We start from the raw sequence: 56,996 nt of genomic DNA on the forward strand, positions 1-56,996 counted from the left end.
CATAACCGAATCCTCAAAAAAATGGGCTCAAACCTATAATCAAAATGATTGGAAAACACTGGCATCCCTCTTCACGCCGGACGCGACCATGATGCCGCCCAATAGTCCCGTCGTCCGCGGACGCGACGCGATTGCCGCATGGGAAGCTGACAATGAAAGTGGGTTTCGTATCGCCTTTGATATCCAAGAGATAAGTGGTCTTGGGTCCGTGGCCTATGTCAGGGGCCGGTCCTGCGTCTTTATTCCGTATGGCGACGGCAGTTTTGGCGTCGACGTTGGCAAGTTTCTCGAAATCCGTAAAGAACAGGCCGACGGTACGTGGCTGATTGCCTCCGATATTTTCAATTCTGATGCGGCTATGGGCAGCGACCTGCAGACGTCCTGCCCATTTTCCAGTTTAGACTAAAGCTCTGTTTTGAGCCTGCCCCGCAATCCAGTCATTCCCGTACGCTCTATTTCTCTCGTTTCAAAAACGCTCTCACGCTAGCACCGTAGGGCATAACATTGACGAGGTTCCACCCCAACAACCCCTCTTGATTCAATTGCTCGGTAAACGCGGTGTCGGCTTTCTCCGTGCTCAGGCCCATTCCACGGGATTTCATCGTAATCACCTTATATTCAAATCGCATCTTATCGCTCCCGCTTTAAGTAAAAGACCGTCGGCATGGTATTATTATTGATGGCGTAGCATTCCCATCCGTCGAGCCCGAGGCGGTTGAGGATGTCTGTGCTGGCATCGCGGATGGAGCCGCCGCTCATGCCTTTGCCGCCTTCGACGATTTGATATTCCCATTTACGTTTCATCTGTCTCTTCCTCTTTCGGGTCGTCATCCGACTTCGCGCTGGCATTCAGTCGCCCGCTTTTGCGCAGCGCATCGCGCAGGACATATTCGATCTGCGCATTCAGCGAGCGCAGCTCATCATCGGACCAGCGGCGCATGGCATCGAGCACTGGCGCGCTGATCCGTAAGGGATATGACTTCTTGTCAGCCATGGCCCGCTAGTAGAGGCTGCCAGTGTTCACGACAGGCTGCGTCGCCTTGTCAGAACAGAGCACAACCAGCAGGTTAGACACCATCATCGCGCGGCGTTCCGGATCAAGGTCGACAAGACCCTTCTCTTTCAACTCAACCAGTGCGTCTTCGACAATGCCGACGGCGCCTTGAACGATCTGTTTCCGGGCGGCGATAATCGCGCCAGCTTGTTGGCGTTGCAACATCGCGCCCGCAATTTCCGGCGCGTAAGCCAAATGCGAAATCCGGCTTTCGATCACGTGGATGCCCGCTTTGGCGAGGCGTTCCTGAATTTCGTGACGCAACCGTTCGGAAATTTCGTCAGGATGCGAGCGCAAGGAAATCTGGTCGTCCGTGTGTTGATCGTAAGGATAGCTGGTTGCCATTGCGCGGATCGCGGATTCGCTTTGGATTTGCACGAAGCTTTCATAGCTATCGACGTTGAACACGGCTTCAGCGGAATCAGACACTTCCCACACAACGATAGCCGCGATTTCGATCGGCGAGCCATCCAGCTCATTGACCTTCAACTTACCACTCTCAAAGTTGCGGACACGTTTGGAGATTTTCTTCTTCGTATAGAAAATATTGTTCCAGCGCAGACCTGTCTGATCCACCGTTCCGATATATTTGCCGAAGAGCGACAGCACAGCCGATTGGTTCGGCGCGACCGTGTAGAGGCCCGCGAACAGGATGGCGCCGATAACGATTAGCCCGATGCAGAGTGGCCCAAACCCGAGAATGAGTCCGGCCACGCCCGCCGCAACCAAGATGACCGCCACTAGCACAACTGGAATACCCCCAATGGACCCCGTGTCTTGCTCTCTAATCTCTGACATACGCCTCTCCTTTTCATCAATTGTGATATCAATATGATATCTATTTATCGTTTGTCGAGATGAAAAAGCGCGCTAACAGGGTAGCGAGCTGATTTAGTTGGAAATTTTTAGCACGTTATTCGCCCAAAACCTCTTCGAGGAAGTCCGCTTGCACCCGTTCATAGTAAAGGCGGTTGGATAATTTGCGCCATCCGTGCCCTTCGTCGGGGATCAAAACGTAGTCCGCGCGGATGCCATTGCCTCTAAGCGCCCGGACCATGACTTCGGTCTCATGCACATCGATACGCGGGTCCATCGCGCCGTGGGAATAGAACACGGGCACGCGGATATTATCGGCTTTGGAGATGGGCGAAATCTCTTCATAAAACACCCGCCACGCCGGATCGGTGATATCACCATACTCAATAATGTCAGAAGCTTTCAGGCCCGGACTGGCGACCTCGAGAGCCGTGACCCAATCGCCGACACCGAATAATGCTACGCCCGCATCAAAGGCGTCCGGATAATCGGCCAACACCGCATTGACCATATAGCCGCCATAAGACCCGCCCATCACAGCCGCGCGAGATGTATCGACGCGTCCGTCTGTTTCCAAATAGGCCAGCATATCGACAAGGTCACGAACGCTATCGAGGCGCTTTTTCTGATCGTCCAGTGTGACGTAAGTCCGCCCAAATCCGGTCGACCCGCGCACATTGGGTTGGAACACCGCAATCCCGCGCGAGAGGAGATATTGCACCGTTCCGTTCCAGCTAGGCCGCGACTGCCCCGTCGGCCCGCCGTGGACCATGAAGACGACGGGCGGCAAAGACGGGGACGGTTTAGGGTTGATGTCGATTGTTGGGGGAGGCGTGGGGAGGTAGAGCAGACCTTGGACTTCTACGCCGTCGCGGGCAGGTAAGCGGATAGATTCCGGCATGATGAGCGATGCAGGGTCAAGACCTTCATAATCGGAGGTGAAGACGCTGACGGACTCGAATGTTTCGAGATCAACTAGATAGAGATCGCTAGGAATGTTTGGTGCACTCACTCTGACCAGCAAATGCTCTTCATTACAGTCGATTGAATAAACTCCACGCGGCAAATCTTTTACGGACGCCCCCAGCTCCGGTTCAGGTAACAAAATTGACGAGAAGCCATTATCGTTAAAAACTCTAACGGAGATATCACCGCACTGCCTAAGATGATCAATATCGATGGATTGCTCTTCCTCCCAAACCAGTCCTGCCTCAACATTGTCGATAGGTTTAGTTCCGGTCCGAAAAAGCGTCTTATATTCTCCAAACTTATTCGACGCGAATTGAATAAGGCTGTTTTCAAACTCAGGCATCAAAGGGGGCGCAATATACTCCACCCCCGCATCCGTATGGTTCGCGCGCGGCGTCGGGTCGGACAGCACGGTCCGCACGCCCGTCGCTAAATCCAGCACGAACAGTTTGTCACTATCCTCACCAACCGCTTCACTAATAATCGCGGTAGAACCGTCCGGCGCGACGGCTTGGACATAATTGCCGAGCACGCCTTCATAGACCAGCGTCGCGACGCCCGTGGCCACGTCAGCTTTATATATATCGAAGTCCGCGCCGTTGCGTTCAGTCGAGCTATAAACCATCGTGCTTCCGTCGCCCGTGAAACCGCCAAATTGACGAAACCCCTGATCCGTCGCCGGCAAAATCAAGTGAGGCTCACTCCAGCCATAGTCTGCTTTCGCGTCCAGCGCGGTCATCCAGTAATTTTCCCGCTCGTCGCCATTATTGTCAGAGCCGTAGATCAGCGCGCCCGTCGGGGAAAAATCGAAGAAGGTTATGCCGGAGCCGAAGGTGATCTGCGTGAGCGTGGACTGCGGATCATCAGCGGTTGCATCCATGACGTAGAGCTGGCGATCCCCGGTTAGCGACAGCCGCGTTGCGATGACCGTCCCGTCCGGAGACAGCGCCGACGGCCCCGCCCCGCGCGCGAGCACATAGGGCGCAACCGGACTATCATAATCGGCGTCAGAGCTTTCCGGCGCCATAAAGGTGAGCGGCGCAAGCGGCGCGTCACTGCTGGGGGGCGAGACCTCAGCGGAACAGGCCGCTAGCAAAACGGACAGAGAGAGCAGCGCGCGATAAGTCATAAAAGACTTGCAGCACGAACAGGGCAGCCATGCAAGAGTGGCGGGTCACTAGGCTTGCTCGGATCAAAACGCCAGACTATGGGCCGCCCATGTCCGCTTGGTTCGACATGACTGTCTTCATTTCTGCTTTCATGACGCTGTTCGTGATTGTTGACCCGCCCGGCTGCGCGCCAATTTTTGCGACACTAACGCAAGGTACGTCTAAATCCCATCAACGGACCATGGCCTATAAGAGCGTTGGCGTTGCCGCCATCATCCTGATCGGCTTTGCTTTCGTCGGTGAATGGTTGTTCTCTAAACTGGGTATCAGTCTGGATGCGTTACGGATTGCCGGCGGCATCATGCTGTTCATTATCGGCCTGAATATGGTGTTCGAGAAGCGCACAGAATCACGCGAAGATCGCGCCGAAGATTATCTTGAGGAAATCGAAAACCCCGAAGACATTTCCGTCTTCCCGATGGGTATTCCAATGATTGCCGGTCCAGGCACAATGGCGTCGCTCCTTCTGATGATGGGGAACCAATCAGACCGCTCTGGCGAAATCGCCGTCATGGTAGCGCTGGTCTTAGTCCTGATCATTACGCTGGTTAGCTTTCTGCTCGCAGGCGGGTTGATCAAGCTGATGGGCAAGACCTTCACCAATGTGCTGACCCGGGTTTTGGGTGTGCTTTTGGCCACTTTGGCCGCGCAATTCGTCCTCGACGGTGTTCAAGGCGCCTTGTTTTAACACAGCCCTACTCGTCTTAATCAGAGGGCTGATTTGACCTGTGACGCCATCCGGTCATAACGACCGGATGCGCACTCTTCTTTTACTCTCTTCCGCTCTCATTTTGGCCGCCTGTTCCTCGGCCCCGCCGAGCCCAACAGATATTTTGCAAACGCCCCAAGGGTCTGTGCAAGGGATCCTGTCCCCGGATAACGCCGATATTGCGTCCTATCAGGGCCTTCCTTATGCTGCGGCCCCGGTGGGTGACTTGCGCTGGGCGCCGCCCGCCGCTGCGCCGACTTGGACCGATGTTCGCCAAGCCGATCAATTCGGCACACGCTGCATGCAAGCCACAGATGTGGAAGGTGGGTTCTTCGCGCGCCTTATTGACGGGCACGGCCTCTCGGCGGTCAAGAGTTTTGCAATCAAACGGCTTGTCGCGGCGATGGACCCACCGCCCGTGAGCGAAGACTGCCTTTATTTGAATGTGCGGACAGCCACAGAAGCCAAGGACGCCCCCGTTATGGTCTGGATCCATGGTGGCGGTCACCAATTCGGATCCAGCGATTTTGACTATTACCAAGCTGACGCGCTGGCCGAAGAAGGCGTCGTCCTTGTCACGATCAATTACCGTCTCGGGGCCTTTGGCTATATGGCTCACCCGGCCTTATCCGCCGATGATCCGCGCGGGGTCTCCGGCAATTACGGGACGCTGGACCAGATCGCGGCGCTGGAATGGGTCCGCGATAATATCGCAGCCTATGGCGGCAACCCGGACCGCGTGACCATTTTTGGCGAGAGCGCGGGTGCATGGTCGGTGACGGAATTAATGAGCTCGCCGCTAGCCAAGGGTTTGTTCCACGGCGCAATCCTTCAATCTGGCGCGTCGACATATCATCTGGCACAGCTGGACGGTGAGGGTGTTGGTTGGCCCTCCGGACATGTGACAGGCGTGAAAGTGGCCGATGCGCTGAATCTGGATAACCCGAGCGCGTCAGACCTGCGCGCACTTCCGGCGAGCGACATCCAAGCCGTGATTACGGAGGAAATGGCCGACGGATTTCACCATGTTCGCGACGGTGTTGTCTTCCCGCTAAATGTGGGTCACGCGTTCCAGTCCGGACAAATTAATAGCGTACCGATGATCGCCGGCTATAATTCCGACGAAGGCACCTTATTCTTCCCGACTGACCCCCAACCCTCTGTCTGGTTGGAAAATATGGCCCCGGGATCGCGCGACGCGATTGTCACCACCCTGAGCGAGCCCTATCCGACGCAAGCGAGCACCCTTGTCGACCTTTATGGTTTGGACGCAGATTTCACGTCTGGCGGGACCCAAATGATGGGTGACGAAATTTTCGGCGCCAATGTTCGCATGGCCGCGCGCGCGACGGCCGAAACGGGTGCGCCAAGCTGGACCTATTTCTTCTCCCGCGTGCCACCGTCCGATAAACAAACGGTCGGCGCGTTTCATGCCGCCGAGATCCCTTTCGTATTTGGGAGTCACGAAGAAGTGCTGGGCGTTAGCGATGATGATGCCACCCTGACAGACATGATGGTCGATTACTGGGCTAATTTCGCCAAGACGGGCAATCCGAACGGGTCCGATCTGTCTGAGTGGCCGCAACATGCGGGCGAAAGCTGGATGCATTTCTCTGCCAATACGGGACGCCCCATCGCAGAGGTGGAGACAGGTGTGCGCCGCAAAAAACTCGATAGTCTCTCGGAAGGATTGGCGCTGAAGCTTGACGCCTTGGCCGCAACCCAAGCGACCGCCCAAACGACAGCGCCAACGGTTTTAAACGAATAAGCCCAATGAGGGCGGCCCGACCGCTTAAACGTCGTTAAAGTCGGCAATGGTTTGCCGGGTTCGGTTGACGCTGAGTTTCGTCACGTCCGGACGGGAGTAATGACCGCTGGGATCAAAGTTCTGGCGTTCCTCACGCACGCGGGCGGGATCGATTTCGACCGTGCGAACGCCTGTCTCGCCAACCCACGGCGCCATTAAGAACGACCCATCCGGGGCACAAACGCACGATCCCCCATTTGCAGGCATGTCGCCAAGGGCATCCCGCACGAACGCGGCATCCGGCATGTCATCCCGCACATCAGACGCGCGCATCACGCCGCATACACTGACCACATAGGACCGCCCTTCCCTCGCCAGAACCGGCGTTAAATTCTCGGTGTTTTTGAGGTTCCCCGGCCATCCCGCCACATGCAGATCTTCGCCCTGCGCATAGAGCGCCGCGCGCGGTAATGGCATCCAGTTTTCCCAACAGTTCAGTCCGCCCGTCGTAAACGCGCCAATGCGGTGCGTGACCAAACCGTGGCCATCGCCCGGCGACCAAACCAACCGTTCTTCATACGTAGGTTGCAGCTTGCGGTGGACCGATTGGATCTCGCCTTGCGCGTCAATATAGACATAGGAACAGTAGAGCGAGTGGCCGGACCGATCCCGAGGCCGTTCGACGATGCCGAGCCACGCGGCCATCTTCGCCGCGCGGAGCGCCTCACAAATCGAGGTGAGATGGCCGTCCTCAATTGTGACGGCTTGATCTGAATAATGCGCAAACAATCGCTTATTCCGGTCATCGTCAAATTGCGCGCCGTCACCGCCTGACAACCAAAACGGGTAGCCCGGTAGATAGGTTTCAGGAAAACAAATCAAATCCGCCTTTTGTGCCGTGGCCTCCGCAATTGCGGTGATAACGCGCCGGGTCCCTTCGGCGCGATCGAGAAAGGCGGGCGCAAGTTGCGCGACCGCGACGCGAAGGTGAGACGAAGTGGGATGTTTCAGTTCTGACATGGCCCCCGCTTAGATCACTTTGAGCCCGACGGGAATTCAACTTTATGCCAGTGTTTGATGCGAAGGTGAAAGACGCGACGGACTAGACACACCGCATAATCCCGCTACGCGAACAGGATGGGGTTTTACAATACAACGATATTACCAGTAGTTCTCGATCTGGCCTGCGGCAGCAAGCCGATTGATAAACAACGCCAAAAAATCATCCCGCAAGCGAGGGGCGAAGTCGTCGAAATAGGTATCGGGTCGGGCTTAAACCTCCCGCATTATGATGCCAGCAAAGTCACGCGCGTCACCGGCATCGACCCGGATGATGCCATCTGGGAAAAGGCCGCCGAGCGCGCCACCGCCTGTGATTTTCCGGTCGAACGATTGGGGCTCTCCGGCGAAACCTTGCCGTTGGACGACGCCAGCGCCGACACTGTGGTTGTGACCTATGCGCTTTGCACCATTCCTGATCCCGTCGCCGCCCTGCGCGAAATGGGGCGCATTCTGCGGCCTGGCGGGGAAATCCTGTTTACCGAACATGGCCGCGCGCCAGACCTCGGCGTCGCACGTTGGCAACAACGGATTGATCCGATCTGGAAACGGCTGGCGGGCGGGTGCCATACGGGACGCGATATTCCGGCCCTATTTGATCAGGCGGGCCTGAAACTTGCACGTCTGGAAGAAATGTACATTCCGGGACCGAAAGTCCTCAGCTACAATTATTGGGGCGCTGCGATACGAAGCAGCGAATAGGGCGAACGCAAAACCATGACACGAACTTTCCGAACACTCGCCCTTTTTCTTTTCGGCTTCGCCCTGGCCGCCTGTAGCGCTGATATCGGGCCGGATGAGACCCTGTTGTACGGTACATGGCTGCAAGAAGGCCCGACACAAGCCGGAGAGACGTTACTCGTTGAAAAGGCGGTCATCACCTACGCGCCGGACGGCACGTCCGACTTCACAGCGATCATGACCCTGACAGAAAACAACGGCATTCCAGAGCGCTTCACCATTAACGCGGACGTCCTGTGGACTTTGCAAGAAACCATCCTCATCCGCACTTTGAACGACGTCACCGTGAGGCCGGATATTTCCACGCCGCAAGGAGATGCGCTCGCCGCTGCTCTGGCCGACGAATACCGCGCCAGCCCGCCCGGACGCCTGATCATTGAGCAAATTGATGACACGACGCTCGTCCTGCTCGACGCGGATTCAGGGACAAATCTAACTTATCGGAAACAATTGACCCCGCCGTGAGCCTATTTGGAACTTTGACCCGAGTTGAGCATAATTAGCTTACACCAGTGCAGTCCGAACCCTGAAATATATTATAGGTTTTTATTATGCGTAATTTCGCTCTCGCCGCTTTCGCTTCCGCGACAATTTTGTCCGCCTGTGGCGGGGGCGCGCCCAAAACCCAAGCGGAGCTTTTGCTCGGTGAGTGGGATCAAACCGCGCCGGTCACAATTACCCAAGACGGTCAAACTGTGATCATTTCAGAGGGTGAACTTGAATATGATGAAGACGGCACGTCAGAAGGCGAAGCGTTGATGACCATCACGACGATGCCGGCTGAGATCAACGCCTTTCGCATTAAGGGCAACACCACCTATGTCCTTGCCGGCAATGCTCTCACGGAAACATTGACCAGCGGAACAGTGACGGCCGTTGGTGACACCGCTCAAGCCATTCAAATTGCAGAATTGATCCAAGCCAGCATGATGCAAGTGCCAACATCCAGCTCGACCATCGTTTCGCTGGATAAAGATACGCTCGTGGTCCGCGAGAACGAGTCTGGCGCGGAAATCACTTACAAGCGCGACTAAATCTAACTCTGCTTTAATTTAGGCAGATCCATAAACTTGCCGGGGCGCTTTTGCGCCTTGGCGCCCATGGCCTCCATCATTTCCCCGGGGATCAGCATCGACATGTTCCAGACCGCGATTTGGTCGAGCGCATCGGCCGTACTGTGATCGCGCGAATAGGTGATGATCCGTTTGCAGCCATAAATCGCCAGTGGCGGCTTGGACGCAATATCACGCGCCATCTCCATCACGGCATCCATCATCTCGGCATCGGTCGCGTAGACCGTATTGAACAATCCGCGCCGTTCACATTCATCTGCCGCCATGCGGCGGCCTGTATAGGCCAGCTCACGCACCACGCCTTCGGGCATATGGTTGAGGATACGTGGGAAGGTTCCGACATCCGCCGTCATCCCGACATTAATTTCGTAAATCGTAATGAAAGCCTCTTGTGTGCCGAAACGCATGTCACAGGCCGCAATCAAATCGACGCCGCCGCCGATACAGCCGCCATGAATGGCCGCGATAACCGGAATGCGGCAGTTTTCCAGCGCATTAAAACTCTCCTGCAAGCGCAGCACATTCTGATAGAAATTCGCGCCATGTTGCGGATGGTTTTTATCATTGCCGGACACATCACTCGTGCCAAACATCGACACATCAATCCCCGCAGAGAAAATCGGCCGCTCGCCTGTCGTATCCGCAGAAATCACAATCACGCGCGCTTTGGCGTTGTCGTCAATATCACGCACGATTTCAGGGAGGTCCGCCCAAAAGGACGGGCTCATCGCATTGCGTTTTTCAGGGCGGGACAGCCGGATATGGGCGACGCCCGCGTCAATTGAGACGTCGAAACATTCGTAAGACATGATGACCCTTAAGTTTTGAGCGTGAAGAGCGCGGCTTGCGTCGGATCAGTCTTGCCGTTGAGCAAGTCCTTATAGGTGGTCAGCATCGCCTCAACGCCGGCCGGCTCACCCACCGTCATCCACTCCGCCGCGTCGCCCAAGAACGGAATCCAGCGCTCGGCCAGCTTGGACGCAAAGGCCGCGCCGCCCCATTCCGCGATGCGGGATTTCGCGTAATCCGGCGCGAAGAACATTTTCATCGGCGCGCCTTCATCCGGCTTCGGTGCCGCGTCGCCTTGGTAATGTGATTTCCCGACGGCGCAGCCGTATTTCACATTGTCGCGCAGGTGGGCGTATAGCCGCGTCAAAAGCGCGCCATTGCCCGCCATATCAACGATGACAGAGGCGGCCCTGTCGAGGCCTTCGATCATGTCATACGTCGCGACAGAGTCGTAATAGCCCGTGCTTTCAACAAACGCTTTATTGCCTTTGGACGTCAGGCCGACAACTTCGACATCGCCGCGCTGTTTCAAACAATAGGCCGTGCCGAGCGCTGTTTTAGATGACGCGCTGGTGAGGATGACCCGTTCCGCGCCGAAAAACTTTTCGCTGGCGAGGAAGTCATCAATCAGAAAGCTGGTCATAAAGAGCGGGCGCAGCACGGGCTGGAGCGCCTTTTGGACAGTGTAAGACGGGTCCGCTGCCGTGTAGGAATAGCCGTTGTAAACGGGGTGGAGCGGCGCGCGGTGATCCGCAACATCCTGAAACCCTTGCGGCGTGATTTTACCTGGCTTGACGACGATTTCATCGGCAATCGGCAGGAAACCATAGACTTCGGTGCCGACAGGCACATCATCGCATTTGGATTCTGTTACGGTGGCAAAACCCCAGACTGGCATCCGCCCCTGATGGTCTTCGCCGTAGCCATAAGCCTGCGGATTGAAATAGTGCCAATAGCCAATCTGGTCGCCGAACACCATGTAGGTCACATTATTGGCCGTGATGGCAAAACTATCAATCGACATGCGGACCTCCCCCGCATGTACGGGGGCCGCGTCCGTTTTTAACAGCGTGATATCTGCCGGGTCTGTCCGGTTAACGAGTAGAGTATGCATGGGACCTCTTAGTTTAGTATCAAATCTGTTGGTTTTAGGGCTTTATCATGATTTTGACGACGCCGTCAGCCCGTTCATCGAATAGTGAGTATGCGTCGGCCCCATCTTTCAGATCGAAACTATGGGTGAACATCCCGTCGCCTTTGATGCGCCCCGACTCGAACAGCCCCATCAAGGTCGGCCAACTATCAAGAACATTCGCAATCCCGGCCATCACACTAACGGATTTCCCCTGAGCGCGCCGTAAAAACGGCACACCGCCCCAATCGCCATCCAACACAACACCGACGATACCAACGCCGCCGCCGGGGCGCACGAGCCGGATCGTTTGCGTGATAGTCTCTGGTCGGCCCACGGCCTCAACCACGCGGTCAACACCCACGCCGCCCGTCTCTTGCAAAATGACATTACGGGCTTCGTCCGGGTGGAGCGGCGTCGCCCCGAACCCGCGCGATAAGTCTCGCCGCGCTTTAATCGGATCAATCGTAAAGACACGGCTTGCGCCCATAGCCACCGCCACTTCGGCGGCCATAAGCCCCACCGGCCCCTGCCCGATGACGGCGACGCTATCGCCCGGCTCGAACCGGGATCCGACCAGCCCGAAATGTCCTGTCGCCGCCGCGTCTGTCATTAAAAGCGCTTGTTCATCCGAGACAGTATCCGGGATTTTCATCGCCGCATTATCCGCCGCAAAGACTTCCAAGTAATCGGCCTGACCGCCATTCATATGTGGAGAAAAGCCATAGACCATTGCCGGACGATCACTGGTGCAGCGGCGAAGGTCGCCTGCCTTGCAAAACTTACACAGGCCACAGCCCGCCCCGCCCGCGACCAGTAAACGATCACCGACTTGCAGGTTTTTGACGGACTTGCCGACCTCGACCACTTTGCCAATTGTTTCGTGCCCAACGCAGAATTGGGGCTGCGGTAATGAGAAGTCCATCGGCCCAACTGTATCGCCGTGATAGAGATGCAAATCCGACCCACAAATAGAGCAATGGCTGACCTCAATAATTGCGTGATGCGGGCTGCTCAGTCCCGGGTCGGGGAAATCCTCGTAGCGAATATCCTTGGGGCCGTGGAAGACGAGAGCTTTCATAACGGTTTGCTAACCCTATTCGCAGGTATTTGGCACGTGAAACTGTTGTTACACCTTCGTCTGATAGGCATCCATCATGGATATGACGTCAGATATCGTTGCGCGCCCGCGCACGCATGAAAATGCGATCAGTGCAGAGGCCCGCTACGGCTATATTCCGGGGCTCGACGGGTTGCGGGCGATTGCGGTCTTGATCGTTCTCGTCGCCCACTTTGGGCTCAGTCATATCGTTCCGGGCGGCTTTGGCGTCACCGTCTTCTTCTTTATTTCCGGCTTTTTAATTACGCGACTGCTGATTGCTGAGGCCGAGAAGAAAGGTCGCGTCGGCCTGAAAGATTTCTATGTCCGCCGGGCGATTCGCCTGTTCCCAGCCCTGTTGGGGATGACATTTGTCACGACCGCTGTGCATGTAGGACTGGGGCTCGGCAGTCCCGTCGCGACGGAGTTCGCGGCCGCCAACTTCTATTTCACCAATTACTATCAGATCGCCGCGCAAGCTGTGGGCGCAGCGCCCTATATGAGTTGGACGCCGCTGTGGTCGCTCGCGGTCGAAGAGCATTTTTACATGGTTTTCCCGGCGCTATTAGTCCTGACGGGGCTCAATTGGCGGCGGCTGACAACGGTCCTTCTGGCTGTCATCGTGCTGGTGCCAATATGGCGCCTCGCGGTCAGCCTGATCTGGCCAGAAACCGCAGAGCTTTATACGTATATGGCGACAGACGCGCGGATTGACTCGATTGCCTATGGCTGTCTGTTCACGTTGGGCCTGCATCAATTGCGTGATCCTGCGCGGTTGCGTGTCTTGATTGGCTGGGTGCCATCTGTGCTGGCTGCCCTCGTCTTATTTGCGACGTTCCTGATCCGGGACGACATGTTTCGGCAGGTGCTGCGCTTTTCCGTTCAGGGGCTCACCCTTGGCGTGTTGCTCTTAAACCTCTATTTTGGTCGGGTGTTCCAATGGGCTTTTCCGGTCTTGGAGCTCGCGCCGCTACGCTGGATTGGCCGTGTCAGTTACGGGTTATATCTGTGGCATTTCCCGGTGCTGGATCTGGTCGAGCGCGCAGAATTGGGGACCGCGCCCACGGTCATCATTGCACTTGCGGCGTCGTTTGCGATCACAGCCCTCAGCTTTTACTTTTGGGAACAGAAGTTCGTCACCCTGCGCAAGCGTTTCGGCGCGCATATTGTGGCGCCAAAAGCCTAGCTGCGGCGGGGTTTTCGACGGTCTGGACCGCGATAAATTCCTACGCGCGCCACCGTGCCGCGTTGTTCCCCGCGTGACCCCGCACGCCACCATGCCGGATCACCCGCCCACAGTTTGGCTGTCGTCGCCACAAACAGGAACCAGCTAATATCATTCTGCTGCAGGATCGAGGACTCCGACAGCGAAAACAGAATGAAGAAAAACAAGCTGAGGATGACCCAGTAAGTTTCAACACCGCCCGTTTTGATGCGGCCGAGGCTCTTGAGGATCGTCATAAACAGCAGCGTCGAAAACAGCGCAATGATGACAAATCCCCCCGACAACCAACTATCCAGCCAGCCATTATGCGCCGTGGGTACATCCCATTGCAGAACGGTACGCGTCTCATAGCTGGGTCCCAGCGGGTCGAGCCAGAAGGTGCTGTAGCCGTAGCCGAACCAGTATTTTTGCTCAATCGCGCGGCCGAGCAATATCCAAATGTCCGTCCGTCCCGTTAAGGTCGGATCCTTACCTATCAGCGACAAAGCCCACTCGAACCCGAACGTGAGCAACAGGACGAGGGCAGCTGTCCCCGCTACGACGGCCCAAATAACGGGCACACGAAGGAACGGAAACCGCCGAAAGACACGCACAATGAGGAAGAGCGCTAAGCATCCCATTGCCGCCAGAAGAGACGTTTTGGACGTCGAAAACAGCATGAGCATGAAACATAACATCCCCGTCGGGACCCAGACCCACGCCCGTTTAGGGTACATTGCAAAAGCGCAGAGGGACACGGCAAAACCTTTGGCCATGATGCCGCCGAGATAATTCTTTTCCGCCCACGGGCCCCGCCACGCGCCAGGGTGAATGTCTGACATAATCCCCCGCGTCGGATTCAGGATCGCAACAAACAGGGTGATCAAACAAAGGATGAGCATCGCGGCGCCAAGGCGCTGCACCATTTCACCCCAATCATAACGCGCCGCAAAGACCAGCCCCGCCAAAGTCGTCATCAACAGCGCGACAGACCGCTTCATCGTCGTTCCCGGATCAATCGACCAAAAGAATGACAAACCCAGCCACAGAACACAGATTATAATCAGCGGATTGCGTGAGACGAGTCGCAACACGCCCGGGACGCGCAAGATCATGAACCCCGCGACCAGCGCATAGATCGGATACCAGAGATATTGCGCGATGGTACTTTCGCCCGCATCCAGCGCTTCGGCTGACGCAAAGGTCAAACCGATTATCGCTCCAGAGAAGAAGACAACTATCAACACCCACAGGGCGGATTCCAACGCGCGTATACCCCCAACCAACGCGTAATTACGCTGGTCCAGATGCGCTTGGCTGTAGCCAGAACTGTCGTAGGTGACGTCCATAGGTCGCCCATGCCGCGAAAGAGTTAGGGCCGCGTTAACCATGACTGGTCCGTCGCATGTTTTGCAACGACCCACGCCCTTTACCTTCCCCCTCGCGCACGCCATCCTAACCTCATGAACAAGACGGTCAGATTGGGCGGGGCCTCGGGCTATTGGGGCGAAAGCGACATGGCGTGGGCGCAATTACTCGCCGCTGCGCCCGACTATCTTGTTTTCGATTATCTCGCTGAGATTACCATGAGCCTGATGGCGACGATGCGCGCGCGCAATCCTGATACAGGTTATGCGCCCGACTTTGTCACGGCCTTGGCCCAGCACCTGCCTGTGATTGCGTCGCAAGGGACTAAAATCATCGCCAACGCGGGCGGCGTGAACCCGGAGGGCTGCGCCACCGCGGTCCGGAAAGTGGTCGCCGCTGCAGGATTGGATTTAACTGTCTCTGTCGTCACGGGGGATGACATCATGGACAGGCTAGACCGGATTTCAATTGTCTCTGAAATGTTCTCAGGTGAGGCCTTTCCCGATCCTGAGGCGATTATTTCGGCTAATGCCTATCTGGGGGCTTTTCCGATTGCGCGGGCGTTGGCGGGCGGCGCGGACATCGTCATTACGGGGCGGTGTGTCGATAGCGCGGTGACGCTGGGCGCATTGATCCATGAATTTAACTGGCAACCGGATGATCTCGACAAGCTCGCACAAGGGTCGTTGGTCGGACATTTGATCGAATGCGGGCCGCAAGTGACGGGCGGTAATTTCACTGACTGGCAAACCGTGGCCGACAGTTTGGTCGATATTGGCTACCCGATTGCGGAGGTCGACGCAGACGGGTCGTGCCTTATCACCAAACCGGATAACACGGGCGGCGTCGTCAATCGCGGCACAGTGGCGGAGCAAATGCTCTACGAGATCGGTGACCCCGAGACTTATGCCTTGCCGGACGTGATATGCGATTTCTCTCATGTCGACATCATGGAATTGGGGCCAGACCGCGTGCGCGTGATGGGCGCGCGTGGACGCGGTGTCCCGGAACAGTATAAAGCCAGCCTCACGGTTGCGGACGGCCATCGGCTCAGCGCCCTATTCTTTATGATCGGGCCTGACGCCGCGCAAAAAGCGGAGCTTGTGTATGAGGCGGTCCTCGCCCGTGCGCGGCGAACGCTGCGCGCGCGCAATATGCCGGATTACACCGCCGCAGAACTTGAGATGACCGGGACTGATTTTTACTATGGTGCGTTTGGCACAACGCGCGATCCGCTTGAAATCGCCTTTCGTATCTCGGTCAGGCATGAGGACGCGGCGGCCTGTGCGCTGTTGCTGAAAGAAGCGTCTGGCTTCGGACTTGCGACCCCGCCGGGCCTCGTCTTGTTTTCGGGGGCGCGCCCTAAACCGCAAGCGGTCGTGCGGCTATTCTCAGCTATGATCGACAAATCGATTGCGGACGTCCAAGTGGACGGCCTTTCGTATCGGCCGGCCCCCAGCGCGGCTGCGACCGCGCCGTCACCCGAGATACCGTCTGAACCCAACCCCCAAGGCGACACTGCGGTCAATCTTGCTACTCTCGCGTGGTTGCGATCTGGCGACAAGGGCGACAAAAGCAACATCGGCGTCATCGCGCGAAAGTCCGAGTTCATGCCCTATATTTGGGCGGCACTGACCGAACCGATCATTCGCGCGCGCTTCGCTCATCTTGTTGAAGGCGATATTGAGCGCTGGTATCTCCCGGGCTCACAGTCGATGAATATCTTGATGGACCGCGCGCTGGGTGGGGGCGGGATGGCGTCACTTCGCAATGACGCGCAAGGCAAAAGCTTTGGTCAAATCTTGGCGGTGATGCCGATTCTCATACCCAAATCGCTCTTGTGATCCGAAGAGGCCGCCCGCAATCCGTTATGTGATAAAAGGGGCCCAGATCGCGACGCGCCCTTCACAAGAGCAAAGCGACGTCCCTACTGATAGGGAAACAATCTCATCGGGGAGACATTATGCGTCAGTTTACCGAAGAACAGACCCTGTTCCGTTCATCTTACCGCCAATTCCTCGAAGAAGAGATCAAGCCGCATATGGCGGAATGGCGCGAGGCGGGGATTGTTGATCGGTCCGCGTTCCGGAAAGCGGGTGAACGTGGGATGTTGATGATCTGGCCGGATGAGAAATATGGCGGACTTGGTGATCCGGATTTTCGTTGGGACCAAATCATTATTGAAGAAACGGCCCGCGCGGAAACTGGCGAGTTTTTCGCGACGCTTCACTCCCGCTTGGTTGGCCCCTATTTCAAAAACATCGGCAATGAAGAACAGCGTGAGCGCTTCTTGCCCAAATGTATCTCGGGCGAGACGATCTTGGCTGTTGCCATGACCGAACCGGGCGCGGGGTCTGACCTTTCGGGCATGCGCAGCACTGTCCGGGATATGGGCGACCACCTCATCCTCAATGGATCAAAAACCTATATCTCCAACGGCATCAATGCCGACGTCGTCATTGTAGCTGGCAAATATCTTGCTGAAGGCGCGTCGGAACCGGCCAACCCGCACGCCATGACACTGGTGATTGTGGAACGCGGCATGGAGGGGTTCTCCCGCGGGCAGAACCTCAAGAAAATGGGTCTTCCGGCGCAAGACACAGCGGAGATGTTTTTTGACGATGTGATCATCCCGCGCGAAAACGTCCTCGGCACGCCGGGCATGGGGTTCATCCACCTGATGGAAGGTCTGGCCGAAGAACGGCTCATCGCAGCGACAGGATACTCCGCGTCCGCCCGCCATGCGTTCGATTTGACCCGCGACTTCGTCATGGAACGCAATGTCTTTGGTAAAAAGCTAAGTCAGATGCAAAATACCCAGTTCAAAATGGCCGAACTCGATAGCGAAATCGACATGCTGCAAGTCTATGTCGATCATCTGGTGAACTTACACAACCAAGGCCTCCTGACCGCCAACGCCGCAGCGAAGGCCAAGCTTCTCGGCTCTGAAATTCAGTGGAAAATGATGGATGAGGGTGTGCAGCTGCACGGCGGCGCGGGCTATATGGATGAATATTCCATCAGCCGCATGTTTACTGGATCGCGCATCAACCGCATCCTTGCGGGCAGTTCCGAAGTTATGAAACTGATCATCGGGCGGGATATATTCTCGCAAAACTATCAATCCATGTTGAACTAGGAGCGGACCATGAACCTCAAAGGCAAAACAGCGCTCATAACGGGCGGCGCATCCGGTCTCGGCGAAGCCACGGCACGACGTTATCACGCGCATGGCGCGAATATCGCCATTCTCGACATGAACGACGAGCGCGGCGAAGCTCTAGTTAAAGAGCTCGGCAGCAACGTTCGATATTTCAACGGCAATGTGACCGACGAGGAAGGCGTGGCGAGCATCATTGAAGCGACCGTTAATGCCTTTGGCGCGCTCCACATTTGTAATAATTTTGCCGGGATCGGCAGTGCGCATAAAACCTATGACAAAAAGAAAGACGCCCCGCATCCGCTCGACGTGTTCAAACGCGTGCTCGACGTCAATCTAACCGGGACGTTCAACGTTGCCCGACTCGCCGCGCAACAAATGGCAAGCCAAGACCCGGTTACGGAAGACGGTCAACGCGGCGTCATCACCAATACGGCGTCTGTCGCTGGCTATGAAGGCCAGATCGGCCAAGTGGCCTATAGCGCGTCCAAAGGCGGCGTCATTGGCATGACCATCGTCATTGCGCGTGACCTCGCCCAAGTCGGTATCCGGTGTAACACCATCGTGCCGGGCCTGATCCATACGCCGTTGTTCGACACATTGCCGGAGCATATTTTCACGGCGCTTGAAAACACCGTCCTCTACCCCAACCGCCTCGGAAAACCCGACGAAATCGCCATGCTCGCACAGCAAATTGTCGAGAATGACTATATCAATGGCGAGTGTATCCGCATGGATGGGGGCATTCGGATGGGGCCGCGTTGATGAATATACCACGTCGTACTTAAGCGAGAGGCGATAGGTATATTTACCATCCCTGAGGGTGTGATTGCATAGCAATTAGTGTGTAGCTCGCCTCACGACATGCACTCCAAAGGCGCACGTGTCAGAGCGACCGACCACTTCCTCCCAACAGCCCACGCGTATTGCCCACACCTCTCCCCTCTGTTACGCGCGCGCGTTATCGTAAAGAGGATTACCCCCCGCCATGAAAATGAACGGCAATGAGATTAAGCCCGGCAATATCATCCTGCATCAGGATTCATTGTGGGTTGCAGTGAAGTGCAATGCGGTCAAACCCGGCAAGGGTGGGGCGTTCAATCAGGTCGAATTGAAGAACCTGATGGACGGTCGTAAACTTAATGAACGTTTCCGCGCCGCAGAAACGGTTGAGCGGGTTCGGCTCGATCAAAAAGCACACACTTACTTGTATGATGATGGCGATTCCGCTGTTTTCATGAACTCGGAAAACTACGAGCAGATCAATCTGCAAAAAGAGTTCATTGGCGACCGCGCGGTCTACCTCACGGACGGTATGGAAGTCTCGCTCGAGTTTTACGAAGACAAGCCGATCAGTGTCTCTCTCCCCGATCAAGTGATCCTCGAAGTCGCGGAAACCGAGCCAGTCGTCAAAGGCCAAACATCGGCCAATAGCTTTAAACCTGCGACCCTGACCAATGGTGTGCGCACGGCCGTACCGCCTTTTGTTGATGCAGGCGAACGGTTGGTTATCAATACGGAAGACGGTAGTTACGTCACACGGTCAACGGATTAAACAAACGTAGGACCTTTTGGCGATGGACATGAATTCCGGCACCCGGTTTGCGGTTTTACGGCTCATACCCGTGTTCGTGCTCGTGGCCGTCGCCTTTGGTCTACAATATGGGGTTGGCCTCGATAGACTTCCCAGTGCGGGACTTGGTCTTATCGCCGCCATCGCCGCGCGGCTCGCGCTGATGCGAGTTTGGAAATAACGTCGGGCTCGCCCGAGAGAAGGACATGTAATGAGCGGAATGTCAGCCATTATGAACGTTATGCAGGAAGCCGCGCGGAAAGCGTCGCGCGGATTGCAGCGCGATTTCGGTGAAATTGAAACCATGCAAGTGAGCCGTAAAGGCCCTGCGGATTTCGTTGATCACGCGGCCCGTAAAACCAAACAAACCATCCATGAGCTACTGACGCAGGCGCGTCCGGGTTATGGTTTTTTGATGGAAGACCAAGGCGCGATTGTCGGCACCGATAAATCACACCGTTTCATCGTTGATCCCATCAACGGGAAAACGAATTTTCTACACGGTATCCCGCATTTTGGGATTTCCATTGCTCTCGAGCGTGAAATTGACGGCAACCCACGCGAAATCGTCGCCGGCTTGGTTTATAATCCGCTCTCGGATGATATGTGGTTCGCTGAAAAAGGGCGCGGGGCCTATATCAATGACGGCACACGCGGCGGCGGAGACCGTCGCCTGAAACCCACGCAACGCGAGCTGTTCTCTGATTGCCTTTTCGCGACGGGCGGACCGTCCGTTGGGCAAAAGGGCCACACGAAATTCCTCAAAGAAATCCACCAAGTCATGGGCACAAGCGCAGGTATACGGAGCATGGGGGCTCCAGGCCTTGATCTCGCCTGGACGGCGGCGGGCCGCTACGATGGGTTTTGGCAACGCGACGTTAAGCCGTGGGAGATGGCCGCAGGGATCATTATTGCGCGCGAAGCGACATTGATGGTTGAGAGCCTGACGTCTGGCGTTGTGATGGACACAGGCAACATCATCGTCGGAACGCAGACACTGCTTCCTGTGCTAAAGGAACGAGTGGGTTAGCCCCCCGCCTTAAGCGCCGAGCAATCAAATACCGTCTGGCTTCGCCGTATCCAAAGCGAGACGGGGGAACAACACCTCGAATTCTTCGAGGAATTCCTGTGTACCGCTATCCGTCCCGGTGTTAATAAAAACACGGCCAACGAGCTCGCCGCGGTCTAAACGCCGTTTGGCCAAGCCATACATGAACCGGATACCTCCATCGCCCGTTCTCGTAGCCGCGACTCGTAACAGCCCCAAGCACCGACCGCATCCATCCACAGACTCAAGGCTCTCGACCCGGGCCAAATTAAAAGCGCAAAAACCTCCGCCAAAGGCGTTGCAGGTCTCTAAAAAGGACCGCGCCGCGTCGAGGTCAAACATATCCGGATCATCAAGATAAAGCACCCCCAGCTCGTTCGCCGCATCGTGATTGCCTGCGGCACTGGCGGCGACGAGCAGATCATAGCCCTGACGAAAATCCGCAGATTGATCATCATAATCGCACTTATGAGAGAAAGGTTTTAACAGGCTCGTTTCATCCAAAAGCGCTTTGGCTTGATCCGGTCCGAGCGCGACCCATTCTTCCAAAGATATAGCTGGTCCATCATCCTCGACACCAAAAACGGCTGAGGCCACAGGGACGAAACCTCCGGTTTGGTCGGGCGCCCATTCGCAAGCCCCTGACGTTAAATCACTCAGAATGGTGACGGCCAATTCAAACTGCGCGCTATCCTGGGTTTTGCACTCTGGGTTGTCTGCGCATTCGCGAAGAACTTCCGTCTCACTCGAGACATCCTCAGAGGCCGTCTGCTCAAACCTGTTTTCGATCTCAATGGCGGCGGTGTCAGCCTGACACGCGGATAGAATGAGCACGAAGGATAAAAGAATAATACGGGTCATTGATCCGTTTTGGCGTGTTTTTCTAACTTTCGCAACGCGTCCCTTATTCCGGCCCTCGCCGCCTCTCCCTCGACTCTGCCCACCCCTCTTGATTCCATCGCCACAGCCCAATATAGGGCGCGCCGAGCGGTGGACCATCTAAAGTTAAGCCGTACCCAACATAGAGACGACATCATGAAAAACGACGGACATCCCGATTATCATTCCATCACCGTGAAAATGGTTGATGGCAGCACTTACGAGACCCGCTCCACTTGGGGCAAAGAAGGCGATACGCTATCGCTTGATATTGATCCGAAAACGCACCCAGCCTGGACAGGCGGCGAAGCCCGTATTTCTGATCGCGGTCGCGTATCGAAATTCAAAGACAAGTTTAAGGGTTTTGCATAAGCATTCCAAAGACATGAAAAGCGGCTCCGACCTGGGGCCGCTTTTTTTATGCGCGACACCCAGAGACCGCCTTTAAAATTGCTTCAAACCTATGTTCGCGTATCCAGAACAGTCGCGTCTTTCTGCATCTCACGCGGCCCATCGCGGCGCCACGCAGATAACTCACGGCGGGCCTTCCGAAACGTCTCGGACCGCACATATTCCTCGCCCGTGAATTCGACCATCGTGATGACCACCTCATCCGCGTCCACCTGAATATGATTGAAGCTCGGCTTATTGCCGCGCCGGCGCGTCGATAGTGTCCCGGCAGAGACCGACAACAGCTCACTCCCACCTGGATTGCGCTCAATGACATACGGGATGTGCACGTGACCGGATAGTACCGCATCACAATGCCCGTCTGCGAGGCGCCTGAGGCCCTCCGGCCCATTATCGGTTGTTTTTTGCAACGGTGATTCAGGGGGATAGATGAAAGGGTGGTGAACATTCAAAAACCGCAACTTGCCCCAGTCGCTTTGTCCAAAGCGGTCAATTTTTTCATCAAGGTCATTTAGGTTCACGACCCCCACTGACCAGTCGAGTTTCATCTGTATTCCGCGCGATGTATTCAGAGACTGTATGATGACATTATCGTCTTCGAACACCCCCGCATCATGGGGCGCGATATGTTCTTCATAACGATCAAACGGTTTAATGATCCGGTCAATAAGACCGTACATGGGCGTATCGTGATTGCCCGCTGTAATGATTTTCGGACCCGACAATGTCGAAATCCACTGCGCGGCGGCGACGAATTCCACCGCAGATCCGGTCTGGGTAATATCACCGGAAATGACGGACACATCAGGCGAAAGCTTTTCAATGGTCGCATCAACACGAGCGAGGGCCGCCGCGTCTTCGACCCCAAAATGAATATCGGCGAAATGTAGGATAGAGGTCATAAGCGGACTAAGTTTTTGACTGTGACGCCGACACCATCGCCGGCCACGGGGCCATCACGAGGCCATGAGCCGTATCGATTGCGACTGTCACCTCCCCTTTGAAAACATAAGGCTCCCCGTCGAGCAAGGCGTCTATGACCCCATCAGCACGCAACCGGAACTGTGGTGATTTCAAAGTTTCGACCGCTTGGCTCTGGTGTAAATTACCCAGCAAGGCAGCAACGCCAAGGGATAGGGCACTGCCGCCGGTTACCGTTTCGAATAGAGTGAGATCGAGCCGATCCGGATCAAGCGCTGCGCCGTCCATGAAGGGGCAGGTAACATTGATCAATTCGACAGACCGATCGTCAAAAGCGACCCCATTTGCGGCAATTTTTATCCGTGAGGCGTCTGTCGTCGCTTTCATGACGCCGATCGCGCCTTTTGCCGCCTCGACAACCCGCCCGTCGCGTAACTCTTCTCTCGCGGCGCTCATCTGCGTCGGTTTTCCGAATATACACCCAACCATAAATGTCCCGGTTTGTCCCGCTTCATCGGACACAGTCCCGACCGTCATGGGACGGGGCGCGGCGCAGGCCAGTCCGCGCATCAGGCAGTCTTGCCAGCTATCGGACCCATAAAGTCCATGCATCAGCATATTCATGGTCCCCCCGGGGAGCGCCAAAAACGGGACATTCAGTTCGCGCGCAATTGAGGCTACAGCCGCTGCTGTGCCGTCACCGCCGTAAGAGACCAGAAAATCGCCTTTCGCGGCGCGCATCTGACTCATCATCTGCGCCATATCATCCGATTGCCCGACGAATTGGTCAGGGGCGCTATACCCATATCGCTGAAATATAGATGCGAGTGCGCCTGAAATATCCTCGGATGATGAGGATGACAGGTTGGTCAAAACCACGGGTTTCTGTCGTGTTGCTTGGTCGCTCATAATAACGGACTCGCGAGACGGAGGATGTTTTCTTTCCAACGTAAAACATGACCCCGTGTTTTCCATTGATCGGGATCAAGAATTTCTGAGCCTTTGAGATATTGCCCAACGAGCTGATTGATTTGCGCCGCAAAGTCTGTGTCGTAAACGCATAAGGTCATTTCCAAATTCAGGTAAAAACTCCGCATATCGACATTGGCTGTTCCGATCAGTGTCATCTGATCATCAATTTGCACTAGCTTGGTATGCAGCATGCCGCCTTTGAACCGGTAGACCCCGATTCCGGCGCTGATCAAATTATCAAATGTACTTTCGCCAGCGTGGCGCGCCATGATCGAATCCACACGTTTGGGGACAATAAGACGAACCCGAACACCGCGGTGAGCAGCATTGATAAGCGCTAATTGGATGGTTTCATCGGGCACGAAATAGGGCGTAACGACGGTAACAGTTTTCCTAGCGCCGAAAATTGACGCCGCAATTAATTCATGAATGACAGATGTCTGCATTTCGGGGCCAGACGGAACCAATTGCATGACCGCACCTTCGGAAAACTCCGGCTTTTCATCCCCGTCATCTGCAAGCGCGTTCAAATCGTCTTTCGTATAATCCATGCCCTGACTGTCAAAAATATAGTCTGTGTTAAACACGCAAGAGAGGGATGATACGATGTGGCCTTCCAAGCGGACCATCACATCAACCCATTCTCCATAGCCTTTTCCTTGCTTGAATTTGACAGGATCAGTCAGATTGTAACTGCCTGTGTAGCCAATGTCCCGGTCTATGACGATCAGCTTTCGATGGTTCCGTAGGTCCGTTCGTTTTGAGAACGCCTTCATCGGATTGACGGACAGAGACTTCACGACATCCACCCCGGCCTGCGAAAGCCGCTTATTCCAGTTTGATGTAAAAAACGGGCGACCGCCAATGTCATCAACCATCAATCGCGTATCCACACCGCGTTTTGCGGACCGTTCAAGGGCCTCTAGAACTTTGACAATCGATCCCTTGGGTTCGACGATGTAAAATTCCAGATAGACGCTTTCTTGCGCCGCATCGATATCATCAACAATTGCCGCAATCAGCGGAGGAGACTCGCTAAACAATTTGTAGCGATTACCTGAGGCCGGGAAAAAACCCGTCTGCATCGATAGCATCCACGACAAATCTTGAAGATAATCTGCCACGGGCAAATCTTTGCGATCCACGCGCCGTTTGCCGATGCCAAAGTCTTTTTGATAATGTTGTCGTATCGACCATCCTGCCTTGTCACGTTTCCGCCCCAGTGAGTGACTTCCGAAAAGAAAATAGAGGGTCGGTCCTATGATCGGCAGGACAGACAAAAGGATGATCCATGAGAGGGTTGTCGCGACATTAATCCGTCGACTAATGATGGTAAGTGACAGGGTCAGCGTCACAAGAATGTGCACGAGCACAAAGAGCGGGCTTGTTAGATGCATATATTTTTTCCCAGCCTTGATAAATGCCTAAGCACGCTTTGACACTTGCACTCCTTGACACTTGATGGAACGGCTAGACCTGTCGCGGGTTCCTTATAATAAGTCACTTGCGACATAGATTCGAAAAAGGCGGTCATAAAATTACGATGAGTCAGACCTTTTCTGTCCTTTCTTATAACATTCAGGCCGGAATCGGTACGCAACGCCCCCACCACTATATTTCAAAGGCCCACCACCAACTTTTCTCAACAAAGGCGAAGCGAAAGCGCTTGCGATCCATTGGGAAATTTTTGGCGGGCTATGATGTCGTCTGTTTGCAAGAAGTTGACCCGGGCGGGCGGCGGGCGGGATTTGCCAATCAAGGCGACCTGTTACGAGAAGCCAGTCAACATGCCCATCATGTCTATCAGGAAAACCGGGCGGTGCGAGCGATCTCCCTTCATGGGAACGCCATCCTATCCCGTGTGGCGATTAAATCCTGTGAGGATCTGAAATTACCGGGTCGAATGGGCGGACGCGGGGCCTTAATCGTCGAGCTGGATATGGACCCGGCGACAATCATCGCCTGTGTCCATCTGTCCCTTGGAATCGCGGATCAAACCCAGCAAATTGAGTTTCTGGCCGATCATCTCAATCTGCCGCAATATGGACGCGCAAGGCGGATTGTTTGCGGCGATTTTAATTGCGGCGCACGCTCTGTCCCCATGAAACGCCTCTCTGAAATATGCGAAATACGCCCCCTCACGTCCGGCATCCACAAGACCTATCCGGCATGGGCGCCCCGACAGGCGCTCGACCATATTCTGAGCGATGATAAAACCTATGAGCACGAGGTCTTAGTCGAGGACGTGGACTTCTCTGACCACCGTCCTGTGTCGGCGGAGTTCAAATTCACAAGCTACAAAGACTAATCAAAGTTCCCCTTTTAACCCAAGAGGGAGAGTTGTGGATTTCCACGAGAGGCAAGGCTGTTAGAATTCGCCGCCACAGACGGGGACACATTCGCCGATGCGGTCATCCCACCCGCTGGCGCTTTGCGCCAACCATAGGCCTTCGCCAAAACGGAGCCCGGCGGACAATACCAGCGCTTCACCGAGGGATCCCAGCGCGCGCCAAGACGCTTTGCCATATCCCGATCTTTATAAGCGACATTGATGTAGCGTTTCATCATGAGCTCGTCTCCTGTTCCATAAATAGAACATAAGAAGAACAAACGGCAATTGCAAGGAATTTATTCTTACTCCACGCCCCTCACCGCGGGGGGGCCGCATACGCGCTACGCCAGCAGAGCGAGGATCAAAAATAACACAGTCCCGGCGGCCAGTGACGCGATAGTTTTACCGCGATAGGCCTTTGCCAATAGGCCGACGAGCACGCCGCCCAGCACCACGCCGATGAGCAGAATGGCGACGAATTTTTGGTACAATTTGAACAAGCTCGGCCCGTGACCTTTATGAAGCTCGATCATGGATTTTTGTAGGTTAGGCTTATAGCGCGTCGCAGTTAACCCGCCCTCTGTTTGCGAAATTGTCAAATAGGTCCGAGACGTGGGCCGCAGATCGATGGCCTGACCGCGATTGCGAGTATATTCAAATTTATGGTCGATACCGCTTTGCGCCAACAGGGTCCGCACGTCGGCATCCAAAGTTTCGCTGCTGAAATCAAGCTGCGCGCCGTCGCTAAGCGTGACGGGCGTTTCAGTCGTCGTTCCTTTGATGTTGATCAGGTAAAGCCCGCCCGAAATCGCCACCAGCAAAAAGGCCGGCGCCATGAGGCCGGCAAAGATAAGGTGCAGATTAACGAGCAGTTTGCGGGTTTTGAGAGCGTTCATGGGACAGTCCAGTTTATAATTTCATCCCGCATTAGCGAGATTAGACGGGTAAGCATAGACCGTTCAGAAACACGACCGTCAGTTAGAAATTCGGCAGTGTCGGCGACGCAGGCGCCTGCGCGATTTGGCTGGCTTGTGGCCAGGCGCAATAGTCAGCCGCATAGTAAGCGCCCGGACGGAAATTACCCGACAGACCCGGCCCGCCAAAGGGCATCGAACTGGCCGCGCCTGTTGTTGGCTTATTCCAATTCACGATCCCTGCCCGCAAGCGCGGGCGCACATAGTCCCAAAGGTCTGCCTCATCGCTGATCAGGCCCGCAGCCAATCCGAACCGCGTCTTATTCGCCGCGGTTATTTGCGCCTCGATCCCGTCAATGCGGGAAACTTGCAAGAACGGCGCGAAGATTTCTTCGTCCGGGGCGTCCACGCCTGTGACGTCCATGAGGCCGGGCCGCAGAAAGGCGCCCGTGCGGTCCAAAGGCACGAGCGATCGACCGCCCCGCGTGCGTAAATCCGCTTCAAACGCGATGGCGGCTTTCGCCGCCTCTTCTGACACGACAGATCCGATAAACACGTCATCATCCGGCGCGCCGACACGCATCGCCGCCATCTTTGCCATCATTTTATCCAACACCGCGTCGCCAAACGCGCCTGTCGGCACAATCAAACGCCGCGCGCAGGAACAGCGCTGCCCCGCCGAAATAAACGCTGAAACCGTGGCAATATCCGCCGCCGCATCCACATCCGCCGCATCGTGGATAATGAGCGGATTATTGCCGCCCATTTCCAACGCAAGAATGACATTGGGACGACCCGAAAAATGCTTATGAAAATAGGTTCCCGTGCCCGCGCTCCCGGTGAAGAGGAGCCCGTCAATATCGGCGTCGAGCAACGCGGCCCCAGTATCGCGACCGCCTTGGACAATGTTTAAGACCCCCTCCGGCAATCCGGCCTCTCGGCCCAAATCAACGAAAATATCCCCTACGGACGGCGCCAACTCGCTGGGCTTAAACACAACGCAATTGCCCGCCAGCAAGGCCGGAATGATGTGACCATTGGGCAAATGACCCGGAAAGTTAAACGGACCAAACACGGCCATGACGCCGTGCGGACGATGATTGAGGCTCATCGCCTCTGTCTGGTTGGATCCCGCGCGTTCCGCTTGCGCCCGGATCGAATGGGCGACTTTCCCCGCCATCGCCCCGGCTTCCGTGCGGGCTTCCCACATCGGCTTGCCAATCTCATCAGAGATCGCGCGCGCGATCTCTTCCTTGCGCGCAACAATTGCCTCACCCCAGCGTTCCATCATGGCAATCCGGTCTGAGAGCGGCGTTAGGGCGTAGTCGTGAAAGGCGGCGCGGGCGGTCTCGACAGCTTGTGTCACGGCGGCAGCAGAGGCCGCCTCGCCGGTCCAGACCGTCGCGCCCGTAATTGGATTGGTGCTTTTCATAACATCAGCTTTTTGATCGCGGGGCCATCCATACGGCCATCCGCCAAACGGTTAAGAATGAGCGTCGCGAGGCCTGCGCGCTCAGACAGGCTACTCACCACCATGAATTCCTCAGAAGAATGTATGCGGCCACCCCGAACGCCGAGCGTATCGATATTGGGCGTGCCGGCCGCAAAGACATTATTGCCTTCGCACACGCCGCCCGTGTCATTGAACACCAGATCAAGGCCGATGCCTTTGGCTGTTTCGCGGACGTCCCCGATCAAACGGTCTTGGGCGGCGTTGCGCGGCTTGGGCGGGCGGTAGAAACCGCCATGCACATGCGCCGTAATCCCGTCGCGTTTCAGCACATCGTCGAGCGCGGCCATGATCTGGCTTTCCGCCCACGCGGCCGCGTCCGGATCAGGCGCGCGAGAGCCAAGCCGCAGCACAGCATTATCCGGCACAATATTCACCGCTGCGCCCCCATCGACAGAGCCCACATTAAACACAACTCCGTCACGTTGGCCCATCAAGGCTTCGACTTTTAACGCCATTTCGCACGCTGCCCACACGGCAGAGCGGCCTTTTTCCGGTTCCCGTCCCGCATGCGCAGATCGCCCGCGAAACACGATGTCCCAAATGCCAGAGCCTTTGCGCGCGCCTGCCAATGCGCCGTCTTCCATCGCCGGTTCGAAGGTGAGGCCGATATGAGCCTTTTTAGCGGCAGCGCGCAAAAAACTGTCCGAGGCAAAATTGCCGGTCTCTTCGTCGGGCGTTAAAATGACCGTATAGCCAAGTTTCTCCGTCTCGCCGAAAGCCTCAAATGTCTTGAGCGCTTCGATCATGACGGTAATCCCGCCCTTCATATCGGCCAGGCCCGGCCCGTTGAGCTTGCCCTCCCCCATGTCGGTGATGGTGGTGAAGGTTTCCGGCGGAAAGACGGTATCATAGTGACCGGTTAAGATAATTTGCACAGGCGCGTTGGGACGCTGTGTGGCGCGCAAAACAGGCCCTGTCTCAAACGCATCCACCTCGCCTTTGGCATTGATCGTTTCAATCGCCGGCGTCGTGACGATTTCGACGTCTGCGCCGGTTTCTCGCAAGGCGTCCGCGATCATCGGCGCGAGCGTGGTCAGCCCGTCAATGTTCCAGCTCCCCGTGTTGATACGCGCCCACCCGAGCACACGGTCCAACATCGCGTCCTGCCGTGTGGCAACGTGATCAAGCGCGGCTTGGTCTGTGGGGGTGATGTCGGAGAGCATCATGCTACGTCTTTCTGAAAATCATAGAGGGCGGGTAAATCGAGCGCGTGGGTAATCGCGTCTAGCGCCCCGCGAACATCCGTCAAAAACTGCGGATCGCCCATGTCGTCCAAGGTCAAACGGTCGCGATAATGTGTTGTGATGACCGCGCGGAGCGCCGCAATTTTTGCCTTTGTCATCACTACGCCCGGATGTACCGCCGCCAGAGCGTCCGTCCCCATCGCCACGCGCAAGCGTAAACACGCCGGACCGCCGCCATTGCTCATGCTCTGACGGAGATCGAGATAATGCGCCGCTTTGATGACACCATCGCTGATCAGCCGATCCACATAGGCTTTGGCGGTTGGGGTCTCTTGCGCCTCTATGGGCAAGATCATCGCCATTCCGCCGTCTCCTGAATTTTGAGAGGGCAGCGTGATAAGCTGCGAATTGAAAACATAGGCGGCAATGGCGTCCTCAATCGGCATGTCTGCACGCGCAAAACGCGGCGCAAACCCGAGCGGTTCGCAGGCTTTTGTCACAGCCGCTTCCATCGCATCCGGCGTCTCAAACGCAAGCGCGTGATAGAGCATTGTATCTTCGTTCACGACGCACACGACGTCATTATGAAATGCGCCCGCATCAATCGCCTTGGGGTTTTGGCGCAGGAAATGTCCGCGCGACAGCCCGTGACGACTGGCCAGCGCATGGCAGGATTCCAGTGTTTGGCGCGCGGGAAATTGGGGATCATCCGCTTGAGGCGAGAGCGCCGCACGGCCATACACAAACACTTCCAAACCCGCATCGCCATGGCGTTTACACAGACGATTATGGTTAGCCGCCCCTTCGTCGCCCAGCATGGGGTTCATCGGTAGGGCGTCATGCACGGCGAAATATGTCTCATCCTTGAAAATACGCGTCAAGATACGCTGCGTCAGACCGTGTTCCATCGCCCGGTGCGGCATAGAAATGAGGTTGGCGGGCGTAAAGTGAACACGGCCATCGGACGTGTCCGCGCCGGGCGACACGGTTGCCGCATTGGCCGTCCACATCGACGAGGCCGAACTGACATTGGCGAGCAAAGCCGGATTCGCACTCCCTGCCATCTGCACGATGTCTGCGTCCGTTCCGGTAAACCCGAGCGAACGGAGGAAGCCCACGCGCGGTCCGTCCTGTGGCGGGATGACGCCCTGCGGCAGTCCGAGATCAATCAGCCGCTCCATCTTCGTCAGGCCTTGCAACGCCGCCGCACGCGGATTGGAGACGCGCCCTTTATGCGTTGCGGACGCGATATTGCCCCGGCTGAGGCCTGCATAATTATGCGTCGGTCCGACCAGCCCATCGAAATTCATTTCGCGTGTCATAGTCTCTGTCATTGTCCATTCCGCCGATCTTGCGCCAAGGCGATCCGCACATCACCGAGCGCCTGCGCCGCTTCGGATACATGACCTTGCGCCACATCCCCCGACGTCAGCGTCGCGCGAAAATCTGCGGCTGCGCCTGAGAACGCCATTAGGCGCTGCGGCCCATCGCGATAGCTCTCCACGCCGCGCACCGTGCGCGCAATCAATGTGGCATCCGCGCGGCAGCTGATCGCCGGACCGCCATCGAAAATGTCGCACAGTTCCGTTTCTTCAAACCCAGCGCCCATCAGCAGGTTCATCGCGCCGCGCGAAATTTCGTGCGGACGACCCGCACAAATACGCGCCGCGTCAGGCAACAGGTTCATCAGGATCGGTAAACTCGGGAGCAACTCCATAATGAAGCGCCCGTCATTGGCGGACAGCCTGTCCGCGATTTCGAAATCCGTATTGATGAATTTGCTTGTCACATGTTCCCAAAACGGACTGACACCCGCCTCATCGACCCAACCGCGAATATCCGCCATCAACCGGTCATCAAACAGCGCCCGGTGCGCCTCGACAAAGCAGAGCCGCCCCAGCGAGAGCAGACGCGCCACCCCCTGCCCGCGGGCTTCGGGGGCCAGATAAATTGACGCAAGTTCCGTCCAGCCATCGAAATCTGTGGTCAATTGCAAAGTTTCATATTCCGTGCGCAAACCCAATTGCGACGAATGACGGGCATGGCGGGAGCGTTTGAACGAATAAAATGGCCGCTCCACCCCCAATTTCGGGATAATCCCGGAGATTCCCATCACAACGCCGTCGCGTTCGACCACAAACAATAGCCGGTTCGCCGAAGCCTCCCCGGCGAGAAAGCGCTGCGTCGCTTCAATATAAGCGTCCACCCGCTCGCGATTACGCGGCACAGTTGTCAGTCCCGCTTGGGCGGCACGAGTAAATTCCGTGATCGCAGCGGCGTCATCGGGGTGGGCGAGGCGAAAAACGTCCAAGGGAAAACCTCAACGTGTGCGCGTCCTGAGAGCCGGTCCGTTGGGGCACAGCAGTCGATCAGGGCGTAGTCCTGCGTCTAGCGAGCAGCGGGTCAAGTTGCAAGGGTTGGGACGGCGATGATGAGACCGCTGGTAGGATGGGTGGCCGGCGGCCTTTGACCTTCAGCATATTGCAATTGTCAGTCCGCAGGACTGACAATTTCGCCTCTTGGGCGGAACACAAAGCGCGTACCGGTGGTCGGACTCGAACCGACACGTCCTAGGGACACGGGATTTTGAATCCCGCGTGTCTACCAATTCCACCACACCGGCGCGCGGAAACGCCTTTAGCGGTGATTGCGCGGGCGTCAACGGGCAACGTCACTTTGGCGCGCCTTTCAGGGCGATACACTGTGTAAATCCATAAGCCGAAAATGTCAGTCGCTGCGCAGGCGTTATGTTTAGGCCTGTTGAATACGCGATTTGTTGCGCGGGCGGGTCAGCTTTGGGCGCCGGACCCTCGGCCAATAGGCTCTCGACGCGTCGCGCAATCGCATCACCGCTATCGATCCAGTCAACAGAATAAGGCGCCGCAGCGACGAGCTCATCACGCAAGAGCGGGAAATGCGTACAGGCGAGCACAACGGCGTCGATCGGAGCCCCTTGGAACAAAGGGGCGATTTCAGCCGCAATAACGTCCCGATCCACAGGATCCCCGCGCAGTTTGCGTTCCGCCTGTTCGACAAGTGCGAGAGAGCCTTTCAGTCGCACCTCGCAATCGCTGGCATAGCGGTCGATCAGATCATCAACATAACGACGCCGGACCGTGCCGGGTGTGCCGAGAACCGCAATACGACGCATGCGCGAGGCTGCAGCGGCGGGCTTAATCGCAGGGACGACACCCACCACGGGCACATCCAAGACCGCCCGAATAGCCGGCAGGGCCGTCGTCGAGGCGGTGTTGCACGCAATCACCACAATATCGGGCCGGAGCATATCGCAAAGGGGCGCGAGGAGAGCGGGCAGTCGTGCGCGGAGCTGTGCTTCGGTCTTCTCCCCATACGGCCGGAACGCATCATCCGCGAGATAGGTTTGCCGTAAATCCGGCATGCGCGTGCGCATATCGCGGCTGACGGACAAGCCACCAACGCCGGAGTCAAACACGAGCGCATGCGGCGCAAAATTGGGGCGAGACAGGGTCACGCGGATGGGTATAGCCGAAACATATGTCCCCCTTGCAGCCAAATAAGGTTTATTTTGCGCTAATCCCCGCCTAGCGAATACAGATGAGCTGGCCAACATCTGAAATAAATCGACGATATAGCCGATGGGCCGTGGCGCTCATCGGCGGGCTCCTGTTCTTTCGCGTCCTTGTTGTGCTGCTCAATCCGGCAGGCTTGCACGGTGACGAAGCGCAATATTGGGCATGGGCACAAGATCCTGCTTTCGGTTATTATTCCAAACCACCCCTGATTGCGTGGGTTATCTGGATGACGACAGCCGTGTTTGGAGACACCGAATGGGCGGTACGGCTGGCGTCGCCTTTTTTACATTCGATGACGGCGGTTTTGACCTACCTCACCGCGACGCGACTTTATGGAGCCAAGACCGGGTTTTTCGCGAGCGCGCTTTACGTCCTCATGCCCGGGGTCGCCCTGTCGGCCTCCATCATTAGCACGGACGCGGCGCTGCTGGTGTTCGTCGCCTTATTTATTCATGCGTGGGTACGGCTGCGCGAGCGCGCCACATGGGTCTGGGCGCTCACATTAGGCGCCGCGTTTGGTCTTGGCATGATGACCAAATATGCGATGATCTATGTGGTGCCCGCCTTTGTCTTGGCGCTCATACTTGACCGCGCCACGCGCCACGCTCTGCTGGGATGGCGCGGCTTGGTCGCCGGACTTGTCGGCGGCGTCATTTTACTGCCAAACCTGCTGTGGAACGCCACGCATGATTTCGCGACGCTGGTCCACACGACGGATAATGCCAATCTGAAAGACGGCCCACAGCTCAATCCCGGCGAGCTCGCCGAATTCGTCTTGGGGCAATTGGGCGTGTTCGGGCCGCTCACATTCATTCTATTGCTGATCGCTTTTTGGACCGCGCGAAAATCCCGCAAAGAGTTCAGCCTCTGGCTCGTGTTTTTGGCGCTCACCCCGCTGCTTGTCATCTGTGTTCAAGCCCTGATTAGTCGCGCCAATGCGAATTGGGCCGGGGCCGCTTACGCCAGTGCGCCGATCGTGCTGGCGGCGTGGGCCGTGAGCTCAGAGCGCACATTGCGGTGGCTGAAAGCCGGACTCATCATCAATGCGCTTCTTTGTTTGATCCCAGGGGCGGTGATGACCTCGCCGACACTGGTGGATCAGCTCGGCTTTGCCAATTCCGTCAAACGACAGCGCGCTTGGCCAGAGACGGTCGAGGTCATCCGCGCGCGCTATGAAGCAGGCGATTACGCCGCCGTCGCCGTTGATAATCGGCTCATGTTTTACGACCTTGTCTATTACGGGCTACCCGAAACAACCCCGCTTTATATGTGGCGGTTCGAACCCCGGCTTAACAATCATGCCGAGCTTACGAGTCCGCTCCCACAAGATGATCGGTCAGTTCTGATCGTCTCATATTACGCGGGTTACGCGGGTTATTTCGCCCGCGATTTCGAGACCCTAGCGCCTCTAGGGGATATCGAGATCATACTGGGCGGCGGCAAGACGCGCCGCCTCTATACATACGCTGCGTCAGGCTACCACGGCCCCGTGTTCAGAGACTAAGAGTTAGGCCTCCGACCTATTTCCCGCCGTGCGCCGCGTCCCCCCAGAGTTGTTTAAGCGTGGCATCCCGACGGCAACTGAGTCGGTAGCCGCGATAGCGCAGCGGGTTTTTCTTGTAATAATCCTGATGATAATCTTCGGCGTCATAGAAGGTCACGGCCGGCACAATCGGCGTCACGATGAGCGCGTTAAAAGGTTTATTTGCCTCAATCGCGGCTAAGCTCGCCGTGGCATCTGGCAGTTGGTTTGGCGTGGCAAATACAGCCGTCCGGTAAGACGACCCTGTATCGCAGAATTGACCCGTTTCATCGGTCGGATCGACCGTCGTCCAATAGAAATCCACCAACTCACGATAGCTCACTTCGCTCGGATCAAAGAGAACCTCAGCGGCTTCATAATGGCCCGTCTCGGTATAGCTCACTGCCTTATAACTCGGATTATCAAGCGTTCCGCCCGTGTAGCCTGATTTGACCTCGATCACGCCGGGGAGGCTTTCAAAATCTTTTTCCACGCACCAGAAACATCCGCCTGCGAAAATAGCGGTCGCCAATCCGTCGGGCGCTTCCGACTTATACGGTGCCATCGGACCTGACACGGCGGAGGCGACCCCCGTCTTGACCTCAACTAACTGGGCTTCAGCTGTCATGGTTTCAGCGCTTGTTACTGTCTGAGCCCCATCCGCATCAACAGGCGGAGACGCTTCGGCACAGGCCGAGACAAGGGTTATGGCCGTGAAAGCCGTGAGGATAATTTTATATTTCATATCAATCTTATGCGGCTGCAACCGGCATTGTTCCAATGAATTTGTGGAGAGGCGCGCGTGAGCGGGCGCTTAATTCCCGGCCCGTGCCGCCTTGTAGGCGGCGAGAACGCGTTCGCGTGCCTCCTTATGGTCGACAATCGGTTCTGGATAATCGCGGCCCAACTCAATTCCTGATTTATCCAAGACATCGTCAGGCGCGGTCCAGGGTTGCTGGAGGTATTTATTCGGCAGCGCCGCCAGCTCTGGCACCCATTGGCGCACATAGTCCCCATTGGGATCGAACTTCTCGCCCTGCCCGAACGGATTAAACACGCGGAAATAGGGTGCGGCATCCGCGCCCGTGCCTGCCACCCACTGCCAGCTGGCCGCATTGGACGCGAGGTCCGCTTCCAACAGCGTGTCCCAGAACCAATCCTCGCCGTCACGCCAGTCGATCATCAAATGTTTGATCAGGAAGCTCGCCACCACCATGCGCACGCGGTTGTGCATCCACCCCGTCGCCCAGAGTTGCCGCATCCCGGCATCGACAAACGGATAACCGGTCTGTCCGGTCGTCCACGCTTCAAAGGCTTGGTCATCATGATCCCACGCCATGGCCTCATAGTTCGGATTAAAATTTTTCGTCGCCAACTCTGGGTTATAGAACAGCAGGGAGTAGGAAAATTCACGCCACCCGATCTCGCTCAAGAATTTATACGACGTCGTCTCATTGTCTTTGCACGCATCCCAAATCTGACGTGGGCTAATCTCGCCGTGCGCCAAATGTGGAGAGAGGCGCGAGGTCAAGTCTTTATCAGGGCGGTCGCGACCTTCCGCGTAGTCCTCAATCGGGCCGTCCAAGAAATCGGCGAGCCGTGCCTGCGCCGCCGCTTCGCCTGGGGTGTGATAGTCGAGCATTTTGGAGCCCCAATCCGGGCGCGTGGGCAACAAGCCCCACCCATCCAGATCATCAGACGCCAGCGCGCCGTCGAAGCCGTCTAACGTGGTCGGCGCAGGCAGCGGATCGGCGACCTCAAGCCCATCCTTGGCCGCGCGCCAGAACGGGGTGAACACGCGGTAGGGTGTCCCTGTCTTGGTTTTCACCTCCCACGGCTCCACCAGTAAATTCCCTTTAAAGCTTTCAACGCTGAGGCCGCGCGCGGTGAGTGTGTCTTTGATCTGCGCGTCGCGGTCGCGGTCCGGCTTAAAATAGCGGCGGTTCCAGAACACGGCGTCTGCACCTGTCTCTTTGATCACCGCGTCGATTACCGCGGCGGCCGCCCCTGCGCGCAGGATCAAGCGCCCGCCGCGATTTTCAATATCGGCCTTTAATTCGCCGAGGGAATGATGCAGCCACACCCCGTTCGCGCCGCCATGCGCCCGCCCTGTATCGCTCTCCAAAATATAAAGCAGAATGATCGGGCCGCCGCGATCTATGGCCGCGTGCAGCGCCGGGTGATCAGACAGGCGCCGGTCCTTGCGGAACCAGACGATGGAAGGGGAAGCTGTTGTCATAGGGTATATACGGTTGGGCGAAGCGGGTGAGGTTGAAAAATAGGGATTAGATGAGCAAGGACAGTGTGAGGCAGGCGGAGAAATTAGTCACACATCGCGAAAAGTGCTAGTCTCTGGAAGTTAGACAGTTTTCGTTTGAGAAAACCGACTGAATCTTAGCCGGGAGTAAACAATGGCGGCATCACCTGACGATCAACTTGCAACAATGCTCACCAATATACCTGAAAAAACAGGTCAAACATTAGACGCTTGGAAAAAGATTATCGCCAAAAGCGGACACGAGAAACATGGCGCTATCGTCAAACTCCTGAAAAGCGAGCATGGTGTTACACACGGGTTTGCGAATTTGATCGCCACAAAGGCGCGCGAAAGCGGTGAGGATGTTGACTTGATTGCCACGCAATATTCAGGGCCCAAATCCGGACTTAAGCCTCTGCATGATTTGATTGTAAAATACGCAAAATCCCTCGGTCAAGACGTTGAGCTGGCCCCGAAGAAGGCCTCTCACAGTCTACGACGAAAAAAACAATTCGCGCTTATTATACCCGCGACTAAGTCCCGAATCGACCTTGGATTGGCTTTAAAAGGGGATGAGACGACAGGTCGTCTCGAGCCTTACAATGCAATGTGTTCACATCGTGTACGCCTTGAGTCTTCTAAAGACTTTGACACTGAGGTTAAGGGCTGGTTGAAAGACGCTTATTCACGCTCTGGCTAAAATCCGAATTTAGAAAGTCGCGGGTGCGCCCGGGCTTCATTGTCGCTGTCACACAGACAAAAGGCCCCCTCATGAAAGACCATTTTGAACGCCATCGCCAAGCATGGACGACTGACGAGATTCAGAAGCTGAACCGTTTAGCAGGCAAGGGGATGAGTTTAAAGGCAATTGCAAAGTCGCTGACACGGTCGGAAGAGTCGACCAAGAAACGCGCGAAAGAAGATAAGTTGACGATACGAAAAGTACGGTAGTTTGGGCAAACTGCCGTAGTAACTCTCTGGCTGTCCGCCGCGCACGACGTTCGCGCTTCCTTGATCACGGGTCCCCCGGACCCTTGATCGGCGTCACCAATCGACAAGCCGCTCAGTTTTTAGAATGTCCATCACAGTTGGGCGCTCACGGATCACGCGGTATTCATCGCCGCGCACCATGACTTCCGGCACGAGCGGACGCGTATTATATTGGCTGCTTTGCGCCGCGCCATACGCCCCCGTCGAATGGATCACGATGAGGTCGCCGGACGAGAGTTCCGGCATCTCGCGGCCTTTGGCAAAAGTGTCGCCACTTTCGCAAATTGGCCCGACAATGTCGTAGGTGTGAGACGTATAATCCGGCCCCGGTGCGCACACAGGTTCCATGTCGTGGAAAGCATCATAGAGCGCGGGGCGGAGCAAATCATTCATCGCCGCGTCGAGGATCAGGAAGTCTCGATCCTCACCCTGTTTAACATAAAGGACTTGGGTCAGCAGAATGCCGCTATTGCCCGCGATCATGCGGCCTGGTTCGAACACCATTTGCACGTCTAGATCCGCCGTAAGTCGCCGGACCAACGCGCCATATTCAGACGGTTGCGGCGGGGTGCGGCCATTATCGCCGTAAGGAATACCAAGGCCACCGCCAATATCAAACGCCCGGATCGTGTGACCTTGTTCGCGCAGCCGCGTGATCAACCCGGCGACTTTGACAATCGCCGCCTCAAACGGCGCGAGGTCATCAATCTGACTCCCAATGTGAACATCAACGCCGACGACCTCGATCCCCGGAAGTCGCGCGGCTTCCGCATAGGCCTGCTCAGCGCCGCTCCAGGCAATCCCAAATTTATTCTCTTTTTTGCCCGTGCTGATCTTTTCATGCCCGCCCGCGCTCACATCCGGATTGACCCGAAACGCAATCGGAGCGCGCACGCCTTTTTGCATGGCCACCGCGTTGAGCGCGTGCAATTCGGGCAGACTTTCAACATTGAACATTTTAATGTTCGCATCGAGCGCGTCGCTCATTTCAGATTTGGTTTTACCCACGCCAGAAAACACAATGCGCGCGCCGGGGATACCCGCGATCAGGGCGCGCGCCAGCTCTCCGCCTGACACCACATCCGCGCCCGCGCCTAATTTAGCGAGCGTTTGCAACACGGCGATATTGCTGTTGGCTTTAACCGAATACGCGACCAGCGTGTCCATACCGGAGAAACTGTCCGCAAAGACGCGGTAATGACGTTCGAACGTCGCGCTGGAATAGACATAGACGGGCGTGCCGACCTCGGCCGCAATGCGCGACAAGGCAACCCCTTCGGCGTAAAGCTCGCCGTCCTTAAAATCAAAATGGCGCATGAGCAGTAAAGGCCTTTTTCGTGCCCTAAGGCAAATCGGCGACGTCAATGCCGTAGCCGACATCATCGTCATCGTCAGCATCGAGAGGATTATCGGACGAAGCGGTTTGAGCGGCCGCATCAACCACGGCGGCATCAACCACAGCAGCATCATCCGCGACTTTTTCCGCCATAGCCTCGCCCCAAAGTGGCGGGGCCGTTTTCAACCCGCCGGAAATGCCACAGGCCGAGAGCGGCGCAACAAACGCAAGGAGTAAAGCAAGCTTGAGACGATGTTTCATAAGGTCGCCATAATGCGAGGCTCTGTCTGCGTCGAGTCGCAATGATGTGAGCGGTTCCTGACAATTCTTTCACTATTTAAGTCATGCGCAGCAAGGCAGAGGGGTGAGATGAAACCCTCCTCTCTCTCGCACAGGCTATTTTTAGCCCCCTCTTTGGCCACACTCTTGCTCGTTACGGCGGCGCAGGCTGAGGATGCGCCAAAACCGCTTAGCGACGAATATTGTATGCCCGCAGGTGGGATCCACGACACAATTGCAAAGTTTGACAGCATAAAGCCAGAAAAACGCGACACAGTCGGCCCTGACCTCTCGTTGACATTTAAACTGCAAGAGAATGAAATCATGCCCGAACGCGTTGAGCTTCGCGACGCAGACACGGTGTCGCCCGTCCAGTTCAATGACAAAAACCGCAGCATTGGTTTCATTGATCAATTGCGCGCCGTGTCAGATGCCGCGTCACTCTGCATTATCGATCCGGCGCGGGCCGACCGGACCCGCGAAGACCGCGGCTTTATCGTTGATATCAACATGGGCGTCCGGTTTAAGGACACGCCCGGCACCCACTCTCTGAGCCAGATTGAGGACGGGATGAAAGACGGGCGCTCTCACTATAAGAAAATGGTGGGCGCGATGGGCTTTATGGTCCCGAAGTTTGATTATATTGCTGTGGCCGGAGAGGATGACAGCGCGCCGCCGCGGGTTTGGGCGACGGCCGAGGGCGTTGATCTGGGTGAGCCAGACTTCGAGCTGTATGATGGCGCGCGCATGGTCTCGATCAAAGCGCTGGAAAAAATGGGCGCCGATGGCGTGCGGGTCGAAGAGGGCTATTACCGTATGAGCCCAAGTCCTGACGCCAAAACCGTCGCGAAATTCTCTGGCGACGACTGAGCGCCGTCGCTATTACGGGCTGCGACGCCCTTAACAACCGCATTATCTATCAGAAGCGCTTAGCGTTCCACGATCAAGGTGGCGCCTTCAATAGATTGCACACGCAGCAAATCACCGGCCATCGCTGAACCGATTTCCAGCCGCGCCGACCATTGCGTGTCACCCACGTTAACGCGGCCTTCTGTACCGCTAAAATCAGCGGCCGCTTTGACCTGTCGACCGATCATGGCTTTGCTAGGGTCATTTAGGTCCGACGGCTCGCCGCCTTTGACCAATTTCTGTACATGGGTTCGTCCCAGCACGAGCGTCGTGATCGACAGCAGGAAAAATAGCAACATCTGCCATTCCCAACCCATGCCCGGCGCAATGAAGAGCAGGATGCCCACCGCGAGGGCTGAGACCGCCGGCCAGAGGAGATAGGTTGAACCTGTCATCAGCTCGACCCCCAGCAGCACAACGCCCAAAATGAGCCAGTGCCACGCGGTGAGTTGGGAAAGGAGTTCTATCATTGCTTAGTCCTTCACACCCTCAATCAGCGTTTTCACGCCGGCCAAAGTCCCGACTAATGACGACAGTTCCGCCGGCACGATTAGTGTTTTCTGGTTCGGCGACGTTGCGAGTTTCTCAAACGCTTTCACATAGTCCTGCGCGATGAAATAATTGATCGCATTCACATCACCCTCAGCAATGGCTTGGGACACCATCGTCGTGGCCGACGCTTCCGCTTGCGCTTCCCGTTCGCGGGCCTCAGCGTCCAAGAAAGCCGCCTCGCGGCGCCCTTCGGCTTCACGCACCGCAGATTGCTTTTCACCTTCAGCCTTAAGAATCTGGCTTTGCTTATGACCTTCGGCCATCAGAATATCGGCGCGTTTTTCACGTTCGGCCTTCATCTGCTTGTTCATAGCTTGGGTAATGTCATGCGGCGGCGACAGATCTTTAATTTCGATCCGGGTCACTTTCGTCCCCCACGAGTCTGTCGCTCGGTCGATAACGGTCAATAGCTTGGCATTGATCTCATCCCGACGGGACAGAACTTCGTCCAAATCCATTGACCCGACAACGGTCCGTACATTGGTCAGACAGAGGTTTCGAATGGCATGGTCGAGATTATTGACTTCGTAGGCGGCCTTGCGCGGGTCGATCACCTGAATGAAGACGACCGCATCCGCGGTCACCATGGCATTATCCTTGGTGATCACTTCTTGGCTGTCCACGTCAATGACACGCTCGCGCATGTTCACTTTGTGACCAATCCTCTCATAAAACGGGACCAAGAAGGTCAGGCCGGGCTTAAGCGTTCGTGTATATCGCCCGAAACTCTCGACCGTATATTCCCACCCCTGCCGCACAACCGTAACCGCGCGAACAACAAAGAAAACCACCAGCGCAACCGCCAGCAAAACCAATATCTGTCCTATGTCCATCAAATATCCTCTTTCGTGTGTGACTTATAGATTATCTAAAACATGCTCAGCGGAGCTGACATGAAATTCGCCTGGCCCTTCAACAAAGAGCTGCTCAAGCGTGCCGTCATTGACGACCATTGCGTAGCGTTGTGAGCGCATCCCCATGCCGAAACCGGACGCATCCATTTCCAGCCCCAGAGATTTCGCGAACGCGCCATTACCGTCGGCCAACATAACCACGCCGTCCGCGCCCTGTTGTTTGCCCCACGCATCCATGACGAAGACATCATTGACGGATGTACAGGCAATGGTGTCCACGCCTTTGGCTTTCAATGCTGCGGCATGGTCTTTAAATCCGGGAAGGTGTTTGGCGGAACAGGTCGGCGTGTAAGCCCCCGGTACGGCGAACAGCACCACGCGTTTGCCTTTGAACAAATCTGTCGCGCTCAGGGGCGCAGGCCCATCTTCGCCCATCGTCATGAACGTGGCGTCGGGAAGGGTTTGTCCGGTTTCGATTGTCATGATATCTCTTTAGGTTGCAATAGGGGTTATCGTTGTTCGATAAAGATGCCAGACATGATCGTGTCTGGCAATTCTTGAAATTCGAAAAATCAACCCCATATGCGGGTTGTGAATACAGCCAATACACAGTCAGACGCCGCCGCGGATTATATCAGCTACCGGGGGCAATATTTGATTGCGACGCCCGCGATGGGCGACCCACGCTTTACACAAACCGTCATTTTCCTCTGCGCGCATGATGCGTCTGGCGCGATGGGTTTGGTCATTAACCGCGCGAAATCTAACCTCGTTATATCCGACCTGCTCGACCATGTCGGCGTCGACGGGGCTGTGCGTGTGGCTGACACTGCGGTGCTTGAAGGCGGCCCGGTCGAAGTTGACCGTGGGTTTGTGCTCCATTCTGCGGATTGGTTCCGCGACGATAACTCGCTCAAAATATCCGATTCGCTTGGCTTGAGCACGACGAAGGATGCGCTCGAAGCGCTCGTCAGTGACACGCCGCCTGACCGCGCCATGTTGGCCATTGGTTATGCGGGTTGGGGCCCGGGACAGTTGGAAGATGAAATCGCCAGCAATGCGTGGCTTATCGCCGGCGGCGACGACACATTGGTGTTCGACAATGATATGGACGCAAAATGGACGCAGGCATTGGCCCGAATCGGGGTCAATCCGGCGCAGTTAAGCGCCTTTGGCGGGAGCGCCTGAAGGCGCGTAACACCCGCTCATCGATTTTATCGACGTATAGGGGGCTCTCCAAAAGAGCCGCGAACTATCTTTCATAACATATGTTATGAAAGATACGGTATGATGATACTTTAACGCAGCTTTTCGTGCGGTTGCCGCTCGCTATGCGACGCTTGCTCGTTAGGGAGCCTCATGCAACCTGACCAGACAGTATTTGGGGTTATCCTTATTGATGATGACCCCGCTGAAAAACTCATTATCGAACGGATTTTGAAGGCTCTAACAGATGTGTCTTTCCGCCTCGATCACGTGACGAAATGTAGTCAAGCGATCAAGCTTATCGAAAAAAATGCGTATGAACTTGTGTTGCTGGATAATCTGCTGTCGCGCAGAATGTCGGCGAAATTCTCTGTTCCGATTATAAAATCCGCCATTGGCGCTGCGCCCATGGCCGTGATTTCGAATGATGTCTCCCCGGACTATCTACATAGTGCCAAGGATCTTGGTGTCGACTATATTGTCGATAAAGCGAACATGATCGACTTCATAAAATCCCAAATGAACTATCTTTTGGGGCGCACTAATTTAACGTAGCCTGCGCCGTTAAATTAGTGCGCCCGGCCCGCTCGGGGAAACGTGACGGCGGCGTTCAAACGATATCCCCGCCTATGCACGGTCTGGATCACAAGACTTTCATCAGTGCCAATGCTGTCTGCCCATCCCTTGTCGAGCAATTCTCGCCGTGACGCGACATTCGCTTAATATCCGGAGAGAATTTGTAGGACATTTATCACTTGCGGTTCGACCAAAACCTCGCGCGTGTCGTGAGTGATAAGATTACGCCCAGGGAAAGCCATGAAGACCCCGAGGTGAAAAGTGAGCGGATCATGGTAGTGAGTCAAAGCGTTCGTCTCTTGAGTTGACAAAGCGTGCTAAATGCGAGGCTTATGACGACAGAATCTCTCCCAACGCCATGACCTTTTGTGTTGTATTTTCATGATAAAGCAAACGCTTAATCGATTTATATATATTTGACGCTTGCGCTTTGACACAGCGACATGGTCTCTTTGAAACCTGAGTTTAACGGCGAAGGCAAGACGCATTTATGAGACAATATTTCGGGAAAAAACTTCCGCTTTCGTTTTTTATCGCAACGATGACATTAATCGTTGTTCCGTCGCAATCCGAAGTCGCCAACGCGTTTGGCACCGTCAATCAGCTGGGTCAAAACTCTGAACATGCACGGATCACACGCCATGCTTTGACCTGCCAGCCAGCATCCAGTGCAGGAACTTGCCTAGAAGAAAACACCCTAGAGAGCCTCGCGGGGACACGCGGTACCTTTGGCGCCGTTGGGGCCCCTGATCGGGGCCGAGGGATGCTCACGTCATTCGCACACTGCAGCGCGGGGGATCATTTTGAGGTGCAAGGATATCCTCAGACAGCGGCCGAAGCCCAAGCAAAATTAACCGAGTGTCGCGACTATATGGTGTCGAACCTCGACCATGCCGTCATAGACGCGGCCGATTTGCTCGACCAAAACGGTGACTTTCGCTCACGTGAAACATCAATGTTCGGCGGCTGCGTTTACAAGGGTAGCCAGCATGGTCGCGCCAAATGTAATGTTCTGGCGCATATGGGTCGCATTTTGCATGCTTCGCAGGATTTTTATTCGCACAGCAACTGGGTCGATCTACCTAATTTCGAGGCGCCCAATAGCACTGATAATCCGCCTGGACTGGGCCAACGCGGCCCCTCTCCTTGGCTTGACCTCCGGATGGCGCGACCACAGTTCCCGCGGGGATTGATATCCGGCTGTTTTGATAATCAATCCTATTTGGGCGAAGACAAGGGCTGTCTGTATGGAGACGGCACGGTGCATCGCGTCAGGCATTTAAACGTCAATAAAGATACGGGCACGATTGACCCTTATATTGGTGCTGCCACAACAGAACGGGGCGCCATCAACGATAATTTCAAACATGCCGTCCAAGCCGCGATTTTAGATACGGCTGATAAATGGCGAACCCTGAATGACCGTCTTATCGCGACCTATGGCGACACCAATGGGCGCAAAATGATTTGTGCGCTGACGCATGACTCGCCTAAAAAATCGTGTTGAGGCCAGCGTTCGATTGAACGCGCAACATCTCTGAGTCTTTGATCCGCACAAACTCCTTGTCTGAACCAAAGCTTGATTAACGCCGAACTTCAATCGTGACGATATACTGCCCCCCAGCACCGTTCATGGTCACTGTGTAAGTTCCTGACTTCTCCCCTAAGTGGTATTTGAAGCGACCAATTTCATCGTCATTTGTAATTGTGTCATCTTCAAACAAGATCAATCCCCCGAGTGTCGATGGGAAAAATAGTTACCAACCGCCGTTTTGTCACTGGCACTCATTGAGTAGCTATTGTTTGCGTAACGGACTTCGTCTGTGCGCTGTGAGGTGTATATTGAATCTGAATCTAATCCACTTGTCGGCTGGACGCACTCAACGGATTCCACGACATTGATCGGAGATTGTGGCGGGGAATATAACGTAGTTGACGCGGCCAAGATACTCCATAGCTCCATAACTCAACGAAATTCTCCGGCTTGGAAGATTGTCCGCCAACGTCCCCGGCGCGTCGCTGAAATACCGTGATACAGAGGTGACACTACCATCGTGATGGCGTTACGGTTTCCGACATGAGTCACATGCGACGTTTCGCGTGACGGCGGACAGTGCTAACAAATTTCTTTGGAGAATAGACACCCATCAACCTGCCGACACTCTTGCGGCGCTTGTAAGGAACATGCCTTTGACGCGTTTAATTGTTCCAAGAGGTGAAACATCGGCACTCGAAACTGCCGCGAAAAGCATTGCGGGTTTGAGAACTGCAGAACCCGGCGCGATTTTGCCTGAGTCTGATGACGAGAGCCAAAATTGGATGCTCCTTCGGGACTATTTCCAATTAATGCGGCGGATGACGGCCGCCGCAAGTGACGAGTCGCTCGGAATGTCGCAAAGGTCTTTGGCACCAGGGACGACTGATTTCGTCATTGATATTCTCAAACAAGCCGACAATCTTGAGGACGCAATGAAGCGGACGGCAAGAACGTATAACCTTATTCACGGCGGGTATTTTAACAAAGTCACGCGTCGCCGCGACTGCCTTGTCTATACAATTGATGACCGAGAGTTCCCTTACGCGTTCAGTGCGGACAGCCCGCCTGCCTATTCTGTCATGGAAGGGTTGCTAATTTTCCTTCATGCCATGCTGACACTCACCACGGGGGTGGCGCTGACGCCGCACGTGCGCTGCGTACGTTCACGGCGTCCGAAAAGAGACACGCGCGATGGGTTTTTGTCGTTCTGGGAAGCGCCCGTGCGCTGCGATGCCCCGTTCTATGCGTTGGAATATGACCTGAGCGTCGCTGGGATCGCCATCCGTAAAAAACACGATAGGCCGGTCAGCGCCGCCACCGTTTATGATACGGTCAATGAGATGATTGCCGAGCGGGAGCACCGGGTCGCCAAAAATGACCTGCCGCAACGGATCAAGGATTTGATGGAGGCGGGTGTCACCGAGCAGGCGATCATTGCCCGCGACCTGGGGCTCAGTGTCGCCACATTGCGCCGTCGCCTAAGCGAGTCCGGGACAAGCTTCCGAGACTTAAGACATCAAGCGCTCAATAAGATGGCGCAATCCATGTTGCGGCAAGGGCGTCCGATTGGCGATGTCGCGGAGACCTTAAATTATGTGGATGTCCGCAGTTTTTCACGCGCATTCAAAACTTGGAACGATATGACACCCGCCGCTTTTATCCGACAATTGGGTGACGCCGACGCGTAAACACAGTGCGTCGTGAGCGAAAATGTCCTCTCATTCTGACCGCTTCGGTCGTCGATCTTACGACAAAAACCGCTTAGCCTTTTCCCAAAGCTGATGAGCCGTCTTGCGGTTCAGCATCAATAAATCAGCTGGGGAAAGAACGCATATGGCCATTTCATCTCGTCAATCCAGTTCAATCGACCTTGGATCGCGGCGCACGAAACTCCTCTCCGGTATTTGCGCCGCGTCCATCCTTTTCATCGCGCCCGGTGCTTTGGCGCAAGATGCTGAAGCGGATTTGAGCGTTCGGACCCCGCTGGACGAAATTATCGTCACAGCCCGGCGGCGCGCAGAATCGCTACAGGATATTCCAGTCGCGGTATCAGTCTTTGGGGCGGACCGTATCTCAGAGCTGCAAGCGGACGATATTTCGGGCATCCAATATTCCACGCCGAACTTATATTTTGACGAAGGCGACGCCTCTAATGCTGTCGTTTATTTGCGTGGGATCGGCCAAAATGACTCCTTGGCGTTCGCAGACCCGGGTGTCGGCGTTTATGTTGACGACGTGTTCATCGCGCGGTCCCAAGGGGCCTTCCTTGAGTTGTTTGATGTTGAGCGCGTTGAAGTTCTGCGTGGCCCACAAGGGACCTTATATGGCCGGAACACAATTGGCGGCGCGGTCAAATTTGTCTCCTCCCCTCCACCTGACGAGTTCACAGCATACCTTGAAGCGGGCGCAGGCAATTATGACTTCCAGACCCTAAAAGGCAGCATTGGCGGTCCGCTGGCCGAAGACCAACTCCGCGGCAAGATCGCCTTCGCGGCAAGCAAGCGTGATGGCTACAATACGAATTCTGTGACTGGTCAGAATGATGGCGACATCAATTCATTATCGGGCCGTGCATCGCTCTTGTTTACGCCGAACGATGATTGGGAATTCTCAGTCTCTGTGGATGGCAAACAGGAACGCCCGGATAGCTCGCGCAGTCCATCGCGTTTGACGCCCATCTCTGTGGCTTCAGCTACAGCACCCACAGGAATCCTGACACTACCGGCCAGCACAGACGAATATGCTGTCGATACAAATGCCAATGGTCTGTCTGACCTGACCGCTTGGGGTCTGTCGGTGACGTCTCGCTGGCAAGCCAGCGACGCCGTGTCGCTGGAATCGATTACCGCTTATCGTGAGATGGACTTTGATCTGAACCTCGATACAGATGGATCCCCCTTCCCCGTCCTCGATATTCTTTTGCAGCAAGAACAAAATCAGTTCAGCCAAGAATTGCGAGCCACATTCGATGATGGCGGCCCTCTCACTGTGACGGGTGGGCTATATTATTTCCACGATGAAGATGTCTCCTTTTCGGGCGTTGATAATGGGGCTGCGACAATCTTCGGCTTCCCCGTCACACTGTTTGGATTTGCCAGCTCAAGCCTTGCGGAAACCGATCAAGTGACCGATTCCTACGCTGTATTCGCCGACGCCACTTATGCGATTAGTGACCGGCTCGATGTCAGCGCCGGATTGCGCTACACGCAAGAAGAGAAAACCTCGCAACGCGTTTTTGAGAACTTTTTCGACCCTTCAGTCTCTGTGATTGATGCCACACCTGCCTTCTTGGCTGGGCTTGGGGTTCCCGGCACGCAGATCAACGGCGAAGAAGATTTCAACGCATTGACCCCTAAAGTGTCAGTCTCCTACAAGGCGACGGATGATGCGCTTGTCTATGCGTCCGCGTCTCGCGGCTTCAAAAGCGGCGGGTTTGATGGGCGTGCGAACAATGATTTCTCCTTCCAAGCTTTTGAACCGGAATTTGTCTGGAGCTATGAAGCCGGGTTGAAAACTAGCTGGCTCGACGGCGCGCTCATCGCCAATATGGCGGCTTTCTATAATGATTACACCGACCTCCAAGTGACATCGTTTGGGGCTGATCCGGTGACGGGCGTCTTTGTCAGCCAGTTTACCAATGCGGCAGCGGCCAAAATCAAAGGGTTTGAGCTTGAAGTCCTCGCTCAACCCACGGATCGCCTCACGCTTTCAGGGACGCTGGGTTATCTCGACGCTGATTATGATGAGTTCAATATTTTGGTGGGGGGTGTCGCCACAGATGTTAGCGACCGCCCACTAGTTAACGCGCCGAAATGGAACGGCAGTGTTTCCGCGACCTATGAGCAGCCGATCAGTTCTTCGATGAAAGCTGTCTTCCACGCCGATGCAGGCTACCGCGCGAAAAGAGCCATCGAGATCACGGCGTCGCCGGAATTGAACCAAGGCGGTCATGAAATGGTCAACGCGTTTGCGGCGATCAAAATGAATGATGCGCGTTGGGAGTTCCGGGCCGGGGTCAAAAATGCGACCGATGCGACCATCCGGGTTCAGGGGTTCAACCTGTCTGAATTCCCCGGCGTGCAGACGGGCTTTTATGCGGCACCGCGCACGTATGATTTCCGGGTCATTTACAAATATTGATCGCTGAGATCGTTGGGTATCATGAAGACCGAACACACAGAGCCGTCAGGCGGGTTGCTACCTGACGGCATGGATGCGGCCTCGTCGGATTTAATCGACAAAGTTAACGCGATCCTCTTGTCGCTAGTTCCCGGTAGCGAAAGCCCGATTGAGCTGTCCCGGGGTCTCGCGAGTGACATCTTTATGGGGTTTGCAGGGCCGGATTTTTACCCCTATATTGAAACGGAAGACGTCAAAATTCCCGGGGCCGAAGATTATCTTTCAGCCCGGGTTTATTATCACCCGAAGAGTGCGGTGCGTCTGTCGCCCCTCGTATTATTCCTTCACGGCGGCGGCTGGTCACTCGCCGGGCTTGATGAGTATGATGGCCTAATCAAAGCGCTGGCGGCGCAAAGCGGGGCGAACTTCATCAGTCTTGACTATCGCTTGGCACCCGAAAACCCATTCCCGGCTGCGCTCAACGATAGTCAGGCGGCCTTGAATTATATTCTGGAGAATGCCGCTGACTTTAGAGGGCTCGCGAATAAAGTCGCGGTTATGGGCGATAGTGCGGGGGGTAATTTGGCCACCGTTTTGGCCCAATCTCCGGAAAATTCAGGCACAATTCAGGCGCAGTTTCTGCTCTACCCGATGCTTGATGTTTTCAGCCCTCACGCAACCTATCCGTCACGGGTTTTATATGGCGATGGGGATTACTTTCTGACCCGGGACGCCCTTGATGTCAGCGTAGAGAATTACGGCCTCACGAAAGAGCTATGCAAAGATCCGCGCGTATCCCCCTTGTTCCACACAGCGATGGCGGATTTGCCGCCGACTTACATCATCGTCGGGAATTGTGACCCGTTACGGGATGAAGCGCGTACCTATGCCGAGCGTCTGACCAAGGCCGATGTAGACGTGACGTTGGACTGCATTCCCGGCGCTATTCACGCGTTTTTATCCTTCGGGATTTTGGACGACGTCAAAACCCATCGCACCCGCTTGGCCCGTGAGATTCAACGCAGGCTGGGTTCAGAGTAATCAAACCGCCATCGCTCCTCACCAAAAACGCGCCGTTGAGGAAAAGTTGACTGTCTATAAAACGTCCGAGCGACGCAAAGGAAATCCGTGATTGATTTATCAGGAAAGACGGCGATCGTCACAGGATCCACAAGTGGGATCGGCAAAGCCATTGCTGGTCAATTGGCCCATGCGGGCGCCAATGTCATGATCAATGGGTTTGGCGATCCGGCGGAGATAAGTCGGATTATCAAAGACTTATCGGCCGCCTCTGGCCAAACGATCCTCTATTCTCCGGCCGATATGCGAAAGTCAGACGAGATAAAAATGCTCGTCGATCAAACGACTGCGTCGCTCGGTGCCGTGGACATCCTGATCAATAATGCCGGGATACAATATGTCAGCCCGTTAGAAGATTTCCCGCCAGAGCAGTGGGACGCCATTTTGGATATTAATTTGACGTCCAGCTTTCACACGACACGTCTGTGTTTGGGCGCGATGAAACGCGCAGGATGGGGGCGAGTTGTCAATATCGCCTCGGCTCATTCCACCGTGGCCTCACCTTATAAGTCTGCCTATGTCGCCGCGAAACACGGTCTTTTAGGCCTCACAAAAACCGTTGCGCTTGAATGCGCGACCGATGGGGTGACGGTGAATGCCGTGTCGCCAGGCTATGTCCTGACGGACCTCGTCGTGCGACAAATTCCGGATACGGCCAAGGCCCGTGGCCTGACGGAAGAGGCCGTAAAGAATGATGTTATGCTCGCCTCACAGCCCACCAAAAAATTCGTCGCGGCTGAAGACATTGCAAAATCAGTTTTGTTTCTATGTTCATCGAGCGCAGATAATATCACCGGCGCAAACTTAGCCATAGATGGCGGTTGGACAGCCCATTAAATGTGGCGCCCGTGTTGACTGGCAGCAGTTGATCCCGGTCTAAAAACCCGACGCTGTTCGAGACGAAGGCTGCATCCGATAATAACGCCGCGGTATCCCTACGCCTGACGGGGTCTGGGTGGTGTCAATCTGGGTCTGCGCCGCGGTCGGATTTGCGTGGGTCTCAGGCACGGACAGCATTGCAGCCGGTCCGCGGTCCCACCGCGCCCAGGTTTCAGTAACAACGGGGATTTCCTGCTTGACGGTTCCAACGCGCAACCGGCCTAGTTTAGCGCCTGACGCAGCTGCTGCACCTGCAAACGCCGCTGTTCCACCAATCTGGCTGTCAAACCCAATATTGCCGAGCGTGTAAGCCAAACCGAGATGGCTCGCTCCGTCCCCTGCGAGGAACCCTGTTAGCGATGCGTTACATTTCGCCGTAGAACCCGCACAAAGCGACCCCCCTGAGCCCAGTAAAGTTCCGTTAAAGGCATTGCCTTTAAAGCGGACCACGCGACCGTTTTGATCCGCCGTCAACTCTAGACCCTGCGACAGATCAATGCCGCTCGTGCTGTCATAATACCGCCCCGCCGAGCGGCCGCCCGCCCAGCGAGTCCACCCGATAACCCCGTCCACTGATCCGGTCTCATGTTGCGTCGCCGTGCCGATCTGCGGACGTTCCCGTTCTTTTGTGAAATCGTTCAACGCCCACGTATGCGTCAGAGGCGCGCCCGTTGTGTCGTCAGAGATGACCGTCGCGGGATCGCGGCTATCGATACCAACCGTATTGGATGCATAGACCACATGTTGATCGGCGCGCTCGATACCATCAACTGTGGGGTCGGGCTCGTCCGGCACGAGCGTGCCACCAAAGACAGCTATGCCCGAGAGAGCCGTTCTATTTCCCAAAACACAGTCATAGAGATGAAAGCTGACAATGCCGCTTCAAACATAAAATGGCCAAAACTCTCTTTTTTTAAAAGGGACCATTTTTTAGAAGCCAACCACTTGATCAGAAAACTGGTAGGACCAATTCAACGTAACTGGTTAAATAATTGGCTTGACTTAAGGTCTGTTTGCCGTTCTGTATATCAGCAATAAAAAATAGAGCTGAAAAATACAGGGGAATAGAATGACGTCGAAATCCACCGGGGTATCTAGAAATACTGCTTATCGTGAACGGGCGCGTCGAGGCGCTCTGATGTTGGGTGTCTCCTCTATAGTGTTGGGGCTCGCGCCAAGCGTGTGGGCGCAGGATACGACAGCCGACGAGATCGTTGTTACGGGATCGCGGCAAGTCATCCAAGATTCCATCGCGCTTAAGCGGGGGAGCACGCAGATCGTTGACGGTTTGTCGGCTGATGAAATTGGTGATATTCCCGCTCTCTCGATTGGTGAGGCACTGGAAAACATCACGGGCGTTGCGTCTCACCGTGAGAATGGCGGCGCTACGGAAGTGTCAATTCGCGGTCTTGGACCTTATCTGTCGTCGACTGTTGTGAACGGTCGTGCGGCAACAAACGGATCGGGTGACCGCTCTGTCAACTTCTCGCAATTCCCCTCTGAACTCGTCAGTAAACTCGCGGTCTTCAAAACGCAGGACGCCAGTCAGATCGAAGGAGGTGTGGCCGGTCAAATCCAGCTCGATACTCTCAAGCCGTTGGACTTTGGCAAGCGTCGGATCCAGTTCGATGTCAAAGGCAATGTCAATCCGGACCAATTGAAACAAGACGATACAGTCGCGGGCGATATTGGCTATCGGTTCACGGGTAGTTATGTCGATCAATTTGACCTTGGTGAGGGTGAAATCGGTTTTTCAATCGGTGTTCAGCGCAGTGATATTTCGCAGCCCGAGGCCGAAAGTCGTCAAACAGGCCCGACCAGTAACTCACGCCCGGCGTGTCTGATTACCGACGGGTTGGCGCAATATACCGATCAGACCAATGGCGGAACATTTACCGGTTTCTCCAACAACCCTGAAACACGGGATCGTGGCGACGATGATTGCGATGATTTCAACGATCGCCGCAACCCCGCGAATGAAACCACACGCGGCTCCGACACGGAAGGTGTGGACACCACATTGGTCAACGGCTCAATCGTCGATGCCGGAACGCCGTTCGCGTTTGCGCCGTCACAACGTCACTTCCGTCAGAATGATACGCGCGATCAGCGTGATGCCATCTTTGGTGCCATTCAATGGGCGCCCAATGCCAGGATCGATATCAACCTCGATGCGCAGTGGTCCGAGCGGACACAATCAGAGCTTCGTAACGACCTGACGTTCAATGGCGGGCGCCGGAATGATACATCCCTGAACGTTGGTCCGGGCGGAACAACGACGACGTTGGATAGTTTGGTCCTGACACCACAAGGCGGCATCTTGCGGTCGATTACAGACAATACGATTGAAGTTCAGGGCGGCGATTTCGAACGCAAGGAAACCTACCTCGGTCTGGGTCTGAATGTCGACTACGAGCTATCTGATCGCCTGACTGTGTCGGCTGATTTTGCGCATTCAAATACGGAGCGGAACGAGCGCGCCTTAGAGTATCGTATTCAGTCAAATATTTCGCCTGTTATCGAATTTGATCAGCGCGTTGGGAACATCCCGCTTTACACGCTGTATGACGAAGTTTTTGATGTTAACGACCATGACAATTATGTGGATCGCCTCCGCGTTCGTATCGATAATGATGGCCTGCGGGACAATACAATCAATTCCGCTCGCTTTGATGTCGACTACGCGCTTGAAGGAAGTGTCTTTACCAACCTTAAGGCGGGCGTTCGTCTAGCGCAGCAGGACTATCTCGAGCTGCCCGGCGGGACGGATTCTGGTGATCCATTTAACATCAACGCCGGTCGTTTTTCTTTTGAAATTGAAGATAATACGGATCTCAACATCAACAACCGTCAGGTTGTTGATGGGTCCGGGTCGGCGGCGACAGGACTCTCTTCCAGCTGGGTTGATATTATTGCGTCAACAAATTCAGCGTGTCGGACAGATTTCGCGGAAGGCAATTCCTTCCTCAGCAGTCAGCGCAGCGGTGATCTTATTACCAACGTGGCTGATGACGGCACGATCCTAAGTTCTTCGAACTCTTGGGCAACTTTTGACGCGCGCTGTATTGCAGAAACGGCCGTCTCCTCTCTTAACTCTGTCTTGGATCAAATCAATTTAGCCATCGCAGATCGGGGGGATGTCGATGATCCCTTGTCTACTTTGAGTGCCGGAATTCCGGGTCTCATCGAAGAGAACAGCCGGACGATTGATGTCAAAGAAACCACGACCGCATTTTACGCGATGTCGGATTATGAGACGGCGTTTAATGGCCTCCCTGTTTCCGGGAACGTGGGTGTTCGCATCATTCAGACGGATGTCGAGGCCACTGGCTATCGCCCTGAATTGACCGTGACCGATACCAACGGCGTCTTCACAATCGCTGAAGGATCTCTTGAGGCGGTTACCGAGAAATTCGATTATACTGAAATCCTGCCAAGTGCGACCGCGATTGTTGAACTGTCTGACGACAAAATAATTCGTCTCGGCGTCTTCCGCGCTCTGTCGCGACCCGATCCTGCGAATATGGGCTTTGGTCGGAGCATCAATGTCATCGGAGAAGATGAGGATGCAACATCACTGGCGGAATTGATCCAGAACGTCTCCGCGAGCGGTAATCCGTCTCTCGGGCCGTTAACCTCTTGGAACTTCGATGCGGGCTACGAATGGTACCCTAATGATGACTCGATCCTCGCCATTGGCGCTTACTACAAAGTCTTCCAAGGCGGATTCGAAAATGTCGTTCAGAACGAAACCTATTCCGTGAACGGGACAGACCTTACCTTCCCGGTTTCAGTCCAACAGGTTGGCGAAGAGACAAGCAATTTGTTTGGTATCGAGCTCACAGGGTCACACCGCTTTAGCTATCTGCCGGGCTTGCTCAGCGGACTGGGGACGAAGATCAGCTATAACTATGTCGATTCGGACTTCGAGTTTGAAGACAGCCGTTATGGTGACGCCTTTACCCGTGCTTTGGACGGCACGGTAACGCAGACGAACGCAGGCGTCATTGCCCCGGGTGGTTTGCCGGGTCTTTCGGAGCACACATTATCAGCACAGGTCTATTACCAGATCGGCGAGCTCGACCTTCAGGTGAATTACAAATACCGCAGTGAATATTTCCAACCCTTTGTCTCTGATGGAACGCGCCTGCGGTTTATCGGTGATGTCGGGGTCTGGGAAGCGAGAGCGTCTTACAACGTCACAGATAATTTCCGTGTCAGCCTTGAGGCGATCAATATCTTCAGTGCGCCGAAAGAGCAGTTCGCATTCGTTCGTGATGATCTTTACGAAGTGAATGATTACGGACCACGGGTCTTCTTCGGCCTAAGAGGCAGATTCTAGTCAGGTCGCCTCGTCCGAGGGTCGCTCATTATCTCTATTGAGTTTCCAATCGGCCTTGTTTCGCAAGCGCCCGTGGAAACTCTCTAGAGGATAGAGGGACTGTAGAATGGCTGATAAGCGACTCTACCATCAGGTTGCTGACCAGATCGTGGATTTGATCGACTCGGGCGCATTTCCGCCCGGCAACAGATTGCCGGGCGAACGTGATTTGGCGAGAAGATTTGACGTCAGTCGGGTTTCGATTCGAGAAGCAGAAATTGCGCTACAAGCCGTCGGACGTCTCGATGTTCGTGTTGGCTCGGGGGCCTATGTTTTAGACCCCGCCGATGGGATGTTCGGGGTCCTGCCGGTTGTCACCGCGTTTGAGCTAACCGAAGCCCGAGCGCTCTTTGAAGCCGAGACGGCGGCGCTCGCGGCGCCGATAATTTCAAAGGCTGATCTGGATCATCTTGAACAGCTTATTCAAATCATGGCGGCTGATCCAGACGTGGGTGTCTTATCCGCAGAAGAGGCCGACCAAGACTTCCACCGGACCATTGCTAAAGCGACGAATAATCCGGCGATCACGCATACCATCGAAAATCTCTGGCACATGCGGTCTGAGGCCGTGAAAGTTCAGTCGATCTATACTTCAGTTTGTGAAAAAGACGTCCGTCACCGGGCGCAAGAGCACCGGAACATCCTTGATGCGCTAAAGGCACGCGACAGCGTGGCCGCCCGGACCGCTATGCGTGCTCATTTCACGCGAATGATAGAAGCGCTTCTTATCGCGTCCGAGGCGGAAGCTTATCGGCAAGTTAAGCAACAGGCCTCGGAGAGCCGATCCCGTTTCTTGATAAGCGCTCGACTAGATTGAGAGACTTCATACCAATATTGAAATATTGGTATGAATCTTGGTTGACCAAATCTCTTAGCTCCGCTTAAGTCTTCACGTAACGGCAGGAACATGTCGCAAGGGAATTACAGGCAATTGCAAATGCGCGATCAATATGACCGGAATTCATTGACTGGCTTAAACCGGAAATGGGGCGCGCTAACGAGTGGTATCGTGGCCGCGTTTGTTTTGGCGCCATCGCTGGCCGTTGCGGCGGACATTCTTGTGCACTCGCAAGATGAATATGAAGACGCTGTTGATGATGCCGTTCCGGGCGATACGGTCTTGCTCGCC

General features: G+C 55.4%; 58 protein-coding genes and 1 tRNA gene (2 of these 59 cut by a window edge). 29 read left to right on the top strand and 30 right to left on the bottom strand.

Features of this window, described 5'->3' with window-relative positions; translation table 11 throughout:
* A protein-coding gene (locus tag IE105_RS05520; protein WP_189496250.1) for a YybH family protein crosses the window boundary here: on the top strand, positions 1-406 show its 3' portion. Its footprint begins 95 nt before the window's first position; the window shows 406 of its 501 coding nt (coding positions 96-501); its start codon lies off the left edge, out of view; its stop codon occupies positions 404-406.
* A gap of 46 nt (positions 407-452) precedes the next feature.
* On the opposite strand, the gene IE105_RS15645 is transcribed toward IE105_RS05520, so the two are convergent.
* The 5 genes from IE105_RS15645 to IE105_RS05545 all read right to left on the bottom strand — a co-directional run bounded on the left by IE105_RS15645 (position 453) and on the right by IE105_RS05545 (position 3,968).
* The gene (locus IE105_RS15645) at positions 453-629 is read right to left on the bottom strand and encodes a DUF4177 domain-containing protein (RefSeq protein ID WP_373299049.1); all 177 of its coding nucleotides are present in this window, start codon (positions 627-629) and stop codon (positions 453-455) included.
* Between the two features lies 1 nt (position 630).
* Positions 631-804, bottom strand: coding sequence for a DUF4177 domain-containing protein (locus IE105_RS05530; RefSeq protein ID WP_189496254.1), 174 nt, complete (start codon positions 802-804; stop codon positions 631-633).
* Complete coding sequence (locus IE105_RS05535; RefSeq protein ID WP_189496256.1) at positions 794-994, bottom strand: type II toxin-antitoxin system antitoxin; 201 nt, start codon at positions 992-994, stop codon at positions 794-796. The genes IE105_RS05530 and IE105_RS05535 overlap by 11 nt, the downstream gene beginning before the upstream one ends.
* A gap of 6 nt (positions 995-1,000) precedes the next feature.
* The gene (locus IE105_RS05540; protein ID WP_189496387.1) at positions 1,001-1,843 is read right to left on the bottom strand and encodes an SPFH domain-containing protein; all 843 of its coding nucleotides are present in this window, start codon (positions 1,841-1,843) and stop codon (positions 1,001-1,003) included.
* Positions 1,844-1,967: 124 nt separating this feature from the next.
* Positions 1,968-3,968, bottom strand: a complete 2,001-nt coding sequence (locus IE105_RS05545) for a S9 family peptidase (protein WP_189496258.1) — start codon at positions 3,966-3,968, stop codon at positions 1,968-1,970.
* An 89-nt stretch (positions 3,969-4,057) separates the two neighbouring features.
* Here IE105_RS05545 and IE105_RS05550 point away from each other — a divergent pair, with 89 nt between their 5' ends.
* Together IE105_RS05550 and IE105_RS05555 are read left to right on the top strand one after the other, a co-directional pair.
* Entirely contained in the window at positions 4,058-4,696 is a 639-nt protein-coding gene (locus IE105_RS05550) for a MarC family protein (RefSeq protein ID WP_233354002.1), read from the top strand.
* Between the two features lie 67 nt (positions 4,697-4,763).
* Positions 4,764-6,485, top strand: a complete 1,722-nt coding sequence (locus IE105_RS05555) for a carboxylesterase/lipase family protein (RefSeq protein ID WP_189496260.1) — start codon at positions 4,764-4,766, stop codon at positions 6,483-6,485.
* 24 nt (positions 6,486-6,509) lie between these two features.
* Here the strand turns inward: IE105_RS05555 and IE105_RS05560 are convergent, their stop codons facing one another.
* Entirely contained in the window at positions 6,510-7,484 is a 975-nt protein-coding gene (locus tag IE105_RS05560; protein ID WP_189496262.1) for a carbon-nitrogen hydrolase family protein, read from the bottom strand.
* Positions 7,485-7,601: 117 nt separating this feature from the next.
* Between IE105_RS05560 and IE105_RS05565 the strand changes: the two genes are divergently transcribed.
* The 3 genes from IE105_RS05565 (at position 7,602) to IE105_RS05575 (ending at position 9,298) form a co-directional block, all read left to right on the top strand.
* Positions 7,602-8,225 (top strand): class I SAM-dependent methyltransferase, encoded by a 624-nt coding sequence (locus tag IE105_RS05565; protein WP_189496264.1) that lies wholly within the window; start codon positions 7,602-7,604, stop codon positions 8,223-8,225.
* Between the two features lie 15 nt (positions 8,226-8,240).
* Entirely contained in the window at positions 8,241-8,729 is a 489-nt protein-coding gene (locus tag IE105_RS05570; protein ID WP_189496266.1) for a hypothetical protein, read from the top strand.
* Between the two features lie 86 nt (positions 8,730-8,815).
* The gene (locus tag IE105_RS05575; RefSeq protein ID WP_189496268.1) at positions 8,816-9,298 is read left to right on the top strand and encodes a hypothetical protein; all 483 of its coding nucleotides are present in this window, start codon (positions 8,816-8,818) and stop codon (positions 9,296-9,298) included.
* 2 nt (positions 9,299-9,300) lie between these two features.
* Here IE105_RS05575 and IE105_RS05580 read toward each other — a convergent pair whose 3' ends face one another.
* The 3 genes from IE105_RS05580 to IE105_RS05590 are packed head-to-tail and all read right to left on the bottom strand — an operon-like array spanning position 9,301 to position 12,339.
* Positions 9,301-10,146 carry an enoyl-CoA hydratase-related protein gene (locus IE105_RS05580; RefSeq protein WP_189496270.1) on the bottom strand — a complete coding sequence of 282 codons (846 nt, stop codon included), beginning with the start codon at positions 10,144-10,146 and terminating at the stop codon, positions 9,301-9,303.
* 8 nt (positions 10,147-10,154) lie between these two features.
* Complete coding sequence (locus IE105_RS05585) at positions 10,155-11,240, bottom strand: DUF2855 family protein (RefSeq protein ID WP_189496272.1); 1,086 nt, start codon at positions 11,238-11,240, stop codon at positions 10,155-10,157.
* A 34-nt stretch (positions 11,241-11,274) separates the two neighbouring features.
* Positions 11,275-12,339 carry an alcohol dehydrogenase catalytic domain-containing protein gene (locus IE105_RS05590; protein WP_189496274.1) on the bottom strand — a complete coding sequence of 355 codons (1,065 nt, stop codon included), beginning with the start codon at positions 12,337-12,339 and terminating at the stop codon, positions 11,275-11,277.
* A gap of 76 nt (positions 12,340-12,415) precedes the next feature.
* On the opposite strand from IE105_RS05590, the gene IE105_RS05595 reads away from it, so the two are divergent.
* Positions 12,416-13,543 (top strand): acyltransferase family protein, encoded by a 1,128-nt coding sequence (locus IE105_RS05595; protein ID WP_189496276.1) that lies wholly within the window; start codon positions 12,416-12,418, stop codon positions 13,541-13,543.
* On the opposite strand, the gene IE105_RS05600 is transcribed toward IE105_RS05595, so the two are convergent.
* Complete coding sequence (locus tag IE105_RS05600) at positions 13,540-14,910, bottom strand: O-antigen ligase family protein (protein WP_189496278.1); 1,371 nt, start codon at positions 14,908-14,910, stop codon at positions 13,540-13,542. The two genes, IE105_RS05595 and IE105_RS05600, sit on opposite strands and share 4 nt — an antisense overlap.
* 114 nt (positions 14,911-15,024) lie before the next feature.
* Between IE105_RS05600 and IE105_RS05605 the strand changes: the two genes are divergently transcribed.
* The 6 genes from IE105_RS05605 (at position 15,025) to IE105_RS05630 (ending at position 20,692) form a co-directional block, all read left to right on the top strand.
* Entirely contained in the window at positions 15,025-16,773 is a 1,749-nt protein-coding gene (locus IE105_RS05605; RefSeq protein WP_189496280.1) for an acyclic terpene utilization AtuA family protein, read from the top strand.
* 119 nt (positions 16,774-16,892) lie between these two features.
* Entirely contained in the window at positions 16,893-18,068 is a 1,176-nt protein-coding gene (locus tag IE105_RS05610; protein WP_189496282.1) for an acyl-CoA dehydrogenase family protein, read from the top strand.
* 9 nt (positions 18,069-18,077) lie between these two features.
* A complete protein-coding gene (locus IE105_RS05615) occupies positions 18,078-18,854 on the top strand; it encodes an SDR family NAD(P)-dependent oxidoreductase (protein WP_189496283.1) in 777 nt (258 codons plus the stop codon).
* 223 nt (positions 18,855-19,077) lie between these two features.
* Positions 19,078-19,644, top strand: a complete 567-nt coding sequence (gene efp, locus IE105_RS05620; protein WP_189496284.1) for an elongation factor P — start codon at positions 19,078-19,080, stop codon at positions 19,642-19,644.
* A gap of 28 nt (positions 19,645-19,672) precedes the next feature.
* A complete protein-coding gene (locus IE105_RS05625) occupies positions 19,673-19,843 on the top strand; it encodes a hypothetical protein (RefSeq protein WP_189496285.1) in 171 nt (56 codons plus the stop codon).
* Positions 19,844-19,873: 30 nt separating this feature from the next.
* Complete coding sequence (locus tag IE105_RS05630; RefSeq protein ID WP_189496288.1) at positions 19,874-20,692, top strand: inositol monophosphatase family protein; 819 nt, start codon at positions 19,874-19,876, stop codon at positions 20,690-20,692.
* A gap of 24 nt (positions 20,693-20,716) precedes the next feature.
* On the opposite strand, the gene IE105_RS05635 is transcribed toward IE105_RS05630, so the two are convergent.
* The gene (locus tag IE105_RS05635; protein WP_189496289.1) at positions 20,717-21,571 is read right to left on the bottom strand and encodes a hypothetical protein; all 855 of its coding nucleotides are present in this window, start codon (positions 21,569-21,571) and stop codon (positions 20,717-20,719) included.
* A gap of 174 nt (positions 21,572-21,745) precedes the next feature.
* Between IE105_RS05635 and rpmE the strand changes: the two genes are divergently transcribed.
* Positions 21,746-21,961 (top strand): 50S ribosomal protein L31, encoded by a 216-nt coding sequence (gene rpmE, locus IE105_RS05640; protein ID WP_189496291.1) that lies wholly within the window; start codon positions 21,746-21,748, stop codon positions 21,959-21,961.
* Positions 21,962-22,050: 89 nt separating this feature from the next.
* On the opposite strand, the gene IE105_RS05645 is transcribed toward rpmE, so the two are convergent.
* From IE105_RS05645 to cls, 3 genes are read right to left on the bottom strand one after another with little or no spacing between them, the layout of a single operon-like run.
* Complete coding sequence (locus IE105_RS05645) at positions 22,051-22,902, bottom strand: metallophosphoesterase family protein (protein WP_189496293.1); 852 nt, start codon at positions 22,900-22,902, stop codon at positions 22,051-22,053.
* A 7-nt stretch (positions 22,903-22,909) separates the two neighbouring features.
* A complete protein-coding gene (locus tag IE105_RS05650; RefSeq protein WP_189496295.1) occupies positions 22,910-23,830 on the bottom strand; it encodes a diacylglycerol/lipid kinase family protein in 921 nt (306 codons plus the stop codon).
* A complete protein-coding gene (gene cls / locus IE105_RS05655) occupies positions 23,827-25,290 on the bottom strand; it encodes a cardiolipin synthase (protein ID WP_189496297.1) in 1,464 nt (487 codons plus the stop codon). The genes IE105_RS05650 and cls overlap by 4 nt, the downstream gene beginning before the upstream one ends.
* 146 nt (positions 25,291-25,436) lie before the next feature.
* Between cls and IE105_RS05660 the strand changes: the two genes are divergently transcribed.
* Positions 25,437-26,201, top strand: a complete 765-nt coding sequence (locus tag IE105_RS05660) for an endonuclease/exonuclease/phosphatase family protein (RefSeq protein ID WP_189496299.1) — start codon at positions 25,437-25,439, stop codon at positions 26,199-26,201.
* A gap of 14 nt (positions 26,202-26,215) precedes the next feature.
* Here IE105_RS05660 and IE105_RS05665 read toward each other — a convergent pair whose 3' ends face one another.
* The 8 genes from IE105_RS05665 to murI all read right to left on the bottom strand — a co-directional run bounded on the left by IE105_RS05665 (position 26,216) and on the right by murI (position 33,329).
* Positions 26,216-26,461: a DUF5710 domain-containing protein gene (locus IE105_RS05665; protein WP_189496301.1), complete on the bottom strand. Its 246-nt coding sequence runs from the start codon at positions 26,459-26,461 to the stop codon at positions 26,216-26,218.
* Positions 26,462-26,566: 105 nt separating this feature from the next.
* Positions 26,567-27,121 carry a hypothetical protein gene (locus IE105_RS05670; RefSeq protein WP_189496303.1) on the bottom strand — a complete coding sequence of 185 codons (555 nt, stop codon included), beginning with the start codon at positions 27,119-27,121 and terminating at the stop codon, positions 26,567-26,569.
* An 82-nt stretch (positions 27,122-27,203) separates the two neighbouring features.
* Complete coding sequence (astD, locus tag IE105_RS05675; RefSeq protein WP_189496305.1) at positions 27,204-28,571, bottom strand: succinylglutamate-semialdehyde dehydrogenase; 1,368 nt, start codon at positions 28,569-28,571, stop codon at positions 27,204-27,206.
* On the bottom strand, positions 28,568-29,818 hold the full coding sequence (locus tag IE105_RS05680) for a hydrolase (protein ID WP_189496307.1): 1,251 nt from the start codon (positions 29,816-29,818) through the stop codon (positions 28,568-28,570). The genes astD and IE105_RS05680 overlap by 4 nt, the downstream gene beginning before the upstream one ends.
* A complete protein-coding gene (locus IE105_RS05685; protein ID WP_233354003.1) occupies positions 29,815-31,170 on the bottom strand; it encodes an N-succinylarginine dihydrolase in 1,356 nt (451 codons plus the stop codon). The genes IE105_RS05680 and IE105_RS05685 overlap by 4 nt, the downstream gene beginning before the upstream one ends.
* A complete protein-coding gene (locus IE105_RS05690) occupies positions 31,167-32,147 on the bottom strand; it encodes an arginine N-succinyltransferase (protein WP_189496309.1) in 981 nt (326 codons plus the stop codon). Before IE105_RS05690 ends, IE105_RS05685 begins: the two co-directional genes overlap by 4 nt.
* A gap of 229 nt (positions 32,148-32,376) precedes the next feature.
* Positions 32,377-32,459 (bottom strand) — tRNA-Leu (locus IE105_RS05695).
* Between the two features lie 48 nt (positions 32,460-32,507).
* A complete protein-coding gene (murI, locus tag IE105_RS05700; protein ID WP_233354004.1) occupies positions 32,508-33,329 on the bottom strand; it encodes a glutamate racemase in 822 nt (273 codons plus the stop codon).
* Positions 33,330-33,412: 83 nt separating this feature from the next.
* On the opposite strand from murI, the gene IE105_RS05705 reads away from it, so the two are divergent.
* Positions 33,413-34,894 (top strand): ArnT family glycosyltransferase, encoded by a 1,482-nt coding sequence (locus tag IE105_RS05705; protein ID WP_189496314.1) that lies wholly within the window; start codon positions 33,413-33,415, stop codon positions 34,892-34,894.
* A gap of 16 nt (positions 34,895-34,910) precedes the next feature.
* Here IE105_RS05705 and msrA read toward each other — a convergent pair whose 3' ends face one another.
* Both msrA and IE105_RS05715 read right to left on the bottom strand, forming a co-directional pair.
* On the bottom strand, positions 34,911-35,657 hold the full coding sequence (gene msrA, locus IE105_RS05710) for a peptide-methionine (S)-S-oxide reductase MsrA (RefSeq protein ID WP_189496316.1): 747 nt from the start codon (positions 35,655-35,657) through the stop codon (positions 34,911-34,913).
* A gap of 69 nt (positions 35,658-35,726) precedes the next feature.
* Positions 35,727-37,151: a cryptochrome/photolyase family protein gene (locus tag IE105_RS05715; RefSeq protein WP_189496318.1), complete on the bottom strand. Its 1,425-nt coding sequence runs from the start codon at positions 37,149-37,151 to the stop codon at positions 35,727-35,729.
* Positions 37,152-37,323: 172 nt separating this feature from the next.
* On the opposite strand from IE105_RS05715, the gene IE105_RS05720 reads away from it, so the two are divergent.
* Together IE105_RS05720 and IE105_RS05725 are read left to right on the top strand one after the other, a co-directional pair.
* Positions 37,324-37,869, top strand: coding sequence for a DUF4287 domain-containing protein (locus IE105_RS05720; RefSeq protein ID WP_189496320.1), 546 nt, complete (start codon positions 37,324-37,326; stop codon positions 37,867-37,869).
* 71 nt (positions 37,870-37,940) lie between these two features.
* Positions 37,941-38,120 (top strand): hypothetical protein, encoded by a 180-nt coding sequence (locus tag IE105_RS05725; protein WP_189496322.1) that lies wholly within the window; start codon positions 37,941-37,943, stop codon positions 38,118-38,120.
* A gap of 93 nt (positions 38,121-38,213) precedes the next feature.
* On the opposite strand, the gene lysA is transcribed toward IE105_RS05725, so the two are convergent.
* Positions 38,214-39,476: a diaminopimelate decarboxylase gene (gene lysA, locus IE105_RS05730; protein ID WP_189496324.1), complete on the bottom strand. Its 1,263-nt coding sequence runs from the start codon at positions 39,474-39,476 to the stop codon at positions 38,214-38,216.
* A 25-nt stretch (positions 39,477-39,501) separates the two neighbouring features.
* Positions 39,502-39,756 carry a hypothetical protein gene (locus IE105_RS05735; protein WP_189496326.1) on the bottom strand — a complete coding sequence of 85 codons (255 nt, stop codon included), beginning with the start codon at positions 39,754-39,756 and terminating at the stop codon, positions 39,502-39,504.
* Positions 39,757-39,864: 108 nt separating this feature from the next.
* Here IE105_RS05735 and IE105_RS05740 point away from each other — a divergent pair, with 108 nt between their 5' ends.
* Entirely contained in the window at positions 39,865-40,644 is a 780-nt protein-coding gene (locus tag IE105_RS05740; RefSeq protein ID WP_189496328.1) for a hypothetical protein, read from the top strand.
* A gap of 59 nt (positions 40,645-40,703) precedes the next feature.
* On the opposite strand, the gene IE105_RS05745 is transcribed toward IE105_RS05740, so the two are convergent.
* The 3 genes from IE105_RS05745 to IE105_RS05755 are packed head-to-tail and all read right to left on the bottom strand — an operon-like array spanning position 40,704 to position 42,572.
* Entirely contained in the window at positions 40,704-41,153 is a 450-nt protein-coding gene (locus IE105_RS05745; protein WP_189496330.1) for an NfeD family protein, read from the bottom strand.
* Between the two features lie 3 nt (positions 41,154-41,156).
* Complete coding sequence (locus tag IE105_RS05750) at positions 41,157-42,068, bottom strand: SPFH domain-containing protein (RefSeq protein WP_189496332.1); 912 nt, start codon at positions 42,066-42,068, stop codon at positions 41,157-41,159.
* Between the two features lie 24 nt (positions 42,069-42,092).
* Positions 42,093-42,572, bottom strand: a complete 480-nt coding sequence (locus IE105_RS05755) for a peroxiredoxin (RefSeq protein ID WP_189496335.1) — start codon at positions 42,570-42,572, stop codon at positions 42,093-42,095.
* 99 nt (positions 42,573-42,671) lie between these two features.
* Between IE105_RS05755 and IE105_RS05760 the strand changes: the two genes are divergently transcribed.
* The 7 genes from IE105_RS05760 (at position 42,672) to IE105_RS05790 (ending at position 51,444) form a co-directional block, all read left to right on the top strand.
* Positions 42,672-43,277, top strand: coding sequence for a YqgE/AlgH family protein (locus IE105_RS05760; RefSeq protein ID WP_189496337.1), 606 nt, complete (start codon positions 42,672-42,674; stop codon positions 43,275-43,277).
* Between the two features lie 171 nt (positions 43,278-43,448).
* A complete protein-coding gene (locus tag IE105_RS05765) occupies positions 43,449-43,850 on the top strand; it encodes a response regulator (RefSeq protein WP_189496340.1) in 402 nt (133 codons plus the stop codon).
* Positions 43,851-44,361: 511 nt separating this feature from the next.
* Positions 44,362-45,378, top strand: a complete 1,017-nt coding sequence (locus IE105_RS05770) for a CinY protein (protein ID WP_189496342.1) — start codon at positions 44,362-44,364, stop codon at positions 45,376-45,378.
* Between the two features lie 683 nt (positions 45,379-46,061).
* Positions 46,062-47,096, top strand: coding sequence for a helix-turn-helix domain-containing protein (locus IE105_RS05775; protein ID WP_189496344.1), 1,035 nt, complete (start codon positions 46,062-46,064; stop codon positions 47,094-47,096).
* A 145-nt stretch (positions 47,097-47,241) separates the two neighbouring features.
* The gene (locus IE105_RS05780; RefSeq protein WP_189496346.1) at positions 47,242-49,548 is read left to right on the top strand and encodes a TonB-dependent receptor; all 2,307 of its coding nucleotides are present in this window, start codon (positions 47,242-47,244) and stop codon (positions 49,546-49,548) included.
* A gap of 21 nt (positions 49,549-49,569) precedes the next feature.
* On the top strand, positions 49,570-50,568 hold the full coding sequence (locus IE105_RS05785; protein WP_189496347.1) for an alpha/beta hydrolase: 999 nt from the start codon (positions 49,570-49,572) through the stop codon (positions 50,566-50,568).
* Between the two features lie 90 nt (positions 50,569-50,658).
* Entirely contained in the window at positions 50,659-51,444 is a 786-nt protein-coding gene (locus IE105_RS05790) for a 3-hydroxybutyrate dehydrogenase (RefSeq protein ID WP_189496392.1), read from the top strand.
* A 39-nt stretch (positions 51,445-51,483) separates the two neighbouring features.
* On the opposite strand, the gene IE105_RS05795 is transcribed toward IE105_RS05790, so the two are convergent.
* Positions 51,484-52,332, bottom strand: coding sequence for a hypothetical protein (locus IE105_RS05795; protein WP_189496349.1), 849 nt, complete (start codon positions 52,330-52,332; stop codon positions 51,484-51,486).
* Between the two features lie 223 nt (positions 52,333-52,555).
* On the opposite strand from IE105_RS05795, the gene IE105_RS05800 reads away from it, so the two are divergent.
* The 3 genes from IE105_RS05800 to IE105_RS05810 all read left to right on the top strand — a co-directional run.
* Positions 52,556-55,828 carry a TonB-dependent receptor gene (locus tag IE105_RS05800; RefSeq protein WP_189496352.1) on the top strand — a complete coding sequence of 1,091 codons (3,273 nt, stop codon included), beginning with the start codon at positions 52,556-52,558 and terminating at the stop codon, positions 55,826-55,828.
* A gap of 106 nt (positions 55,829-55,934) precedes the next feature.
* On the top strand, positions 55,935-56,684 hold the full coding sequence (locus IE105_RS05805) for a FadR/GntR family transcriptional regulator (RefSeq protein WP_189496354.1): 750 nt from the start codon (positions 55,935-55,937) through the stop codon (positions 56,682-56,684).
* 90 nt (positions 56,685-56,774) lie between these two features.
* Positions 56,775-56,996, top strand: partial view of a polysaccharide lyase 6 family protein gene (locus IE105_RS05810; RefSeq protein WP_189496356.1) — the 5' portion only. The gene runs 2,097 nt beyond the window's last position; only the first 222 of its 2,319 coding nucleotides appear in the window; it begins with the start codon at positions 56,775-56,777; its stop codon lies beyond the right edge, outside the window.

This window comes from Algimonas arctica (genome assembly GCF_014652695.1).
Classification (GTDB): domain Bacteria; phylum Pseudomonadota; class Alphaproteobacteria; order Caulobacterales; family Maricaulaceae; genus Litorimonas; species Litorimonas arctica.

Bases quoted from the DNA above. Each gene is read 5' to 3' on its own strand.
- IE105_RS05770 (WP_189496342.1), top strand. From the start codon at position 44,362: ATGAGACAATATTTCGGGAAAAAACTTCCGCTTTCGTTTTTTATCGCA.
- IE105_RS05805 (WP_189496354.1), top strand. From the start codon at position 55,935: ATGGCTGATAAGCGACTCTACCATCAGGTTGCTGACCAGATCGTGGAT.
- IE105_RS05610 (WP_189496282.1), top strand. From the start codon at position 16,893: ATGCGTCAGTTTACCGAAGAACAGACCCTGTTCCGTTCATCTTACCGC.
- IE105_RS05530 (WP_189496254.1), bottom strand. From the start codon at position 804: ATGAAACGTAAATGGGAATATCAAATCGTCGAAGGCGGCAAAGGCATG.
- IE105_RS05560 (WP_189496262.1), bottom strand. From the start codon at position 7,484: ATGTCAGAACTGAAACATCCCACTTCGTCTCACCTTCGCGTCGCGGTC.
- IE105_RS05580 (WP_189496270.1), bottom strand. From the start codon at position 10,146: ATGTCTTACGAATGTTTCGACGTCTCAATTGACGCGGGCGTCGCCCAT.
- IE105_RS05545 (WP_189496258.1), bottom strand. From the start codon at position 3,968: ATGACTTATCGCGCGCTGCTCTCTCTGTCCGTTTTGCTAGCGGCCTGT.
- IE105_RS05785 (WP_189496347.1), top strand. From the start codon at position 49,570: ATGAAGACCGAACACACAGAGCCGTCAGGCGGGTTGCTACCTGACGGC.
- IE105_RS05585 (WP_189496272.1), bottom strand. From the start codon at position 11,240: ATGCATACTCTACTCGTTAACCGGACAGACCCGGCAGATATCACGCTG.
- IE105_RS05630 (WP_189496288.1), top strand. From the start codon at position 19,874: ATGAGCGGAATGTCAGCCATTATGAACGTTATGCAGGAAGCCGCGCGG.
- IE105_RS05705 (WP_189496314.1), top strand. From the start codon at position 33,413: ATGAGCTGGCCAACATCTGAAATAAATCGACGATATAGCCGATGGGCC.
- IE105_RS05765 (WP_189496340.1), top strand. From the start codon at position 43,449: ATGCAACCTGACCAGACAGTATTTGGGGTTATCCTTATTGATGATGAC.
- rpmE (WP_189496291.1), top strand. From the start codon at position 21,746: ATGAAAAACGACGGACATCCCGATTATCATTCCATCACCGTGAAAATG.
- IE105_RS05535 (WP_189496256.1), bottom strand. From the start codon at position 994: ATGGCTGACAAGAAGTCATATCCCTTACGGATCAGCGCGCCAGTGCTC.
- IE105_RS05550 (WP_233354002.1), top strand. From the start codon at position 4,058: ATGTCCGCTTGGTTCGACATGACTGTCTTCATTTCTGCTTTCATGACG.
- IE105_RS05725 (WP_189496322.1), top strand. From the start codon at position 37,941: ATGAAAGACCATTTTGAACGCCATCGCCAAGCATGGACGACTGACGAG.
- IE105_RS05780 (WP_189496346.1), top strand. From the start codon at position 47,242: ATGGCCATTTCATCTCGTCAATCCAGTTCAATCGACCTTGGATCGCGG.
- IE105_RS05665 (WP_189496301.1), bottom strand. From the start codon at position 26,461: ATGATGAAACGCTACATCAATGTCGCTTATAAAGATCGGGATATGGCA.
- IE105_RS05800 (WP_189496352.1), top strand. From the start codon at position 52,556: ATGACGTCGAAATCCACCGGGGTATCTAGAAATACTGCTTATCGTGAA.
- IE105_RS05720 (WP_189496320.1), top strand. From the start codon at position 37,324: ATGGCGGCATCACCTGACGATCAACTTGCAACAATGCTCACCAATATA.
- cls (WP_189496297.1), bottom strand. From the start codon at position 25,290: ATGCATCTAACAAGCCCGCTCTTTGTGCTCGTGCACATTCTTGTGACG.
- IE105_RS05625 (WP_189496285.1), top strand. From the start codon at position 19,673: ATGAATTCCGGCACCCGGTTTGCGGTTTTACGGCTCATACCCGTGTTC.
- IE105_RS05740 (WP_189496328.1), top strand. From the start codon at position 39,865: ATGAAACCCTCCTCTCTCTCGCACAGGCTATTTTTAGCCCCCTCTTTG.
- IE105_RS05735 (WP_189496326.1), bottom strand. From the start codon at position 39,756: ATGAAACATCGTCTCAAGCTTGCTTTACTCCTTGCGTTTGTTGCGCCG.
- IE105_RS05555 (WP_189496260.1), top strand. From the start codon at position 4,764: ATGCGCACTCTTCTTTTACTCTCTTCCGCTCTCATTTTGGCCGCCTGT.
- IE105_RS05745 (WP_189496330.1), bottom strand. From the start codon at position 41,153: ATGATAGAACTCCTTTCCCAACTCACCGCGTGGCACTGGCTCATTTTG.
- IE105_RS05755 (WP_189496335.1), bottom strand. From the start codon at position 42,572: ATGACAATCGAAACCGGACAAACCCTTCCCGACGCCACGTTCATGACG.
- IE105_RS05650 (WP_189496295.1), bottom strand. From the start codon at position 23,830: ATGAGCGACCAAGCAACACGACAGAAACCCGTGGTTTTGACCAACCTG.
- IE105_RS05635 (WP_189496289.1), bottom strand. From the start codon at position 21,571: ATGACCCGTATTATTCTTTTATCCTTCGTGCTCATTCTATCCGCGTGT.
- IE105_RS05660 (WP_189496299.1), top strand. From the start codon at position 25,437: ATGAGTCAGACCTTTTCTGTCCTTTCTTATAACATTCAGGCCGGAATC.
- IE105_RS05570 (WP_189496266.1), top strand. From the start codon at position 8,241: ATGACACGAACTTTCCGAACACTCGCCCTTTTTCTTTTCGGCTTCGCC.
- IE105_RS05615 (WP_189496283.1), top strand. From the start codon at position 18,078: ATGAACCTCAAAGGCAAAACAGCGCTCATAACGGGCGGCGCATCCGGT.
- IE105_RS05595 (WP_189496276.1), top strand. From the start codon at position 12,416: ATGGATATGACGTCAGATATCGTTGCGCGCCCGCGCACGCATGAAAAT.
- IE105_RS05750 (WP_189496332.1), bottom strand. From the start codon at position 42,068: ATGGACATAGGACAGATATTGGTTTTGCTGGCGGTTGCGCTGGTGGTT.
- IE105_RS05670 (WP_189496303.1), bottom strand. From the start codon at position 27,121: ATGAACGCTCTCAAAACCCGCAAACTGCTCGTTAATCTGCACCTTATC.
- IE105_RS05565 (WP_189496264.1), top strand. From the start codon at position 7,602: ATGGGGTTTTACAATACAACGATATTACCAGTAGTTCTCGATCTGGCC.
- IE105_RS05600 (WP_189496278.1), bottom strand. From the start codon at position 14,910: ATGGACGTCACCTACGACAGTTCTGGCTACAGCCAAGCGCATCTGGAC.
- IE105_RS05715 (WP_189496318.1), bottom strand. From the start codon at position 37,151: ATGACAACAGCTTCCCCTTCCATCGTCTGGTTCCGCAAGGACCGGCGC.
- IE105_RS05685 (WP_233354003.1), bottom strand. From the start codon at position 31,170: ATGACAGAGACTATGACACGCGAAATGAATTTCGATGGGCTGGTCGGA.
- IE105_RS05590 (WP_189496274.1), bottom strand. From the start codon at position 12,339: ATGAAAGCTCTCGTCTTCCACGGCCCCAAGGATATTCGCTACGAGGAT.
- IE105_RS15645 (WP_373299049.1), bottom strand. From the start codon at position 629: ATGCGATTTGAATATAAGGTGATTACGATGAAATCCCGTGGAATGGGC.
- lysA (WP_189496324.1), bottom strand. From the start codon at position 39,476: ATGCGCCATTTTGATTTTAAGGACGGCGAGCTTTACGCCGAAGGGGTT.
- IE105_RS05605 (WP_189496280.1), top strand. From the start codon at position 15,025: ATGAACAAGACGGTCAGATTGGGCGGGGCCTCGGGCTATTGGGGCGAA.
- msrA (WP_189496316.1), bottom strand. From the start codon at position 35,657: ATGAAATATAAAATTATCCTCACGGCTTTCACGGCCATAACCCTTGTC.
- IE105_RS05645 (WP_189496293.1), bottom strand. From the start codon at position 22,902: ATGACCTCTATCCTACATTTCGCCGATATTCATTTTGGGGTCGAAGAC.
- astD (WP_189496305.1), bottom strand. From the start codon at position 28,571: ATGAAAAGCACCAATCCAATTACGGGCGCGACGGTCTGGACCGGCGAG.
- IE105_RS05760 (WP_189496337.1), top strand. From the start codon at position 42,672: ATGCGGGTTGTGAATACAGCCAATACACAGTCAGACGCCGCCGCGGAT.
- efp (WP_189496284.1), top strand. From the start codon at position 19,078: ATGAAAATGAACGGCAATGAGATTAAGCCCGGCAATATCATCCTGCAT.
- IE105_RS05575 (WP_189496268.1), top strand. From the start codon at position 8,816: ATGCGTAATTTCGCTCTCGCCGCTTTCGCTTCCGCGACAATTTTGTCC.
- IE105_RS05680 (WP_189496307.1), bottom strand. From the start codon at position 29,818: ATGATGCTCTCCGACATCACCCCCACAGACCAAGCCGCGCTTGATCAC.